The sequence below is a fragment of the Dethiosulfatarculus sandiegensis genome, from assembly GCF_000931935.2.
GTDB classification, from domain to species: domain Bacteria; phylum Desulfobacterota; class Desulfarculia; order Desulfarculales; family Desulfarculaceae; genus Dethiosulfatarculus; species Dethiosulfatarculus sandiegensis.
The window spans coordinates 230,687-288,357 of sequence record NZ_AZAC01000002.1 but is presented as its reverse complement, the minus strand read 5'-3'; the positions used below and the strand labels follow the sequence as shown (position 1 = coordinate 288,357).

At 50.2% G+C, this 57,671-nt stretch carries 48 protein-coding genes and 2 pseudogenes (2 of these 50 running past the window's edge); 14 read left to right on the top strand and 36 right to left on the bottom strand.

What is annotated here, in order from left to right:
• The 4 genes from X474_RS02935 to X474_RS02920 all read right to left on the bottom strand — a co-directional run.
• Positions 1-557, bottom strand: the start of a protein-coding gene (locus X474_RS02935) for a TRAP transporter large permease (RefSeq protein ID WP_044346601.1). Its footprint begins 715 nt before the window's first position; the window shows 557 of its 1,272 coding nt (coding positions 1-557); its start codon is at positions 555-557; the stop codon falls past the left edge of the window.
• Complete coding sequence (locus X474_RS02930; RefSeq protein ID WP_052514784.1) at positions 557-1,051, bottom strand: TRAP transporter small permease; 495 nt, start codon at positions 1,049-1,051, stop codon at positions 557-559. The genes X474_RS02935 and X474_RS02930 overlap by 1 nt, the downstream gene beginning before the upstream one ends.
• 114 nt (positions 1,052-1,165) lie before the next feature.
• Positions 1,166-2,179: a TRAP transporter substrate-binding protein gene (locus tag X474_RS02925; RefSeq protein WP_044346600.1), complete on the bottom strand. Its 1,014-nt coding sequence runs from the start codon at positions 2,177-2,179 to the stop codon at positions 1,166-1,168.
• A gap of 360 nt (positions 2,180-2,539) precedes the next feature.
• Positions 2,540-3,331 carry an IclR family transcriptional regulator gene (locus X474_RS02920; protein WP_044346599.1) on the bottom strand — a complete coding sequence of 264 codons (792 nt, stop codon included), beginning with the start codon at positions 3,329-3,331 and terminating at the stop codon, positions 2,540-2,542.
• A gap of 243 nt (positions 3,332-3,574) precedes the next feature.
• Between X474_RS02920 and X474_RS02915 the strand changes: the two genes are divergently transcribed.
• The 4 genes from X474_RS02915 (at position 3,575) to ilvD (ending at position 8,674) form a co-directional block, all read left to right on the top strand.
• Positions 3,575-4,345 (top strand): IclR family transcriptional regulator, encoded by a 771-nt coding sequence (locus X474_RS02915; RefSeq protein WP_044346598.1) that lies wholly within the window; start codon positions 3,575-3,577, stop codon positions 4,343-4,345.
• A gap of 85 nt (positions 4,346-4,430) precedes the next feature.
• On the top strand, positions 4,431-5,282 hold the full coding sequence (gene panB, locus X474_RS02910; RefSeq protein ID WP_044346597.1) for a 3-methyl-2-oxobutanoate hydroxymethyltransferase: 852 nt from the start codon (positions 4,431-4,433) through the stop codon (positions 5,280-5,282).
• 247 nt (positions 5,283-5,529) lie between these two features.
• A complete protein-coding gene (gene larAH10, locus X474_RS02905) occupies positions 5,530-6,837 on the top strand; it encodes an NPN-dependent 2-hydroxyacid racemase, LarAH10 family (protein ID WP_044346596.1) in 1,308 nt (435 codons plus the stop codon).
• Positions 6,838-7,000: 163 nt separating this feature from the next.
• Positions 7,001-8,674, top strand: a complete 1,674-nt coding sequence (gene ilvD, locus X474_RS02900; protein ID WP_044346595.1) for a dihydroxy-acid dehydratase — start codon at positions 7,001-7,003, stop codon at positions 8,672-8,674.
• A gap of 236 nt (positions 8,675-8,910) precedes the next feature.
• On the opposite strand, the gene X474_RS02895 is transcribed toward ilvD, so the two are convergent.
• The 4 genes from X474_RS02895 to X474_RS02880 all read right to left on the bottom strand — a co-directional run bounded on the left by X474_RS02895 (position 8,911) and on the right by X474_RS02880 (position 14,806).
• A complete protein-coding gene (locus X474_RS02895) occupies positions 8,911-11,826 on the bottom strand; it encodes a GtrA family protein (protein WP_082464100.1) in 2,916 nt (971 codons plus the stop codon).
• A gap of 14 nt (positions 11,827-11,840) precedes the next feature.
• The gene (locus X474_RS02890) at positions 11,841-12,812 is read right to left on the bottom strand and encodes a glycosyltransferase family 2 protein (protein ID WP_044346593.1); all 972 of its coding nucleotides are present in this window, start codon (positions 12,810-12,812) and stop codon (positions 11,841-11,843) included.
• A gap of 623 nt (positions 12,813-13,435) precedes the next feature.
• The gene (locus X474_RS02885; RefSeq protein WP_197281939.1) at positions 13,436-14,302 is read right to left on the bottom strand and encodes a sigma-54 interaction domain-containing protein; all 867 of its coding nucleotides are present in this window, start codon (positions 14,300-14,302) and stop codon (positions 13,436-13,438) included.
• 288 nt (positions 14,303-14,590) lie between these two features.
• Positions 14,591-14,806, bottom strand: coding sequence for a hypothetical protein (locus tag X474_RS02880; RefSeq protein ID WP_052514782.1), 216 nt, complete (start codon positions 14,804-14,806; stop codon positions 14,591-14,593).
• Positions 14,807-15,197: 391 nt separating this feature from the next.
• Between X474_RS02880 and X474_RS02875 the strand changes: the two genes are divergently transcribed.
• From X474_RS02875 to X474_RS26725, 3 genes and pseudogenes are all read left to right on the top strand, one after another.
• Positions 15,198-15,926: an aldehyde ferredoxin oxidoreductase N-terminal domain-containing protein gene (locus X474_RS02875; protein WP_197281938.1), complete on the top strand. Its 729-nt coding sequence runs from the start codon at positions 15,198-15,200 to the stop codon at positions 15,924-15,926.
• 10 nt (positions 15,927-15,936) lie between these two features.
• A pseudogene (locus X474_RS27150) lies at positions 15,937-16,236 on the top strand (aldehyde ferredoxin oxidoreductase C-terminal domain-containing protein); the annotation flags it as partial.
• A 52-nt stretch (positions 16,237-16,288) separates the two neighbouring features.
• Positions 16,289-17,224: pseudogene (locus tag X474_RS26725) on the top strand (aldehyde ferredoxin oxidoreductase C-terminal domain-containing protein).
• A gap of 315 nt (positions 17,225-17,539) precedes the next feature.
• On the opposite strand, the gene X474_RS02860 reads toward X474_RS26725, so the two are convergent.
• From X474_RS02860 to corA, 4 genes are all read right to left on the bottom strand, one after another.
• Positions 17,540-19,534 carry a peptidase U32 family protein gene (locus X474_RS02860; protein WP_044346589.1) on the bottom strand — a complete coding sequence of 665 codons (1,995 nt, stop codon included), beginning with the start codon at positions 19,532-19,534 and terminating at the stop codon, positions 17,540-17,542.
• A 47-nt stretch (positions 19,535-19,581) separates the two neighbouring features.
• Positions 19,582-20,220, bottom strand: a complete 639-nt coding sequence (locus X474_RS02855; RefSeq protein WP_044346588.1) for an HAD family hydrolase — start codon at positions 20,218-20,220, stop codon at positions 19,582-19,584.
• Positions 20,217-21,179: a mechanosensitive ion channel family protein gene (locus tag X474_RS02850; RefSeq protein ID WP_082464096.1), complete on the bottom strand. Its 963-nt coding sequence runs from the start codon at positions 21,177-21,179 to the stop codon at positions 20,217-20,219. The genes X474_RS02855 and X474_RS02850 overlap by 4 nt, the downstream gene beginning before the upstream one ends.
• Before the next feature lie 480 nt (positions 21,180-21,659).
• On the bottom strand, positions 21,660-22,733 hold the full coding sequence (gene corA, locus X474_RS02840; RefSeq protein ID WP_044346586.1) for a magnesium/cobalt transporter CorA: 1,074 nt from the start codon (positions 22,731-22,733) through the stop codon (positions 21,660-21,662).
• Positions 22,734-23,519: 786 nt separating this feature from the next.
• On the opposite strand from corA, the gene X474_RS02835 reads away from it, so the two are divergent.
• The 4 genes from X474_RS02835 to X474_RS02820 all read left to right on the top strand — a co-directional run bounded on the left by X474_RS02835 (position 23,520) and on the right by X474_RS02820 (position 26,962).
• Positions 23,520-24,830: an SPFH domain-containing protein gene (locus X474_RS02835; RefSeq protein ID WP_044346585.1), complete on the top strand. Its 1,311-nt coding sequence runs from the start codon at positions 23,520-23,522 to the stop codon at positions 24,828-24,830.
• Positions 24,831-24,914: 84 nt separating this feature from the next.
• Positions 24,915-25,712, top strand: coding sequence for a hypothetical protein (locus tag X474_RS02830; RefSeq protein WP_044346584.1), 798 nt, complete (start codon positions 24,915-24,917; stop codon positions 25,710-25,712).
• A gap of 83 nt (positions 25,713-25,795) precedes the next feature.
• A complete protein-coding gene (locus tag X474_RS02825; RefSeq protein WP_044346583.1) occupies positions 25,796-26,332 on the top strand; it encodes a TFIIB-type zinc ribbon-containing protein in 537 nt (178 codons plus the stop codon).
• 132 nt (positions 26,333-26,464) lie between these two features.
• Positions 26,465-26,962: a hypothetical protein gene (locus X474_RS02820; RefSeq protein ID WP_156360587.1), complete on the top strand. Its 498-nt coding sequence runs from the start codon at positions 26,465-26,467 to the stop codon at positions 26,960-26,962.
• A gap of 242 nt (positions 26,963-27,204) precedes the next feature.
• Here X474_RS02820 and X474_RS02815 read toward each other — a convergent pair whose 3' ends face one another.
• Complete coding sequence (locus X474_RS02815; RefSeq protein ID WP_044346581.1) at positions 27,205-27,819, bottom strand: LysE/ArgO family amino acid transporter; 615 nt, start codon at positions 27,817-27,819, stop codon at positions 27,205-27,207.
• A gap of 177 nt (positions 27,820-27,996) precedes the next feature.
• Here X474_RS02815 and X474_RS02810 point away from each other — a divergent pair, with 177 nt between their 5' ends.
• A complete protein-coding gene (locus X474_RS02810) occupies positions 27,997-28,887 on the top strand; it encodes a LysR family transcriptional regulator ArgP (RefSeq protein ID WP_044346580.1) in 891 nt (296 codons plus the stop codon).
• Between the two features lie 35 nt (positions 28,888-28,922).
• Here the strand turns inward: X474_RS02810 and X474_RS02805 are convergent, their stop codons facing one another.
• The 11 genes from X474_RS02805 to X474_RS02760 form a co-directional block, all read right to left on the bottom strand.
• Positions 28,923-33,311, bottom strand: coding sequence for a PAS domain S-box protein (locus X474_RS02805; protein WP_052514780.1), 4,389 nt, complete (start codon positions 33,309-33,311; stop codon positions 28,923-28,925).
• A 215-nt stretch (positions 33,312-33,526) separates the two neighbouring features.
• Complete coding sequence (locus X474_RS25950; RefSeq protein ID WP_156360586.1) at positions 33,527-33,685, bottom strand: DUF5989 family protein; 159 nt, start codon at positions 33,683-33,685, stop codon at positions 33,527-33,529.
• Between the two features lie 14 nt (positions 33,686-33,699).
• The gene (locus X474_RS02800) at positions 33,700-34,128 is read right to left on the bottom strand and encodes an SxtJ family membrane protein (RefSeq protein WP_052514779.1); all 429 of its coding nucleotides are present in this window, start codon (positions 34,126-34,128) and stop codon (positions 33,700-33,702) included.
• On the bottom strand, positions 34,128-35,948 hold the full coding sequence (locus tag X474_RS02795; RefSeq protein ID WP_082464095.1) for a carbamoyltransferase family protein: 1,821 nt from the start codon (positions 35,946-35,948) through the stop codon (positions 34,128-34,130). Before X474_RS02795 ends, X474_RS02800 begins: the two co-directional genes overlap by 1 nt.
• 9 nt (positions 35,949-35,957) lie before the next feature.
• On the bottom strand, positions 35,958-37,106 hold the full coding sequence (locus tag X474_RS02790) for an SGNH/GDSL hydrolase family protein (protein WP_044346578.1): 1,149 nt from the start codon (positions 37,104-37,106) through the stop codon (positions 35,958-35,960).
• Positions 37,107-37,455: 349 nt separating this feature from the next.
• Positions 37,456-39,027: a multicopper oxidase domain-containing protein gene (locus tag X474_RS02785; RefSeq protein ID WP_197281946.1), complete on the bottom strand. Its 1,572-nt coding sequence runs from the start codon at positions 39,025-39,027 to the stop codon at positions 37,456-37,458.
• 5 nt (positions 39,028-39,032) lie between these two features.
• The gene (locus X474_RS02780) at positions 39,033-39,827 is read right to left on the bottom strand and encodes a multicopper oxidase domain-containing protein (protein WP_044346576.1); all 795 of its coding nucleotides are present in this window, start codon (positions 39,825-39,827) and stop codon (positions 39,033-39,035) included.
• A gap of 96 nt (positions 39,828-39,923) precedes the next feature.
• Positions 39,924-40,271, bottom strand: coding sequence for an SHOCT domain-containing protein (locus tag X474_RS02775; protein ID WP_052514778.1), 348 nt, complete (start codon positions 40,269-40,271; stop codon positions 39,924-39,926).
• Between the two features lie 26 nt (positions 40,272-40,297).
• Complete coding sequence (locus X474_RS02770) at positions 40,298-41,719, bottom strand: multicopper oxidase family protein (protein ID WP_197281937.1); 1,422 nt, start codon at positions 41,717-41,719, stop codon at positions 40,298-40,300.
• Between the two features lie 247 nt (positions 41,720-41,966).
• Complete coding sequence (locus X474_RS02765; RefSeq protein ID WP_156360585.1) at positions 41,967-42,707, bottom strand: hypothetical protein; 741 nt, start codon at positions 42,705-42,707, stop codon at positions 41,967-41,969.
• Positions 42,708-43,049: 342 nt separating this feature from the next.
• Positions 43,050-43,598, bottom strand: coding sequence for a hypothetical protein (locus X474_RS02760; RefSeq protein ID WP_044346574.1), 549 nt, complete (start codon positions 43,596-43,598; stop codon positions 43,050-43,052).
• Between the two features lie 429 nt (positions 43,599-44,027).
• On the opposite strand from X474_RS02760, the gene X474_RS02750 reads away from it, so the two are divergent.
• Positions 44,028-44,252 (top strand): hypothetical protein, encoded by a 225-nt coding sequence (locus X474_RS02750; RefSeq protein WP_044346572.1) that lies wholly within the window; start codon positions 44,028-44,030, stop codon positions 44,250-44,252.
• Between the two features lie 175 nt (positions 44,253-44,427).
• Here the strand turns inward: X474_RS02750 and panB (X474_RS02740) are convergent, their stop codons facing one another.
• From panB (X474_RS02740) to X474_RS02690, 11 genes are all read right to left on the bottom strand, one after another.
• On the bottom strand, positions 44,428-45,279 hold the full coding sequence (gene panB / locus X474_RS02740; RefSeq protein ID WP_044346570.1) for a 3-methyl-2-oxobutanoate hydroxymethyltransferase: 852 nt from the start codon (positions 45,277-45,279) through the stop codon (positions 44,428-44,430).
• Positions 45,280-45,428: 149 nt separating this feature from the next.
• Positions 45,429-46,379 (bottom strand): hypothetical protein, encoded by a 951-nt coding sequence (locus tag X474_RS02735; protein WP_044346654.1) that lies wholly within the window; start codon positions 46,377-46,379, stop codon positions 45,429-45,431.
• Positions 46,380-46,584: 205 nt separating this feature from the next.
• Entirely contained in the window at positions 46,585-46,962 is a 378-nt protein-coding gene (locus X474_RS02730; protein WP_044346569.1) for a RidA family protein, read from the bottom strand.
• Between the two features lie 66 nt (positions 46,963-47,028).
• Positions 47,029-48,021, bottom strand: a complete 993-nt coding sequence (gene eutB / locus X474_RS02725; RefSeq protein ID WP_197281936.1) for a hydroxyectoine utilization dehydratase EutB — start codon at positions 48,019-48,021, stop codon at positions 47,029-47,031.
• A 74-nt stretch (positions 48,022-48,095) separates the two neighbouring features.
• On the bottom strand, positions 48,096-48,854 hold the full coding sequence (locus tag X474_RS02720; protein WP_052514776.1) for an aspartate/glutamate racemase family protein: 759 nt from the start codon (positions 48,852-48,854) through the stop codon (positions 48,096-48,098).
• A gap of 58 nt (positions 48,855-48,912) precedes the next feature.
• Positions 48,913-49,938 (bottom strand): TRAP transporter substrate-binding protein DctP, encoded by a 1,026-nt coding sequence (gene dctP, locus X474_RS02715; protein ID WP_044346567.1) that lies wholly within the window; start codon positions 49,936-49,938, stop codon positions 48,913-48,915.
• A 112-nt stretch (positions 49,939-50,050) separates the two neighbouring features.
• Positions 50,051-51,235 carry an amidohydrolase gene (locus tag X474_RS02710; protein ID WP_044346566.1) on the bottom strand — a complete coding sequence of 395 codons (1,185 nt, stop codon included), beginning with the start codon at positions 51,233-51,235 and terminating at the stop codon, positions 50,051-50,053.
• A 30-nt stretch (positions 51,236-51,265) separates the two neighbouring features.
• Positions 51,266-52,546 carry a TRAP transporter large permease gene (locus X474_RS02705; RefSeq protein ID WP_044346565.1) on the bottom strand — a complete coding sequence of 427 codons (1,281 nt, stop codon included), beginning with the start codon at positions 52,544-52,546 and terminating at the stop codon, positions 51,266-51,268.
• A gap of 104 nt (positions 52,547-52,650) precedes the next feature.
• A complete protein-coding gene (locus X474_RS02700; RefSeq protein WP_082464093.1) occupies positions 52,651-53,280 on the bottom strand; it encodes a TRAP transporter small permease in 630 nt (209 codons plus the stop codon).
• Positions 53,281-53,312: 32 nt separating this feature from the next.
• Entirely contained in the window at positions 53,313-54,485 is a 1,173-nt protein-coding gene (locus X474_RS02695; protein ID WP_044346563.1) for a M24 family metallopeptidase, read from the bottom strand.
• A 100-nt stretch (positions 54,486-54,585) separates the two neighbouring features.
• Entirely contained in the window at positions 54,586-55,836 is a 1,251-nt protein-coding gene (locus X474_RS02690; protein ID WP_044346562.1) for a Glu/Leu/Phe/Val family dehydrogenase, read from the bottom strand.
• 412 nt (positions 55,837-56,248) lie between these two features.
• Between X474_RS02690 and X474_RS02685 the strand changes: the two genes are divergently transcribed.
• Positions 56,249-57,019 (top strand): IclR family transcriptional regulator, encoded by a 771-nt coding sequence (locus X474_RS02685; RefSeq protein WP_044346561.1) that lies wholly within the window; start codon positions 56,249-56,251, stop codon positions 57,017-57,019.
• A gap of 136 nt (positions 57,020-57,155) precedes the next feature.
• On the opposite strand, the gene X474_RS02680 is transcribed toward X474_RS02685, so the two are convergent.
• Positions 57,156-57,671 carry the end of an AAA family ATPase gene (locus X474_RS02680; RefSeq protein WP_044346560.1) on the bottom strand. The gene runs 2,583 nt beyond the window's last position, so only the last 516 of its 3,099 coding nucleotides appear in the window; its start codon lies beyond the right edge, outside the window; its stop codon occupies positions 57,156-57,158.

The following is a 57,671-nucleotide window of genomic DNA, read 5'->3' as shown; positions in this document are numbered from 1 at the left end:
ACCATAAGGCCGCCGCCGATCAGCGCGCCCGGGACAAAACCACCTAAGAACATCTTACCGATTGAGACGCCGCCCACGACACCGTAAATAATCATGGGAATGGACGGCGGAATGATCACGCCGATAGAGCCGCCGGCAGCCTGGATGGCAGCGGCGAAGCCCTTTTTATAACCTTTTCTGATCATGGCCGGGATGGAAACAGCTCCCACAGCAGCGGTGTCAGCCGCCGCAGCTCCGGAGATGCCCGCAAAAAACATGGCCGCCAAAACAGCCACCATGCCCAGACCGCCGTAAATTCCACCCACCAGGCTGTGGGCAAAGTCCACAAGGCGGCGGGAAATGCCGCCGTTTTCCATAAGAGCGCCGGCCAGCATAAAAAACGGAATTGCCATCAGAGGGAACGAGTCTGTACCAGCAAAAAGCCTCTGAGCTGCCAGGGTGAGGGGAAGCGAAGAGCCGAAGCCCAAGGTGGCAACACTGGAAACACCCAGGCTGAATGCGATAGGCATACCCAGACCAAAACAAACTATCAAGGAAATGAAGAGTATGGCAGTCATTAGTCATTCTCCTCGTCATGCAGGGCGCCTACGCCCCAAACCTGTTCAACGGTTACCCTGACGGCGTTGATGGCCATCAGGATGCAACCCACCGGCACAGCCAGATAAGGCCAGCTCATGGGAATGTGCATGGATGCGGATTCCTGGAACTGAACCACGCTGGCAACGTTAAAGCCTTCAGTGACGATTACATACAGGAAGGCCAGAATAAGCATATGAACAACAATGACTACACCCTTGTAAATGGTGGGGCTGACGAGTTTCTCAATCAGATCGATGCCCAGATGCACCCTGTAGCGAACGCCCGCAGCTGAGCCCAAAAAGGAGATCCAGACAAAGAGGTAGCGGCCAAATTCCTCTGACCAGTCCAGAGGATCGTTGATCACGAAACGATAAAAGACCTGGGCCGTAATAACCACCAGCATTACAGCCATGATCAGGGCCAGTGTCCAATTGAGCACCCGGTCGAAGGTATCGAAAACTCGGGATATCATGGGATCGTGTCCTTCTTTTGCGGCGACGCCCGAAAGGACTGACGCCGCGTCTTACTTAAAAAGGCCCGGCCGGGAAAAAACCCCGGCCGGGCATTGCTCCCAATTAAGGGATAACTACTTGGCGGCCTCCTGGACGGCCTTGATCAGGGCTTCGCCCTTTTTCGTATCGCCGCCACCGATGGCCTTGACAATCTTGGGATTGGTGTAAACGCCGGCCACGGCCTTGACAAAGGGAGCCTTGTCAGGATGGGTCACGGTCATACCCTGCTTGGCCAGTTCGGCTTCCAACTTCTGGTCGGCTTCCATGGAGAGCTTACGCTCAAAGTCGCGGGCATCAAAAGCGGCGTCCTGCAGGATTTTCTGCTGCTCGGGCTTCAGGCCCTTGAAGAACTTCTCGCTGACCAGAATCATGGAGGGGGAATAGAAGTGGCCGGTCATGGCCAGGTACTTCTGCACCTCAAAGAAACGGGAGGACTCGATAACGGCCAGGGGGTTCTCCTGGGCGTCCACGGTCTTCTGCTCCAAAGCGGTGTAAAGCTCACCAAAGGCCATGGGCAGCGGAGAAGCGCCCAGGGCTTTCATGGTGGCGATGAACAGGTCGTCTTCCATCACGCGGATTTTGAGACCGTCCATATCGGCGGGCTTGTTGATGGCCCTTTTGCTGTTGGTGATGTTACGGAAACCGTTCTCAACCCAGGCCAGGGCACGGATGCCGATTTTGGGGAAGCTGGCGGTGATCTGGTCACCGATCTTGCCGTCCAGAACCTTGTAAGCGGCTTCGCGGCTGGTGAACAGGAAAGGCAGGTTGAAAACCTTGATTGCGGGCACAAAGTTGCCCAGAGGACCGGTGGAGGTGAGGGTCATCTCCAGGGTGCCCAGCTGCAGACCCTCAACCGCATCGCGCTCGGAACCGAGCTGAGCGGCGGGGAAGAGCTGAATTTCCATTTCGCCGTTGGATTTTTCCTTGACGATCTTGGCCATGTGCCTGATGCCTTCATTATAGATGTGAGAAGGCTGGGTGCTTGTGGCACATTTGATCACTACCTTGGCAAAGGCGGCAGGGCAAATGATCAAGGCAGCAATGATCGCCGCGGCGGAGATAATCCACAGTTTATTGGATTTCCTCATGGCTTCTACTTCCTCCTTAAATGGAATGGCTGCTGTTGCATTGTTTTAGGTTAACATCCACTGGCAAAAGGCCGTAATTCCCTTTTTTAGCACAAGTAGGCCTGTTGCCGTCCCAATGCAGATTCCCGCTTGCCGTTTTTTTCCAATACGGTCTAAAAAGGCTCGCAGGCGAATTTAAACCTTTCTCTAAAGACCTTGTCCAGCAAAACTATTTGGCTGATACAGCTGTTTTATGCCTGCTTATTCAACACCTGCTTCAACCTTCAGTTAATTTTTACAGTTGGGATCAATCTTAATTTAATTCTAAAAAAAGCAAAAGCCTGCTAGCATAATTATAATCTATATAATTCTTTACTTTTTTTACACTACCTCGTCCGTGGAGGCGTCCGCCCCCAAGAGCCAGGAAAGGCTTTTGGATACAGGTAAAAGATCTGAGATAATATCGTCTATTTTTTTTCGGTTCATCCGCTGAACCGGGCCGGAAACGCTCAGCGCATAGATAGCCCGGCCCTGGTAATCCAGCACAGGAGCGGCTACACATCTTATGCCCATGGCCCACTCTTCGTCATCCAGGGCATAACCCTGGTTGCGCACCATTTCCAGCTCATCCTTAATAACCTGCCGATCAGTGAGGGTGTGCTGGGTGCGACGGCCGATTTCGAGCGATTTAATATAACTTTCGAGGTGTTCCGGGTTGGCAAAGGCAAGAAGAACTTTGCCCAGGGCGGCGGCATAGGCAGGCCCCCTGCTGCCGACGGGCAAATCGTACTTAAGTACTTTTCGGCTTTTTATCATGTCGATGACAACGACTTCCCTGTTGTCCAGGCACCCCAGGTTGACGCTCTCGCCATGGGTTTCATGCAATTGGCTCATCAGGGGACGGGCCAGGGGGCGAACTTCAAGATGGTTTACCACCTTGTGCCCTAAGCTGAAGACCTTTAAAGTGGCCCGGTAACGGTTGGCCGAATCCTGCACCACATAACCCATATCGCGCCAGGTTGCAAAAAAACGATGCACCGCACTTCTGTTCTGGCCCAAAAGCTTGGCCGCTTCGCTTACGGACAACGGTCCACGTTCAACCAGAACTTCAAGAGCCCGCATGCCTTTCTGCAATGAACCAATGGTGTAATATGGTTTTTGGGTCTCAGGCAAGTTGTTTTACCTACTGATTATTTTGTTCACATTACGTGACAGGCAATCTCATTATGTGACAACCGTAGTTGATAACCACCTTCCATGTCAAGCCCCCTGTAACAAAAAAAGCATTAAAGCATAGATTTCCCTAGAGACTAAATCCACTTAAAGGGTTGACATATCCTGGGGGCGACCAGTATTAATATGTAACACACACGTATCGATCAGTAATACACACCCTTACCGAGAATGCATTTCACCATGGCGGACAACGGCAGAAAGTACTATCAGATCGCATCTTTGGAACGCGGTCTCAATATCTTAGATGTACTGACTCACCGCCAGGAAGCAACTGTATCTGAAATAGCAGCCGAGCTTGGCTGCGACCGCAGCGCCTGTCACAGGGCCCTTCTGACCATGAGGGATATGGGTTATGTGAACCAGGAAGGGGCCAGTGGGTTTACCCTTTCCATGAAAATTTTTGAGATGGCCATGCGCATGGTCAACCGACTTGAGATAAGGCCGATCACCAGGCCTTTTCTGGAGGAGCTCAGAGATAAATACAAGGAAACGGTGAACCTGGGAGTTTGGGACGGTAAGGACGTTACTTATCTGGACAAATGCGAAAGCGCCGAGGTCATTCGGGCCGAACTGGCCGTGGGGGCCAGGGTGCCGACTCATTGTTCAGCCCTGGGAAAGGCAATTTTGGCCTTTCGCCTGCCTGAGGAGATAGAAAAATATCTCAGTTCCACGCCACTAACCACTATGACGCACAATACCCTGGCCGATACGGAAGATCTACGCAAGGAGCTTATGCGCATAAGGGCCGACGGCATGGCAGTGGATGATGAAGAGTGTTACTTGGGGTTGCGATGTGTGGCAGCCCCAATCTTCAACCAAAGGGACAGGGCCGGAATGTCGCTAAGTGTATCCGGCCCCAGCGGCCGCATAACCCTGAACAAGCTTCAGGCAATTGGCCGGGATCTAAAAGAAGCCTGTCGCCGCATTGAGGCGGCCCTGGGCCGCAGCTGATGAAACAAACGGCTTTTAAATAGGTCCTCCCTAAAAATTCTTCTCGCCTGCCCCTTTACGAGGGCATGCATTTCAAGGAGAAAGCATGAGCAAGAAAAAGCTGTCCCGCATTGACCTTCAAAACATGAAAGACAAGGGCGAAAAAGCTGTCTGGATGACCGCTTATGACTTTACCACGGCCCAGTTGGCAGAGCAGGCAGGCATGGATATGCTGCTGGTCGGCGACAGCCTGGGCATGGTGGTCTACGGTTACAACGGCACGGTCCCGGTTACCATGGACCAGTCCATCTACCACACCGAAGCCGTACGTAGGGGCGCACCCAACACCTTTATCATTGGGGACATGCCCTTTGGCACCTACCAGGCCGGTTGGGACGATGCCGTGAAAAACGCGGTCCGCTTTCACAAGGAAGCCGGTGTTGACTGCATCAAGCTCGAAGGCGGCGTAAGGGTGGCTGACACCATCGAAGCCATTACCGACGGCGGCATGCTGGTCATGGGCCACGTGGGGCTCACTCCCCAGTCCACCGGCGCGTTGGGCGGATTCAAGGCCCAGGGACGCACCGCCGACAGCGCCATGGCGGTGATCGAAGACGCCATGGCGGTTTACGAGGCCGGCGCCTTTTCCCTTTTGGTGGAAGCCGTACCGCCCGAGGTGACCAAAATCATCGCCGACGAACTGCCGATTCCGGTTTATTCCATCGGCGCAGGCGTGGACTGCGACGGCCAAGTCATGATCGTAAGCGACATCCTGGGTGTGTTCCAGGCTTTCACCCCCAAATTCGTCAAAAAATACGCTAATTTAGGTGCCGAGATGCAAAAGGTCTTTGAGACCTACATCAAAGAAGTCAAGGCTGGTGAATTCCCGGCCGCCGAGCACACCTACAAGATGGTGCAAGGCGAATTCGAAAAACTCCAGAAAATGCGCACCGAGTAAGGCAGCTTAAAAGGCTGACCAAAAGTGCTTTGAAGCAACCGATCGGCCAGCCCCCCTGTGTATGGCCGATCGGTAATTTTTTTAGCCGCTTACAAAGTGCTTTATAGTTATCACGGGCCAGGATTAATAGTCGGCCCGGATTCCGCCTGATTGTAAAGCAGCGGAATCGGATTTATCTTTATTCAGAGAATAGCGACTATTGGGCGCATCTCTGATTCAGGAACCCAAAAAATAGGACCAAACTATTATGGCCAATAAAGAATTTACTCTCCGCTATGGCAAGGGGGACGTCTCCTTTGAGATCCCCGAGGAAAATCTGCTCTACGAACTGGTGGGAAACAACATCGAGCCCCCCGCTGACCTGGCCCAGGTCTACAAGGACTCTCTGGAAAACCCCATTGACAGTCCGCCGTTGAGCCAGATCGTCAAGCCCGGGGAGACCGTTGCCATCACCGTCAGCGACATCACCAGGCAGTGGCAGCGCCACGGCGAGACCCTGCCTATTTTGCTGAATGCCTTAAACAGCTACGGAGTGCCGGACGAGAACATCACTATCATCATCGCAGTGGGAGCCCACAGGGGCAACACAGAGTCCGAATTTGTGGAGCTTTGCGGACAGGAAGCCTGCGACAGGGTCAAGGTGGTGAACCACAACGCCTGGGATACCGACAACATGGTCTACCTGGGCACCACCAGCCGGGGCACCGAAGTTTCCGTTAACCGCATTATCGCCGAGGCTGACCGGGTGATCCTGACCGGCGGAGTCATCTACCATTACATGGTCGGTTACGGCGGCGGCCGCAAAAGCATCATGCCCGGCATCAGCTCCCTTAAGACCATTCAGCAGAGCCACACCTGGGCCCTCAACTCTGTGGTGGGCAAGGGCAGCAACCCCATCTGCGCCAACAAAATAACCAGGGGCAATCCGGCCCACGACGACATGATGGACGTGGCTTCTTTTGTGAATCCCGACTTTATCATCAACGTGGTGCCCAACTTGGACGGCGATGTCTGCGGCATCTTTGCCGGTAACTGGGTATCAGCCTGGCGCGACGCCTGCGACCTGGTGGACAAGATCTTCGGCGTGGAGATCGAAGCACAGGCCGATATCGTTATCTCCACGGCCGGCGGTTATCCCAAGGATATCAACCTGTACCAGACCCAAAAGACCATTGACAATGCAGTCTACGCCATGAAGCCCGGCGGCGTCTGCGTGATCCTGGCCGAGTGCCCGGATATCAGCGAGCCCGGCGAATTCTTTGACTGGTTTAACATTGAAGACTTTGTGGAGATGGAAAAGGCCGTCAGGGCCAATTACCTGATCAGCGGCTGGGTGGCCGTGAGGCAAAGGGAATATGCCAACCAGGGAACGATCCTGATGCTGACCCTGAAAGAAAACAACGAGTTGGCCAAAAAAGCCTGCGTTGAGCCCGTTAACACCATTGAAGAGGCCCTTAAAGCGGCCCACGAGGCTTGCGGCGTCGACAATCCCAAGGTGATCGTCATGCCTCAGGGTGCCAACACCTTCCCCATCTTTACGAAAAAAGAAGACTAAAATAAGCTCCGGCGGTTTTCCAGACGCCCGGATGCTTTCCTTCGTCGGTTGAGTTTGCGGGGAAGGGGAAATCCCCCTTCCCCGCCTGCTCACATTGAAAACCGGGTCCAACCGGACCCGGCTCCAGCGCAGCCCCACATTTCATCTGCCAAGGAGTCATTCCATGAAATTACGCAGCCAAAAGATCCTTTCCCGTCCGGAATGGAGCATCAACCGAGCCTACTACAAATCCATGGGCTACACAGACTCTGATCTGGAAAAGCCCATAATCGGTATCGCCAACGCCTTCAGCACCACTGTGCCGGGTCATTACAACCTGAACCAGGTCTGTCAAGCTGTTAAGGACGGCATCAGGGAAGCAGGGGGAACCCCGGTGGAATTCGGGGTCATAGGAGCTTGTGACGGCATAGCCGAAGGCCACGAGGGCATGCGCTATATCCTGCCGACCAGGGATATTATCGCCCACAGCATCGAACTCATGGTCCAGGCTCAACAATATGACGCCATTGTTCTCCTGGGCTCCTGCGATAAAATCGTGCCAGGCATGCTCATGGCTGCGGCCCGGCTGGATTTGCCCTCCATCCTGGTAAACGGAGGCCCCATGCTGGGAGGGCCTGTGCTGCATGGCCGCAAGGCGGACACCACCAGCATCATCGAAGGTGTGGGCAGGCTTAATAAAGGTGAAATTACAGACCGTGAACTGGAGCAGATGGAAGACTCCTGCGCTCCCGGCTGCGGGTCCTGCTCCTTTTTGGGTACGGCCAACACCATGTGCTGTCTGGCCGAGGCGCTGGGCATGTCTTTACCCGGCAGCGCCATGATTCCGGCTGTCTACACGGCCCGCATGTCCGTGGCTCAGGCCTCGGGCAGGGCGATTTTAGACCTGGTTGAAAAAAACATCACCGCCCGGCGGATCATCAATCAAAAATCCATTGAAAACGCGGTGCGCCTGGTCTCGGCCATCGGCGGCTCCACCAATGCGGCTTTGCATGTTCCGGCAATCGCCTATGAGGCCAAGGTGGACTTTAACATCGACATCTTTGACGACTTCAGCCGCGGCACTCCGCTTGTGGCCAAGATGAATCCCGCGGCCAGCGCCAATGTGATCGATTTCCACGAGGCAGGCGGAGTGCCTGCCGTGATGAGCGAGCTGACGCATATTTTGAACACCGACGCCATGACCGTAACCGGCAAAACCCTTGCCGAAAATCTCAAGGGCCACAGCTCTCCCGACAATGAAGTCATAAAGACCAGTGCCGAACCCTTCAGCGCCTCGGGCGGACTGGCTGTGTTAAGGGGCAGTCTGGCTCCGGATTCCGCGGTTACCAAACCCGCGGCCATTGATCCCAAGATGCTCTCTTTCACCGGTCCGGCCAGGGTTTATGACTCTGAGGAACAGGCGAACCAGGCCATAATGGACGGTCAGGTGCAAAAGGGCGATGTGTTGGTGATCCGTTACGAAGGCCCCAAGGGAGGGCCGGGCATGCCGGAGATGTTCAAGGCCATGAAACTTCTATATGGCATGGGCATGGCCAAAGATGTGGCCCTGGTCACCGACGGGCGCTTCTCAGGCACCAACAACGGCTGTTTTGTGGGGCATATCTCGCCCGAGGCCCAGGAGGGCGGCCCCATTGCCCTGGTCAGGGACGGAGATCAAATAGAAATAGACGTAGACGCCAAAAAGCTGGAGCTCAAGGTAAGCCCCGAAGAACTGGACAAACGGCGCCTGACATGGAAAGCGCCCGAACCCAGGGTCAGGGAAGGCTATCTGTATCTTTACAGCAAACTGGCCGAATCCTCGGACAAGGGAGCCATTATCAAAAACCGGGCAGACTAGTTTCAAATCAATGCACGGTGCTTTCCGCACCGTGCATTGAGGCTTGACGTAAGAATCTTCCGGACTTGATCAGATGCCGATTGACAAAAACATGGTATTTTCAGCGTAATCAAATTGCTCGTTTAATTCACCCGCAATTTGACAGGCCTTGATTGCAAAAACCGTGTAGCGTCTTTGACCTGGTTAATGAAAACGGCAGAACCCTCCCAAGGGCTCGCACCGGCAGACTATAACTTTCAGCGGCCTTGCGAGGAAACCGTACCCTTGCCGTCAAAGACGGTTCTAGGCCTTTCGGTGCATCCCACTAAAATGGAAAGAAAAAGACCTAAAAACGAAAAAATGGGCAACCAGATTTTCCACCAAGGTGAATAGGTTAGTTTAACTTCATGCCAGCCTTTGCTGAGCCCCACTCCCCTGAAATGAAAATCCGCCTTTAAGAGTTCCGCCGGCTCCCCGTCTACACTGGCTTTCCAGCCTTTATAATACGAATCCGTGATTATCAAGATACTATCGGTAAGGGCAGAAACCTCAACCGCCACCTCATGAGGGGAATACTTTTTGAGCTTTACATATTCGGACGAAGTGATTTTCGGCTTACCGGCAAAGGAGGGAGTTTTATCCAATATGGCCGTACAGGAAGGCTCTAGCCCTTCCAAGGCCTTGAGAGTTTCCTCAGTGCCCGCAATCACCTTGTAATTTCCGGCTAAAAAACACTTGGGAAAAGAATACCGATTCTCCAAAATTCTGTCATAGGCAATCGACCAACGGGTTCCTTTATTTATGATCTCAAACTCGTTTATTTTAATACTCTCAATAGAAAAGCCACCTGTTAAACACTCAATTTCCAAACAGCGGCCCTTAGGTAAATTATTAAGAAGTAAATTGTTTGAATTTAAAAAATGAATACTCCGCATCCCCGCCCTGGCAACAGAGACCTCAGAGCCGGGCCGCCTGTTGGAAAAGCCAATTGAAACCGCTCCATCCAAGGGAGCCAGTCCTTGTAAGTCAATTTGCCAAAATGAACCTTGGCCAAAAAAATGAGGTAAATATTTTCCGTCTTTATCCACCTTCTTAATTTTTCTGGCTTTGGGGATAAACCTGATATTCATTAAATCGTAAACCCGAGGATTGCGCGTCTTTAAGGCCAGCAAATCTAAACTGGCTAAATGTAAATTTCCACCGGTGCCCCAGATATTCAGGCCATGAATTAAATTACCTAAAAAAACTTCTTTATTCTTTGTCATATGTTTGGTAACGCCGGGGGGATAACCAGCCAAGATACCTGGGCTGGAAATGCGTTGGCCTGGCTCAAGCTTTTGTTTTAAAAATTTTATTTGATCGGTCAGAGGATAAATATCACCCCGATAAGTTATCCAGCGGTTGCTGGAGTGAGGGAAATAGGAGGGGAGGAATAATCCGGCTGCCAAAAAAACAACTAGCAAAGTGCGTTTTAAATTGATGTGAAAGGTTGAAAAAAGGATAAGAATTAATGCAACTAAATAAAAAGCGATACGAAGAGCATAAACATCTAAGGGCTGAATATTATGAAAAATTAAAAGAATGGTCAAGCCAAAGCCAAGACCAACGAAATCATAGGGACTTCTGGTTGTCTTATTCCACAAACAATGAAGACTAACCCCGCTCAAAAGGTACAAGGATAAAAGGGCCAAATGCAGGCATCTGCCGGGGAAGCGAAATAGCCCATAACCCGGAACATAATCGTAAAACACCTTGTATATGGAAAAATTGTCGCCCAAGGATAAAGATCCAAAGAGTAAAACAGCAAAACATAAACCATATACTAGTCGGTCACGCTTTAGAAATGGAGCTAAAAAGGCCAGCAAAAAAATTAAAGGAGCAAAGGAAAAAGGCGTGTCATTGAGGATTCGATTAAACAAATATTTAACTGAAAAACTAGATGCTGCGGCCACAGAAAAGTCTTTAACCCCACGGTGGCTTTGCCCTGCCAATTCCCAAGATGGGATCAACTGTATGGCAGAGATCAACACCGCTACAAAAACCAGAATTACAAGTCGCTGAGCTGGTTTTGATTTATTTTGCAGCCCTTGATACTTGGAGATCTCCGGCAAATACCAAAACAAAAACATGACACCTAAAAAGATGAGATGCATTTGGGTCCATTGGGGATTACCACCTAAAAAAGAACAGGCAAGCAGCAATATAGCCCAAGTGCCCGCCCAGGAGGATTGCCCAGTAATATACTTATAGGACGCCAGGATAAAGAATGGAAAAACCAATATTACATCTGTAAATGAAGAATAGACAATATTATATTTAAGATCCCAGGAAAGACTCCACATCATCCCAACTAAGCATGAGGATATGGAATCCAATTTAAAATTTTTAGCCAGCAAAAAAACGCCTATCCCACTTAGAAAAAGGCTGAAAACTTGATACGCCTGGGCCAAATAAAACGGTACTTTAGGTGTTCCGCTTATTAGGCCTACAAGAATATGGCCGGGAAATAGAACACCATTTTCCAATTTTGCCAGAAAAGGCTCACCACATCCGGTTAAAGTTGTCCACCAGGGGATCTCCCAATTGCTTAAGGATTTAAGTCCATGAATAAGCCAAGGGTAAAATTGCAGAGAATAATCTGATGCAAGCTTTTTTTCCGGGCAGCCCCAAGGAAATAATAACTCGTGATAAAACAAAGCCCAAAATACACCAATAACACCAATAGGTATTAAATAATCAAGAATAGAACGCCGTAAAAAACTTATTAGGTCATAACTTTGCACCCTTTCTTTAAGGGCCCATAATTTCAAAGATAAATAAGAATATAAAGGTATAGTTATGGTAACGGCCAGAGAAGCCAGATAATATGGCTGATTCAGGTAGTCATGCACAAAAACAGTAATCAAAACACTGAGGACCAAGCTTCCTAATGCTACACTCAGAAACCTCCAACTCATCTCCAAGTGCTGTGGTTTTCTTTGAAACGTAATTTTTATATGCCCAAAGTAACTGGCTAAAGTACTAATCGACCAAGCCATACTGCTGGAAAGAAATACCGGCAAGCCTATGCGGTCGAGTAGTAAACTACACAAAAAGTAAGTTAAGGAAGCACCTAACCCCACCAGAACATAACGTACAATTTCCGGCAAAGCATGAATTGAAGTTAAAATCATAATTCCAGGTTATTTCATTTTGACTTTTTTAAATCGATATATTTGATTAAATATAAAGGTCTTTTTTTAGTTTCAATTAAAATTTTACCCACATATTCACCAATAACCCCAATGGCAATTAATTGGACTCCACCAAAAAACAATAAAGAAACCATTAAGGAGGCATACCCCGGCACATCCCTGCCCAAAATCAATGTCCTGATTATCAGATACAAAGCATACAGCAAAGAAGGCATAGCTATGGAAAGGCCTAAATAAAACCAAAGCCTTAGTGGGAGAGTGCTAAACCCCACTATCCCGTTTACAGCTAATTCCAGTAACTTAAACAAGGAAAATTTGGTTTCACCATTCTGCCTTACCTCTGGTGTATACTTTACAATTATACTTTTATAACCAATCCAGGAAACAATGCCTTTCATATACCTATTTTGCTCTTTCAATCCTTGAATGGCCAATACGGCTTTTTTATCCAAAAGAGAAAAATCAGAAGCACCTGCAGGTATACTTGAATTTGATATTTTACTGATTGCATTTGAAAAATATTTAGAAAGATATTTTTTAATCCTACTTTTATCTTTCCTCCCCTCAGAAGCAGCTATGACAACATCATACCCCTCAGACCATTTTTCCAGCATTACCGGTATGATACTTAAGGGATGCTGACCATCGGAATCCATACAAATAGCTAAATCACCTGAACAATGATCGTAACCGGCCGTCAAAGCAGCCTCTTTACCAAAATTTTTACTGAGTGATATTATTTTTAGTCTACTTTCCTCTACTGCCATCTCAGTAATTATATTTAGAGAATTGTCACAGCTTCCATCATCTACAACAATTACTTCGCAAGATATATTTGATTCTTCCAGATAACTCAAAATATCATTTAGAAATCTCTCTATACATAACTCTTCATTAAACACCGGAATAATTATAGAAATAAAGTTTGGCGATCTTTTTCCTAAATGCAAACTTAACTTATCCATAGTTTCGTCCTAAGAAACTGATTTAATTCACAGATACAGCTTATATTTCACTAAAGCCAAAAACCGGATGAAGGTTCCCTTTAGTCCCTGGGCATAGTAAGTTTCTCTCATCGTTCACCGATCAATTAGTCAAGTAAAATTAGCCAAACCATACCAAAGTATCTTTTTTAATGATAATATAAAACACTAAGATATCCCAGTTTTTAAAGGTTTTTAATAAGCCCGATTAAACTACACTAATATAATTTTTTCGTCACAATAAAGCAAGAATCGAAACAATCTTTAAACACGGTAGTAGAATAATTATTTAGCTGATCTTTATGAACCCACCACCTGTCGACATTCTTAAACCGGGACTCTCTACCCTGGAAGGAACTAAAAAACACTGACTTTAACGCGAGGGCAGAGACTCTTAATCTCTCAGCAGAAATGAACTGACAATTGATTCCCGGATAATTCTACTACTGGTGTTTTCTCCCAAAGCTGATCCCCAATTTACGCATTTTATGCCGCAGAGTTGATTCGTTCACATTCAACAGAGCCGCGGCTCCGGCATTGCCACCAACTTTTCCGCCGGTAATTTCCAAGACCCTGCTGATATGACCACGCGAAACTTCATCAAGCTACATTGATTTTACATCTCCGCCCCTACACTCAATTTCGCCGGTGTTTTTTGAAGCCACGCGCAAATCCTCAAAACAAAGCGGACCTCCCACGCTCAGGATGCATGCCCGTTCTATAGCGTTTTCCAATTCGCGGATATTGCCGGGCCAACTGTACCTGCCTAGCAGAGTCAAGGCCCTTTTATCCAAAGCCGGTGCTGGTGGAATGCCGAGTTCGCGAGATTTCTTGGCCACAAAAAAGGCGGCCAGGTCGGGAATGTCTTCCGGCCTCATACGCAAGGGAGGAATTGTAATGGGGAACACCTGAAGGCGGAAAAACAAATCTTGCCTGAAATCGCCCTGTTCAATCATGGCCGGGAGGTCGCGGTGAGTTGCGGCTGTGATGCGAATATCCACAGGAACACTTTCCGCCCCGCCCACCCGCTCAATTTCCTTTTCCTGTAAAACCCGCAGCAGGCGAACCTGGACCTTTGGCGGCAGTTCACCCACTTCATCCAGAAAAAGACTCCCTCCGCTGGCCCGTTCAAAGCGGCCGCGTTTAAGAGCCGTTTCCCCGGTAAAAGCACCCTTCTCATAACCAAACAACTCACTGTCAATAAGACTCTCCGGAATCGCTCCGCAGTTTACCTTGATAAAAGGCCCCTTCCTACGAGGAGAGCCGTTGAGCAAAGCATTGGCTACTATTTCCTTGCCCACACCGGTCTCACCCAGCAAAAGAACCGGGGTGTTCAGACGGGCAACCTGGTTCACCCTTTCCATGACGGTTTTTAAACCACCCTCGACGCCGATTATGCCGCCTTCGTGGTCGCGCTTCAGCTCCTTTTCCAAATAGCGTTTGTCATCGGCCAGCCGCTCTTTATGCGCCATAAGCTCTTGATATCTCCGAAAATTGAAGAATGCGATGGTAAACGGATCTCGCAACAAAGAAAACAGCCTCATATGTTCTTCGGAAAACCTGTCTTTACTCGAAGCCATTAGCGTGACCCCGCCAATCCATTGATCTTCCACAGTAAGGCGCACAACCATAATGGAAAACTTTTTCGCAGTCACAAAAGGCCTCAACATTAAGCGGGACAACTCATGGGATCCGGCATCATTAAGAGTATTGCTTTTAGGCAGCTTTTCCCTGACAGCTGTTTGGTGCCAGTCTTCAGGCTATATTGCCTTGAACCGGTGGCAATGCCCGCCTTGGCTGTCGGCCGAGGCACTTACCGTGAAGGTGGCTTTGGACTTGTCATAGTGGTGCAGAAAGGCTTTTTCCGCAGGCATGAACTTTTTGAGATATAAAAAAGTATGGAAAAGAGCCTTTTCCATTTTCAGGCTGCCGTAGATGCGCAGGGTTGCTTCCTTGAAAAAAACATCGGCATCCATATTGATCCTCTGCTTGACATTTCAAAGACCGGCATTGCAAGGTCGGACCCATTTTGGGGAGGGTATGAATAATTCTAGGCTAACCACGCTCATACGTCAAATACGACAGTTTGATCTTGCCTCCTTTTCTTCTCTCCGGCCTCAAAGCCCCAAAGCATAAAAAACCTTGAGCAGGCTCAACTTACCAATCAACTTTCAGGGCCTCTATTTCTCGAAAAAGCCGGCTAATTCAACCCAACTTTCCTTAATTTAAGCTTAATTATATTTCCTCAACCTGGTTTTTATGCTCCTCCCCCTGTCCGCCGAACCATTGAGCCGGGCGAGTGCCGTTACTGGCATGTCACTTGCTCAACCAGCAAACAGCAAGTTTTCTAAAATGAAAGGCAAAAAAATGACTGCAGATCAGGTGAACCCCGGACGATTGCTTAACATAGATCTGAACAACGGATATATTTCCAGGCAGGTAATAAAAGCCAAACAGATGAAGCGCTTTATCGGCGGCTGCGGCGTTAATGTCTGGCTTTTGTTCAATAGGATCGATGAGGAAACCGATCCCTTAAGTCCCTCCAACCCCTTGATCTTCGGAGCCGATCCTCTGGTTGGAACCAGCTACCCCACCAGCGCCCCCAACACTGTCACAGCCTTAAGCCCCCTTACCAAGATTTATGGAGACTCAAACGGCGGGGGCATCTGGGGTGTGATGATGCATAGTGTTGGAGTGGATCATCTAGTCATTTGCGGAGCACTGAAGAAACCGGGCTATTTATTTATCAGCGCCAAAGGGGAATGCAGCTTAAAAGATGCAAGCGACCTTTGGGGCATGACCACAACAGAGGCCGTAAAGGCCATAAAATCCAGGCATCCGCGCTCTGTGGCCGCGGTAATCGGACCGGCCGGGGAAAGCCTGGTGCGCTATGCCAATATCAGCTTTGAAAACAATGCCCACAGCTTTTCCCGCTCGGGAATGGGCGCGGTCATGGGCTCCAAAAAACTGAAGGCAATGGTGATCGCCCGGGGCGCGAAAAAAAAACCTGATCCACGATCCGGAAAAATTAAAGTCGCTTGGCCGGGAAGTAAAAGGCTGGAGTCAGAGCCTGGCCTTTCCCAAGCTGTTCAGTAAATACGGCACCATGATGTTCATCAACCTGTTGGAGGCCCTGGGGTTGATGTATGCGGAAAACTGGCGGCGTCATATAGGCCCTGACAACATAGCCGCCATAGACGCCTGCGCTTATTTCAAGGCGGTTGAATCAAAAGATGTGGGTTGCTATCGCTGCCCCTTAAGGTGCGGAAAGCAATGGCGCATCCTGGAAGGCAAATTCGCCGGGGAAGAGGGCCATGGCTATGAAGTGGCCTATATCATGACCCTGGCCATTACCCTGGGTTTCCGGGATATGGGCGAAATTCTGCACCTGGCCAATCTGATCAACCAAAAGGCATTTGACATCAACGAGTTCTGTGGGGCTGTGGGCATGCTGAACGATGCCTATGTTGGCTTATGTGGAACAACTTATCGAATTGGTTGCCTCAGGCCGGGGTATTGGCGCTGTGTTGGCGCAAGTAACCAAAGGTGCAGCCGAACTGCTAGGAAACCACGCCGACAAATACGCCTTGCATATGAAGGGGATGCATTGGCCGGCCCATTCAGCGCCCCCGTTTGTATTGGCCTTTTCCCTTTCCCCCAGAGGGGGAGATTTTCTCAAGGGAGTTCCCCACCTGCTGATGCAGGCTATAAACAGTCAGACTTCCAAACTTTTATTCGGGGGCACCCGCAAAACCGTGAATTTCAAGTCCCATGCCGATAAGGGACTGGCTGTATGGTGGCACGAGAATTACAAGCTCATACTCGATAGCCTGGGTATTTGTTTTTACCTGGGTATGAGCCTGCTTAACCACGGTAAACTATTGCCCAGTCATCTTGCCGCCGCCTGACGGGCCGCCAACGGCAGTTAAGTTGACGGTTTAGGGATCCAGGTGGCAGCGGAAAGGGGATACCACCTTCAGCGGGCCGTTAACACCCTGCGAGGGCTGGACCGGCGGCAGGACAGCTTCACCAGACGGCCGGAGCCTGATTCCTGGGCAAAAGGAATAGATTTGAACAAAAAAGGCATGCTTGATGAATACTATGCATACAGGGGTTTGACCGAAGAAGGCCTGCCCACCCGGGAGCGCCTGGAGGTGGCCGTGCGCCTGGAATCCATGGGGCGGTTGGGTTATGCCAAAAATCACCTCCCCCTTGAGGAAATAATCAAAGATCCCTCGCCAAATAAATTCGGCAGAGGTCTTAAAAACAAGGTGCGGACCAGGATAATGGGCAATATGTCCCAAGCTCCGGAAAACTTAAAGCAACAGTTTTTAAAGGCCGGTGAAAAGCAAAGACTCAGTCAGGCCGAAAAGCAACGGGGACATAATTTATAACACAGCTACGGCTTGCCGCTTTTCCCGCACACCATTGCGGGACTGTTTTATTCCCTGCCGCCAGGGAATAAAACAGGGCGGCCAAGGCAACAGCCCATAAAAAAAATGTCGCATAAGACACCTGGGTGTCATATGCGACAACTTGAAAGGGTTATTTTTTCCACCTGGGGCGCAGCACCATCAATTGCCTCCCTCATACCAATCCATCCGACATGAGGGCCAGGGCACACCGGAAATAATCCAAAAAGCAGCGGCTGACCAAGCCCACATGGTCTTTATCAGCCGCTTCACCGATAACTTTGCTATTTAAACGCCTTACAACAAAGTCAAATTCCAGTTAAACTCGGAACTCCGGGTCTCTTGCGGCAGGTTTCTGGGCAGGGACTCATTCATGGTTATGAAAAGTTCATATCCCGCCCTTTGCAATTCATCTGAATATTGGCTGATATCAAGGGACCAACCCGGATAGATCCAGTTGTTTTCCCCGTATTTTTTGCTCCAGAACACCTCGTTTTTGGGGGAAGTGAAAGGTTCCGCCGCCTTGATTCCCTCCACCGGGAAGCGGCTGATTCCCATGGGCCAATACCCCTTTATCACCACTCCCAGGGGCAGAGGGCTCTGCCGGACCAGGCTCAGCATGTCTTTGCCGGAGAGTTCCGGCGATACAACAGCCCTCTTGAATCCCATATTCTTGAGCACCTGCAAGGCCGCCGCGTTGGAGGCATTGCAAAAGGGGCCTGCGATCAATTCCACCTGGGCGTCATTAAAAAACTTGATCTGCCAGGGTGAACCCAGGACAAACCTTTTGCCCCCTTTGCGCAGGGTAAAGGTTATAAGCTCCTGCCAGGCCTGTTCCTCATCAGGCCAGATCACCGGCGGCAGCCACCAGAACAGGCGTCCATAAAGCGCCTTGGGCGTGGTGCGGGCTACGCCCGGATTAAGCCACAGGGCGGTTATGTTGCCGACCGGAGCGCCTTTTTGCCCTCCTCGCCGGGGCCGGGAAAGGTTGCGGGCCAGGAGCATGCCCCCCGGCTTGCCTGGAGCGGCAGGGGCAGGCATTTGCACCTTGAAGTTAATGCCTTTTTGCTCCGGCGCGTGGCATTGCTCCAGTTTATTCTCCCATTCCTTGATCTTTTTCTTGATCTCAGGGTCCCTGCGGTCAATCAAAAAAACCGGCGTCCCCGGCTTGGGGGCCCTTGAACCGGTTACGGTAAGCAAGGCGTATTTACCGGAAAAGGTTTTGTCTGTAACCCGGTGAGTAAAATGCCAGGGCTCGTCTTCATTACCCACCCTTAAGAAATCGCCGGGGAAAAGCTTCACCCTGGGTTTTAGGGCAAAGGCAGGGCTTTTTCCCTTTCTCCCCAGTTTCTCCACCTGGCCCACAAAAAGGCCGGAGCTGGTGTGAGCGCCCGGCTGGGCCGGGGCCTGGGGCTGAGTGGGCAGATACATGGCCTTGGTCCGGGGCCTGCCCAGCGCGTGGGCCAGCAACCCGGACGCTTCTTTCACGGCCTTCTGATCCGACGGATTGTCCCTTAACAGACGATAGGCCTTGACCACATGATAAACATAGTGCGGCCCCTTTTTACGCCCTTCGATTTTCCAAGAGACCACTTTGGGGATGGACATCAACTCTTTCACCATGGTGTCTGTAGCCAGATCACGACAGGAAAAAAAGCGGGCCGTCTTGCCCTTTTGGCCATAAACCCTGCGGCAGGGCTGCACGCAACGCCCCCTCAGGCCGGACTTGCCGCCCATATAACTGGACCAGTAACAGCGACCCGACACGCAATAACACAAGGCTCCGTGGATAAATATCTCAAAGCTCAAGGAATCCGGGCAGGCTTTGCTTAGGGAGCGCACCTCGTTTAAATCCAGTTCCCTCGGCAGAATAACCCGGTTCACTCCCAGATCCGCAGCTGCTTCCATGGCCTTGGCATGGGTGAGGTTGGCCAGGGTGGAGAGATATACCTCTCCTTGAAAACCCGCCTGTTTGGCCAGTTCCACGGCTCCGAGATCCTGACAGATAAGTGAATCCGGTTTCACATCACGCTCAAGCTTGGCGATCAGCCTGCCTGCCGAACTCAAGTCAGCGGGTTTAAAAAGGCTGTTCAAGGCCACATAAACCCTGCGGCCCTGACTGTGGGCCACTTCCACCAAACGGGCCAATACTGGAAGGGCAAAGTTATCCGCCTCCATTCGGGCTGAAAAGTGTTTCAGCCCCAGGTAAACGGCATCCGCGCCGGCGGCATAGGCGGCCAGCATGGATCTCACATCACCGGCCGGGGCCAGGATCTCTGGTTTCTTCTGCATTTTCTGCCTTATTCTTTATCAAGCCAAAGCGGCTGTACCGGGTTTAACTATACAGGAGCGCCCTGCAACAAAACCCGCTCGGAAGTCATTGTCTTGGGAGGGAACAGTGAAGGTTTACCTTTTTTAACAATCCCCAGAAATTTAAGTCCGCAGACCTTGGCGGCGTCATAATCGGTTGTGGCATCCCCCAAAAACAGGCACTCAGCGGGATTATATCCCTTCCTGGTCAATATATCCCTTATTATGGCGGGTTTATGCCTGGGTGAGCCGTGAGCCTCCTTGAAAAAACCCAAAAGGTCGCGCTTTTCCAAAATGCCCAGGAGTTCTTCCTGCGGAATGCCGGAGACAACAAAGGCCGGTTTTTCTTCTCTCTTCAGCTCGGAAAGGGCCTCAAAGGCTCCGGGAATAAAAGGTGCTGTCAAAACCCCCTTCATGGTGAGTTCCACAAATTTATCGCCCAGTTTCCGTATCTCGTTTTCACTCACCGGTTTTTGCAAAATATCGCGATAATAAAAACGAAACTTCTCCAAGCGGGAAATGCCGCCATGGAGGAGGTGATGCTCCACCACCCTGGCTTGGATCTCCGGCCCGAAAGAGGCAAACATATCCCTGAAGGCTTGGGTTTTCAGGTCAAAGGTATCCAGAATAACCCCGTCAAAATCAAAAAAAACCGCCTGGTGCTTCACTTTTGGACTAACCTTTTCTTTTTCCGGTTCCTGGGAGTCTGGGGTTTGTGCATTACATAACCCGGGGGCAACGAATCCCTGCGCTTATAGGTAAAGTCATGCTCACCCCTCCTGGGTTTGGGCATATCCTTTTTATACACCAAGGTGCGATAAGGAACAGGTATCTCCACTCCCTCGGCGCAAAAGCGTTTTTTAACCATCTCAAAAATCCACCACTTGGCCTGCCAGGCCTGATCCTGACTGGTGCACCACATGTAAAGGCGCAGCTCAATGGCATACTCGAGATGGCCAATCACCCGCACCCAGGGGTCCTGGGCCTCGGGGTCCCGGTGCGGACAGGCCATGACCTCTTCCATAATCAGGGAGCGGGCCAGGTCCAGGTCCGTATCATAACTTACCTTAAGCTCTATGGTGTTTAAGATGCCCTCTTCAACCAAGCTGTGGTTGATGATGCTCATGTTGTCCAACTTCTCGTTGGGTATGACCAGCCTTTTGTTCTCCCAGGTGCGCACAATGGTGTGGCGCAAGGTTATATCCTCAATATAGCCGTATTCACCCTCAATGGTGACGGTGTCATCAATGCGTATGGGCCGGTATATGCTGATGCCTAAACCGGCCACCAGGTTTGCCAGGGTCGACTTGGCGGCAAATCCCAAAACCACGGCGGTGATACTGGCGCCGGCCACCAGGCCGCCCATAAGAGTTTGCAAAGGCGGCACCAATGAGGCGTAAAAAAGCGCAGTGCCCAGAAACACCACCACGGTCTTAACCCGGATGACATAACGGATCACCGTGTTATCCACCTTGCGTCCCAAACGCCCTATCACCCATGAGGTCTTGAGCAAGGACTTGGTAAGCAGTTTGGAGACCAGCCAAGCCGCCCCAAAAATAGCGAAAGCCAAAAGAAGCGCACCGGGCCATTCCTGGGGGTGAAGCAGTTCGGTTATGGCATTCATCATTTATTCCTCTGCCGACTTAGAAGCCTGGAAAAAGGACATGCAAAAAACCGCTTCATGTCCCTTATGTAAGCAAAAAGGCAAAACACCGGTCAAGCACCGGCAGACCAATGAAATTCATGCTTTACCTACCAGAAAAACAGACAATGAAAAGCCCTTGGAGAGCTTTTTTTTAATCTGGGGATTTTTCTTAATATTTACCCGGACAAACAGCCTGAATTCCTTAAATAAAAGCAAAAACGGAAAAACACCGCACCTGCCTCATGGGCCCACGCTTGCAAAGCCGACCCGGGAAAACAGTAGGTAAGCCAAAGGCCACCACAAATCAAAAACCAAGAAAAAAGGGATTACGGCACCCAAACTCCCGCAGAAACAGGCGGGCGGGCCAAGAAGCGAAAAAGGAAAACCCGCAAATGACCGGCTAAGTGTTGAGGGTTTTCCCTTTTATAACACCTTGCGGGAAATAGCTCTTTGCAAAAGATATCAATTTTTATTGCCAAGCCACCCCTTGGCTCGGAAAAAAAACAACATCACAACGACAACAACCACCATTATGCCCAACAGAAGGGGATAGGCATATATCCAGTCCAGTTCCGGCATGTATTTGAAATTCATACCGTAGATGCCCGCCAAAAAAGTCAGGGGAATAAAAATGCTGGCCATGATGGTCAGAATTTTCATGATCTCGTTCATACGGTGGCTTTTCTGATTTAGATACAAATCCATAAGGGAGGCAAGGTTTTCGCGCAAGATATCGTTCATATCCATGGCCTGGACAATATGCTCTTTAAGATCGCGCAGATAGGGCGAAAGATTCTGTCCCGGCCAGTCGCTTGCGATCCTTTGAAAAGAAGAAGCCATTTCGCGCAAGGGCCAAAGAACCTTTCTCAAACTCACCGAAGCCCGTCTCAGGCGATAAATCCCCTCCAGCACTTCCGGCGAGGGGCTCTCCAGGACCATATCCTCCATATCATCCAGACGCCGACTCATCTTTTCAAGCGCTGCAAAATAGTGGTCCTGGATAAGATCCCATATGGCATAGGCCAGATACCCAACCTGCCTCTTCCTTAGCCTGGAATCGGCCTGTTCAAGTCTTGCCAAAAGGGGCGACAAATCGTTTGACCCGCCTTCTTCAAAGGAAAGCAACCAGCCCCTTCCCAGGACCAGGCTCAGCTGCTTGGTTATTAAATAATTTTCCTCGGGATCATAAATGGGCAATTTAAGGGCCAAAAGCAGATACTCGGAAAATTCCTCCAGCTTGGGGGCATGCCTGGTGTTTAGAATATCTTCCAGGGTAAGGGCGTGAAGGCCCAAAACAGCCCCTGCTTTCGCTAAATAATCAGAATCTCCCAAACCGGTTATCTGCAGCCAGGCCACCTCGCCGCCAGTCAGGCCCTGTAAGTCTTCCGGGGAAGGATCAGCTGTTTTGCTTAGGTTATGCCTGTCGTATTGCCATAAAACCGAAGCCATCCCCTGCTCGGGCCGGTCCCCCACATAGACCAGGGCCCCAGGAGAAAGGGCCAGTTTATCAGCCAAATTGGTTACCGATTCTGCCACTTATCCCTCCCAAGTGATCTGATTGAGATCCGGCTTATTCCCCTAACAGATTATCACATCTTTTGGCCAACCATCAGACTACCCACTTGAGAGCGTTTAAGGACGCGTCGGGGCGCCTGGCATAACGGTTTGCCGGTCCATTCAAACAAAACCAGTCAACTCCCTATACCGATTGCATAATCTTTATATTTACCGTTCAACGGCCCCCTTTCCCAAATTTTTTTTACAGCATTTTCAGGTTGGTTTTGGGAATAAAAAAACGTCTATACGGCAGATGCCCGGAGGAAAAAAATAGACCCATTTTCCTTAAAAACGGCTGACTTTCCGCTCTGAAGCCATATCTAGCCCTTCGTACGGCAAAAGAGGATAATATTCAATTAATCACATATTTTAAAACCGTGCAATCAACAGGATTTCAAACAATTTCTTAGAATAGAAGAATCATTAATAAAAAACCTTAAATACAAACACTGAACATAGTTTCAATCTTATATTTACCAATAAAAAGAACAAGCAAGCCGTTGACGGATCAGTCTTTCAGAATTATCATGCCCATATTTGAGAATATTTTACTAAAAATTATAATATATAGACTATAAACAACTACCTGAAATAATCATTGAAAGCCTTTTAACAGTTGTCAGTATATTTTCTGATAATATTCAAAAAAGCAATTGATTTAGCATAGTTATCACTATCTTTATAAGCATTGCCAATCTGGTGAAATACGGCATTAAGATATGGAAGTTACCCAAAAAAAGGCCCGGCCAAATAAGGAGAATGGGCATGGCTATAATAGACCGCGTAAAATGGGAAGGCACTGAAAATGTTTTCGCCTGGCGCTATCCGAGCGATCAGCTCTCCACCTGGACCCAATTAATTGTCATGGAAAGCCAGGAGGCTTTTCTGGCCAAGGAGGGCCGTTTTGAGGGGCCTTTTGGAGCGGGCAGGCATGTTCTTGACACAAAAAACATCCCCATTCTGGTCGAGTTGTTAAGTCTGCCCTTTGGCCAGAAAACCCCTTTTACGGCTGAAGTATGGTTTGTTAATAAAATGATGAACCTGGATGTAAAATGGGGCACTCCCAACCCCATTCAGATTCAGGATCCCAAATACAAGGTAATGATTCCGGTCAGGGCTTTCGGCCAATTCGGGGTTCAGGTGGGGCACTCCAAAAAATTCCTCACCAAGCTGGTCGGCACCCTGAGGGACTTCAGCAAAAACAAACTGCGGGAATACCTGAGGGGCATCATCATAACCGCGGCCAAGGACACTATTGCCGAAGAACTGGTTTCTCATCAAACCAGCGTGCTTGAAGTGGCAGCCAAACTAGAGGAGATCAGCGAAAGCCTGGCCGTCAACATACGCCGCAAAATCGAAACGTTTGGCCTCAACCTCATTAATTTCCAGGTAAATTCCATCAATGTCCCGGAAGAAGACCCGGCCGTGAGCAGGCTCAAGGAGGCGCTGGCCAAAAAGGCCGAGATGGATATCATGGGATACAGTTACCAGGAAAAACGCTCTTTTGACACCATGGAAAAGGCGGCTTCCAATCAGGGCTCATCACCATCCAATTTCATGGGCGCCGGCATGGGGATGGGCATGGGCATGACCATGGGTGGAGCCATGGGAGGGGCCATGGGTCAGATGAGCACTAACCTTCAATTCAACTCCAACTTAAAATGCCCTGAATGCGGCCTTCAAAACCAGCCAAACGCCAGATTCTGCTTTGGGTGCGGTTATTCATTTCATGAGTCCGCCGAACCCAAGGCCTCGCCGCCGGAAAAAGTAGCGCCCAAAATAACCTGCAACAAATGCGGGGCTGAGTTGTCGCCTAAAAGCAAATTCTGCCCGGCCTGCGGCGACCCGGTGCATCCCTGCCCCCATTGCGGAGCAGACAATGATCCACAGGCCGCGACCTGCGCCACCTGCGGCAAACCACTCCCTTTGCCTTGCCTTAAATGCGGGGAATTGCTGGCTCAAGCAAGCAAATTCTGCCCACATTGCGGGGCTTCACAAATACTTAGTTGCGCAAATTGCGGCCATGAGCTGAAACCGATGGCCAAGTTCTGCCCGGAATGCGGAACCAAAATTTAGGAGGCTTCCCGAAAAAGGCCGCCAAAGCGGCGACGGAACGTAAATTCAGACCAACGAAAAGTTAAAGCCAAGATGGGGGGTAAAATGGCTCAGACAGAATATGTGAGGTTAAGCAGCGCGGCGGTCAAGACCTGGACGGTTTCAGGACTGGCTGCTCTGATCTTGACCCTGGTATTGGCTATAATTATTGCTTATCCGGCGGGCCGGGGGTGCGCCTTTTTCGTTTCCCTGGCTTTTCTCTTATTGGCAGAGTTTCTTTTCTTTGCTCAGCCCTGGCTGGCCTGGCGGAAAGACGCTTCAACCGGCCAAGCCCAAATCCGTCAATCAAAATTCTTATTGGCCGGCCTTTATCTCCTTGCAGTGATCCTCATCACCTTGCTCAATTGGCTGGGATTATCCGCAAGCAGCCTGCTGTTGCTTAATTGCCTGGCCCTGGCCGGTCTGGGTATGGGCCTTTTCCTGGCCAAGACCTGGGGCGGACACGCGGAGGCGGTTTCCAGGAAAAAAAGGGAAGGCCAGGCATGGTTTGATCTTTACCAAGAAAAACTGAGGCGTCTGGCAGATCAGATAGGCGGTTTGCAACCAGAACTTTCCGGCGAGCTTGGCGACCCTCTGGCCGCCCTGTTGGATGACCTGGCCTATTCCTGCAAACAAAGCCCGGCCTATTGTCTGGAACAAAACGACCAGATGGACGCACTTTTAGCTGAAGCCGAGTTTGAGCTGGAACTTCTGTTAACCGCCATCCAAAGGGAAGAGCCCTCGGAAAGCCCGGAGTATCAAGGTCCCAGGGAAAAACTGCTCAGATCCCTTGAGGAGATTAAAAAGACCCTTGCCCAAAGGGAAGAAACCATTAAAGAAGCGCGCTTTGAAAATGCTCCATAAAAGGATCGGGTGAACAGACTCGGGCATCAAGGGCTATTTGCCCCGAACAAAAATTGGTTTAAATGCTACTTCGCGAGGTAACGATGCATCCCAACAGCAAAAAGAGAACAGGCTCATTCGTATTTATTCTTGGATTGGTGGCCTCAATATTGGTCATTCTCATGCTTATAAACTCCGGGGGAGGAGGCTGGGGGCTTTATGTATTTCTGGGTTTTTTCCTCATCATGACCTTTGTGGGAAGCAGTATCAAAAAAAGCTCCAGGCAAATGAGCGCCCTTTTGGAGCTTATTCTGGTTAAAAATATCCTGAGCCTTAAAAAACTCGCCGACCTGACTGTGAACGGGAATCTCGACATTACCAGGAGCCTGATTAAAATGCTGATTGATAATGGCGAGTTAAGCGGTTATTCCTTGGACACGGGAGCAGGCATGCTCATTAATAACGGATCCAGAACTGAAGATGCCTCCAGTCATCAAGACCTTCCGCCCATACCTCCCCAACCTGGGCGGGACGCCTCTGTATGCCCGGCCTGTGGGGCCAGGACAAAACTCACCCCGGGCAAAGATTTTGTTTTCTGTGAATACTGCGGCACCAAGATCGATCTCAGGCGGGCTGGTTAAAAGTCACAGAGCTCAAACTAAAAGGGAAAACAACACATGCTTATAAAAAAACCAGGTGCACGTATTTTTTCAGGCTGGATTTTTCTTATATTGGGCTTCTTATTCCTGCTGCCCGGAGTTGCAGGCCTCTTTATGGACCCCAAACCAGGCCAGGAAAAGCAATGGGGGATGCTGATAGTATTAATTCTGCTGGGGTTATTTTTCCTTTTTAAAGGAATTGTACTTAAATACAGCGGTAAAAACATGAAACGCTATCACAACCTTGTCAATCTCTCCGGCCTGCGCCAGATCAGCCAGATTGCCAAGGCCATGAACCGGGATGACCTTGGCCCTGTTCGTTCAGATATCAAGGGCCTGGTTGCCGACGATTTTTTTCCGGGCCTGGTTTTTTACGAAGAAGTTGATTGCTTGGTCAGCCACGACGAAATACCCCGGGAAAGCGTCTCGGATATGACTAATGCGGCCATGCTGGATAATATCAACGCCGATGAGCTGGGCCTTATCTACCCCTGTGATTTTGAGTGCCCTTCCTGTGGAGCTCATAATCACTTAAAAATGGGCCGAGCGGTTGTGGTCTGCGAATACTGCGGCACCCAAACCAGGTTAAAGCCTGTTTCAGGAGAGGATTAATCTCTTTAAAGGCCTGATCATGATGATCAGGCCTTCAGGCTGTTGACAAACAGCCTGAACGCGGGCCATGAAATACCCCTAAAATCAGAGATTTTGGGGACCCCGAATGACGGCCCGCCGAATTGCTAAGCTTTCTTAAGGTGAGTAATTCTAGCCACTTGGCAAAACCGCGTTTTTGTTAAGTGGCCTCTGACAAAGTCCAGGAGGACTTTGTCAGCAAGCTAAAGGCCGGATCATCATGATCAGGCCTTCAACGTCTGGATAAGCAGGGAGCCCATAATGGACCACATGGTTATACCGACCAGGGTGTCCAGCATCCTCCAGGCCCAAATCTTGCGGGAAAAATTGGCCAACAGCCCCCCGCCCAGGCTCAGCCCCAAAAACCAAAGACAGGATGCGCAGATCGCACCTGCACCAAAGGCGTAGCGGCCGTCTGCAGGCAGTTGCCCACTGACGCTGCCGAGCAATAAGATGGTGTCAAGATAAACATGGGGGTTGAGCAGAGTCACCGCCAAGGTGGCCAGGATCACGGCCTTACGCGACTTGCTTGGCTGATCAACCGTTTCCAGATGGCCGCCCTTATAGGCAGAGATAAATGCCCTGAGCCCGTACCAACCCAGAAAAACCGCCCCGGCCCAAGCCACAGCCTTAAGAAGCAACGGATCATTTTGCACAAAAGCCCCCACCTGGGTTACGCCCAAGCCGATCAGGACCACATCGCAAAGGGTGCAGACCAGGGCCACGGTAAGGGGAAAGTTGCGTTTGATCCCCTGGCTCAAAACAAAGGCGTTTTGTGCGCCAATAGCCACAATCAGAGAACCGCCCAACAAAAACCCCTGCATAAATGAACCCCACATAAGCCCTTGCTCCTTTGAATTGTCTTGAGGAGGAGGTCTGTAAATTTATCCTTGACCTGTTTTTTGAAGACCGGCTCTCTTAGGTCTGTCGGCCAAGGACCAGATGAGCTTATCCAGGCGTTCTTATAAAGTAAAATTAATACTTTTTATCTATCATTAAATTTGCTAATGTTAGTCATGTTTGATTATAAACTCTTGCAAGCCTTTCATATGGTGGTGACCACCGGCGGGTTTGAAAAAGCCGCTCGCGAACTTTTCATCACTCAATCCGCTGTCTCCCAAAGGGTAAAACTCTTGGAAGAACAGATGGGACAAGTGCTCCTTTCCCGCACCTCTCCGCCCCGCCCCACTCCCCAGGGCCTTAAACTTTTAAAACATTTTGGCCAGGTGTCGCGCCTGGAACAGGATCTTAAGGCGGATTTGCTTCCCTCAAGCGAGCAGGGATTCAATAATCTTGCCTTGGGCGTTAACGCCGACAGCCTGGCCACCTGGTTTCCCAAGGCTGTCACGCCCCTTATCCGGACCGAAAATCTGCTATTGAATCTTCTGGTTGATGACCAGGAACAGACCCACCGTTTCATGCGCCAGGGTAAGGTTCAGGGCTGTGTCAGCGTACAGAAAAATCCTTTGCAGGGCTGTAAGGCGGGTTATCTGGGCTATATGGAATACCGGCTTTTGGCAAGCAGCGAGTTTACCGCCAAATGGTTTCCCCATGGGGTAGATTCCAGGAGCCTTTCCCAGGCGCCAGGGGTTTTATTCAACTTAAAGGATGAATTACACACAAAAATGGTAAGCTTGGTGCTGGGGGAAAAGCCACCCACCATGCCTTTGCACCACATACCAAGTGTAAAACAATTTAACCAACTCATAGCAGACGGCCTGGCCTATGGCGTATTGCCGGATCAACAGGCCGGGAAAAGGCTTAAAAGCGGCTTGCTAAGGGACCTGTCTCCCGGGCACAGTTTAAGAGTCAGACTTTATTGGCATTATTGGAATCTAAAATCCGGATTGTTGGAAAGGTTCAGCACGGGCCTGATAAAAGCGGCCCAAGGGGAACTGCCTGTCTGAGCCCCCAAAGGCCCTCAATCCCAAGTCAAGGGCCTTTACTCCTCATCCAGCACACTGCGGATGGCCTGTAACAAGTCAGCCCTGCGGTAAGGCTTGGGCACATAGCCCACCGCCCCGGAATCAAGGGCCTCCTTAACCTGTTTTTCGGCTGAATACCCGCTTGCTATCACCACTTTGGCCAGGGGGTTCAAGGCCAGAATCTCAATTAAAGCCTTGTTGCCCCCCATACCCGGCATGCCCAAATCCATTACCACCACATCAATCTTCGGGCCGTATTCCCGGTAGATCCTCAAGGCTTCTTCCCCACTCCGGGCAGTATGGACATTGTATCCCAACAGGCTCAGAACCCTGCTGCTGACCATGCGGATGGGCTCTTCATCATCCACCAAAAGCACTGTCTCATTACCGCTTTGCCGGATATTTAAATTGGTGACCGGTTGATCGGCCTGCACCGGCTCGTTACTGTGGACGGCAAAATAGAGGGTAAACTTGCTTCCCCGGCCCAGGCTGCTTTCGCATTCAATGTGCCCGCCATGGCCGCGCACAATACCATGCACCATGGAAAGTCCCAGGCCGGTGCCCTTTCCAACATCCTTGGTGGTAAAAAAGGGGTCAAATATTTTTCCTATGTTTTGAGGGGCTATGCCATAACCGGTGTCCTTGATCGAAAGGGTGACCCACTCGCCGGAAAACTCCTGGTTGCAGATATTACAGACTTTTTTAGTTGCCTTGATGTTTTTGAGGGAAATGATAAGCTCCCCGCCCTCGGGCATGGCTTGCACGGAATTATTGGCCAGGTTCACTAGTACCTGACTCAACTGGCCGGGATCAGCCTGGATCTTGTGCACCTTGCCTGCGAACTCCTGCTTGATGGCAATATTCTTGGGCAAAGTGGGTTTTAAAAGATCCAATGCATGCCTTACTTCCTGCTCAAGATTTATTACCTTGCGCTCCGGCTCCACCCTGCGACTGAAGGTAAGAATCTGCTGGACCAGTTTTTTAGCTCTTTCCGCCGCACTGATTATCCGGTCAACATCCTCAGGTTCAGGCGATCTTTGCTTGAGGTCATCTTTTACAACCTCGGCATAGCCAAGGATAGCACCGAGGATATTATTGAAATCATGCGCAATACCACCCGCCAAAGTTCCCAGGGCATCCATCTTCTGGGCCTGGGCCAATTGGGCCTCCATCTGGGCCCTTTCCTTTTCAGCTTCCTTGCGTTCGGTAATAAAGCGAGCCTGCTGCACATTTTGGTAGGCCATATGGGACAACTGGTTGGCAAAGGTGTTTAAAGACCGAGCTATTCGATAGAAACGGCTTTTTGAAACAACCTTCACATCGGTATATACTTCTTTAACCTGCTTTTTTTCTTTTTTAAATTTCCGGGCCAGTTCTTCGATCTCAACCGGTATTTTATCTTCCCGTCTCACCCCACCTATGAGCCAGTTGGCAACATGCTTGCCCCCCACGCTGATGGCCGCTCCGGCATGCCATAATCCGGAAGCCTCAAACGGCTTAATAAAGGGCTGATTGCGGTCATCCACACCCAACACATCCATATTGTCAAAACAGCCTATGTAAGATGAGTCCTGCTCAATAATCTCCCTGCAAAAACGATTTAAATTACTGGGTCTGGTTATGGGTTTACCGTCGGGATAGGTGATCAAGGAGGATACTCCCGCAACATGGGCAAACTCATCTTGTATTTCCTGTATGTCCTTTAAGCTGAACAGATCCTGAAAATTAATACTTTCCACATCGTCAATAGGCTTGGTCAAAGCTAAAATTCGCTTCTCCAGTGCCTGCTCCGCCCTTTTATGCTCGGTTATGTCAATGGCCGTGGCTGCCATAAACTTGGGTTCATAATTATCATCGGTCAAAATAATCCCGCTCATAAGCATGGGGAATTCAGTTCCGTCTCTACGGGTGTGCCAAACCTCCAAGGGGCCGTAACTGCCGTTTTTGATAAAATTCCGGTTTAATTCACTCACCATTTTGCGCTGTTTTTTATTATGAAATACCAAAAGGTTCTTATCTGTCAGCTCGGAAGGTTCGTATCCGTGCTCCCTGGCGAAATAGTCGTTTATATAAAGAATATTCCCTTTAAGATCAGCTATGGCATTTCCATGTACAGCCTTGTCTGAAATGGTTCTGAATTTTTTCAGTTCCTCTTCGGCCTGTTTGCGCTCTGTTATGTCTTCAAAAATAGAGGCGAACTGATTAGGCCCGGATTTAAAAATAGTAATATCAAAATACTTGCCGATTTGAGAATGGAAAGTCTCCAAACGTTGGGGCTCCCCGGTTAAAGCCACCTGACAGGCCATCTCAACCCAATTTTTTTTCGCCGAAGGTAAGGCCTCGTAAACCCTCTTACCCACCAGGTCCTTGGCTTTAAGGCCGGTAAGCCTTTCAAAAGCCGGGTTCACCGCCAGAAAACGATACTCATGAGCCTCTCCTTTTTCATCAAAGACAAGCTCATGCAGAGAAAAGCCGTTCAGCATCTCTCTGAATAAGATCTCGTACTCTCTTTGAACCTTTCTGATATCGGTGATATCTTTGATTATGGCCAGAACCGATCCCAGCCGGTCGGCCGATTCGTCTTCAGGAATCAAACGCAGGTTATAAACCTTGGATTGCCTGTCCCCCCTCAAGGCAAACTCTGTTTCATAGGTAGATAAGCTTTGTTCAACCTCCTTGATCCCCTTTTCAAAAATCGTGCATATCTCTTTTTGAAGCCCCAGCTCCCGATGAGATTTACCCAGCATTTCCCCGGCAGACAGGCCAAATAGTAAATCCACATTTTCCGAGGCAAATAAATGCCTGGCCAAAAGGTCGAACCGCAGGACAACATCAGGCAAGCCTTCCACCAAAGCCCGGTAAGTCTCCTCACTTTTGCGAAACGCCTCGGCCACGATTTTGCGTTCGGTAATATCAGTATGTGTCCCCACCATGCGTAAGGCCCGCCCCTTTTGGTCCCTGGCCGCAGCCATGCCGCGACCCAATATCCAACGTTCTTCTCCGTTTTTGGCGAACATACGGAATTCGATCTCAAAGTTTTCGGTTTTTCCGGAGATACAATCCTGGTTTGCCTTCAAGGCTTTTTGCCTGTCATCCGGGTGAATCTGTTGCAGCCAAAAAGTCAATTCATCTGTGACTTTTTCTGTTCCATAGCCCAGCATTGCCGCATAGCCCGGACTGAAATAAACCCGGTTCTCCCTGACATCCCAATCCCAAAGGCCGTCTTTGGTAGCCTCCATGGCCAATTGGAAACGCCTCTCACTCTTTTGAAGGGATTCCTCGGCCAATTTTCGTTCATGTATATCCACATGGGTGCCCAGCATGCGCAGGGCCTTGCCCTGAGCATCTTTCTCAACCACCTTGCCCCGGCTCAGAACCCATCTCCATTCACCGGATTTGTGGCGCATGCGGGCCTCGAACTCAAAGGGTTTTGTCAACTCCATGTGGGCATAAACAATTTTTTTGCTCGCGGCCGCGTCATCTGGATGTAAGAGTTTTTCCCATAGTTCAAAGGCCTGGGGCAATTCATAGGGTTCATATCCCAACATGGTGTACCAGCGGGGGCTGAAATAAACTTCACCAGTATCAAGCCACCAGTCCCAGACTGCATCACTCACTGAATCCAGGGCCAGATTCAGGCGTTTTTCACTTCGAGCCAAAGCGGTTTCAGCTTTTTTCTGGGCGGTAATATCATCATAAATAGTCACAATCTCACCGGAAGGAAGCTTGCAGACATAGTTTTCCACCCACAATTCCAGCTCACTATCTCGATAGTGACTGAATGGATGGATCTCGGGCTTTCCGGTTTTCCATACTTTTTGAAAGACCTTGAAAAGCCCCAATTCCACCACGCCTGGAAATGCCTGGCGGACTTCTTTTCCTATGACTTCGCTTTTCTCTTTATTCGCGTATCTCAGGCCTGTCCGATTGAGATCCTTGAAGAAAAAACTCTTGCCATTGTCAGGGGTTTCATAAATGGCACAGCCCGATCTCATGTTATCGAAAATTTCACGGAAAAATGGTTCGTTTGGGGATGAAGATTTATCTAATAAATCCGAAGATTTCAATTCGCTGGCAAAAACCAGGGCCAAATCCCGGCCGTTTGAGCGAAAATGTTCGAAGCGTAGTTCAGATCTTATGGGGGGTTGGTCTTTAGTGTACAGAGAGCCTTTTACGGTCTTTTGACCTTCGGTTTCCATATCAAGACAAAGACCGCCAAAGAGCGGACCAGGCGAGGCATTTAATAATTCCCGCTCATTACATCTCAATCCCAGACAGGCGGCCCTATTTACCCGAATTATTTTTTCAAGCTCACCATTTTTCTTGAGAGTCAGATAAAAAACCATCTCCCGGCTCATATTCATAAGACGGTCTATTTCCTTATCCCGCAAAAAAGGGGCCGGCATAAAGCACTCTCTCAGCTTTGAATTAAGATATAAGTAGGCTTATTGTCTTAAAAATAAATTGTAGCAGGTAATTGCGGGTTAGAAAATCACATGAATGAAACCGGGCAAAGCGAATAGAGGTATTTAAAAAATTAACCTTTCGTCTTGAGGAGATATAAAAGAAGGCAGGCTTTCGTAAAAAGCCTGCCTTCTTTTATTTATCCAGCTATTTAGTATTAAAACAAGGCGTAGATAAAAGGAGCCACAGCCGAGCCTTCCGTAAGCACGATCAAGGCGCCCAAAAGGGCCAGAGTCATAACAATCGGCATTAGCCAATATTTCTTTCTGGCCTTTAGAAACTCCCAAAACTGGGCCATTATGGAAAGTTTACCCATGAGTATCTGACCTTTCAGTACATTTTTTCCAGGCGGGCCGGATCATTGCTTTGGTTGGCGCGCCGATGCCAATAGGACTGTTTTGAGTCCATTTTTTTATCAAGTATATCTTTCCCTAAAAGCCTCATAAAAAGGCCAATGGGGGTAATAACCAAAAAATACAGAATTGTCAGTATAATACGGGAGACAAAATATCCCAGGACCGAGGCCAGGCTCATCCAGACCAAGTAAAGGGGTTTCAACACCCGGGGCAATAAAAGGCCCAATCCTGCGAAACAACCCCCGATAACCACAGCCCAGGGCCAGCCCGAACTGCCTTTATAGGCCATAATCCCGGCCACAATCAAGGCTACCGCCGCAAAAACCAGCCCAAGATTTCTCAGATCCCGCAGGTTGGGGTCAAGAGCCGCTATCTGACTTTTTATTTCGGTTACAGCATTCATTAGTCCAGCTCAAACTCCTCGCGCCAGTCGCCTTCTTCGCGCCATTTTGGTTGATCTTCTTTGGCAAACAAATAATTACCCATTATAAGGTAATCCATCTCAGTGCGCATAAAGCAGGCATAGGCATCCCGGGGGGAACAGACAATCGGTTCACCACGCACATTAAAACTGGTATTTACAATAACCCCACAACCAGTATTTTTTTCAAAGGCTTTTATCATCTGGTGATAAAGAGGGTTGGTGTCTGCGTGCACGGTCTGCACCCTGGCCGAATAATCCACGTGGGTCACAGCCGGAATCTCAGAGCGAACCACATTCAGCTTCTCTATACCGAAAAAGTTCTGTTCCTCGGCCGTCATCTCACGGCGCAGCTCCTCCTTGACCTCCGAAACGATCAGCATGTAAGGGCTCTCGGTCTCGGTCTCAAAATAATCGCTGACCCTTTCGGCCAGGACTGAAGGAGCAAAGGGCCGGAAGGATTCCCGGTACTTGATCTTAAGGTTCATCACCGATTGCATTTTGGGGCTTCTGGCATCGCCGATTATGGAACGGCTGCCCAAGGCGCGGGGGCCAAACTCCATGCGCCCCTGGAACCAGCCGACCACCTTTTCATCGCTGATAATATCGGCCACCTTTTGAGGCATATCCGCCCAGGTAAGCTCCTTGGCCACAGCACCGGACTCGGTCAAAAAGGCCTCTATGGCGGTTTGATCAAATTCCGGCCCCAAATAGGAACCGGTCTGCAAGTCCTTGCCGCCGTTTAATGGCCTGGGATTATCCAGGTACTGATGCCAGGTTATCAAGGCCGCCCCCAGGGCGCCTCCGGCATCACCGGCAGCAGGCTGTATCCATATGTTTTCAAAGGGCCCCTCGCGTAAAAGCTTGCCATTGGAAACACAATTCAGGGCCACACCGCCTGCCAGAACCAAATTCTTTTCCCCGGTTTCGGCATGCACGTGGCGGGCGGTTCTCATCACCACCTCTTCGGTGATCTTTTGCACGCTGGCGGCCAGGTCCATTTCCCTTTGGGTCAATTGGGTTTCCGGCTTGCGGGGAGGGCCGTCAAAAAGTTCGGCAAAACTCCCATTGGTCATGGTCAGGCCCTGGCAGTAATTGAAGTAGCTCATATCCATCTTAAATGAGCCGTCTTCCTTTAGGTCCATGATATTGTCCAGGATCACATCCACGTATTTGGGCTTGCCGTAGGGAGCCAGGCCCATGACCTTGTATTCGCCTGAGTTGACCCTGAAGCCGGTGAAATAGGTAAAGGCCGAGTACAAAAGCCCCAGGGAATGGGGGAAATGCAGTTCGGCCATGAGATCTATTTTATTATCCCTGCCCACTCCCCAGCTGGTGGTGGCCCATTCGCCCACCCCGTCCATAGTCAGAATGGCCGCGGATTCATAGGGTGACGGGAAAAAGGCGCTGGCCGCGTGAGACTGGTGGTGTTCCGGAAAAAGCACCTGGCCGTTAAAACTCATCTCTTTTTTAATGACATCAGGAAGCCAAAGCTTTTCCTTTATCCATAGGGGCATGGCCATTAGAAAAGATTTCAGCCCGGAAGGGGCAAAGGCCAGATAAGTCTCCAAAAGCCTCTCAAATTTTAGAAAAGGCTTATCATAAAAAGTCACATAATCAAGCTGGTCTACGGTGATGCCCGCCTCTTTGAGGCAATAGTCAACCGCATGGGTGGGGAAGCGGTAGTCATGCTTTTTACGGCTCCAACGCTCTTCCTGACCCGCAGCAACCAGTTTACCGTCTTGAATCAAGCAGGCGGCCGAATCATGATAATAAGCTGAAATACCAAGGATATTCACGATATATTCCGTTCATTGCCTTGCGCCGGCCAAGGGGCCAGGCTTACTGAAAGGCGCAAGGGAAAGCGCCTTGAACTCAGGCATTGCATTAAGCTTTTCATAAATAAGCCCTGCCATGTACCTGTTTCCCTTGGCGGTGTAATGTCCCTTGGAGCCAACGTAGTTTTTGATGTCGTGCTGAATAAAGAGCGACTTCAGCTGATCTGCGGGCAACTTGCGAAAATCAGGGACCAGGTCCAGAAACCTGACGCCTTGGGCCTCCACAACCCGCTTGATTTGTTTGCGGAAATGATCATACCTGGGATTTCGGTATTCCCTTTCAAAAGGAAGCCACAACGCCGCCAGGGTTATATCCTTTTGGCGGCTGATCTGCTCAAGCTCCCGGAAAAGCCCGCCTGTTATCCTGACGATCTCCTCACCCTGCATGGGATAAACCAACTTGAGCGGTTTTCTTTTGCCAGGACGAGATCCGGCCTCCTGGAAAAGAGCAACCACCTTGAGTTCACGCAGGGCTCCGGCATAGCGGGCCAGGCAGGGCCGCCAGGAAGAAGGTTCAGACAAGGGAAGATTAGCCGGTATGACTTGCCCCTTGTCCAAGGCCAGATAGGGCTTGGGATAACCGTTGAACTCTTCCAGGCTCATACGGTGAAAATCGCCTACAAAAAAAGCAAATAGATGTACCTGGTGCTTCAGTTTCAGACCGTCTTTTTTATACCAGAGAAAAGACTGATCCACCCCATAGCCTCCCTGCCCCATATTCACAACCTCCAGGCGGGGGTCTTTTTGTTCCAGAAAAGCAGGCCAGGTTTTTTGATTGTTCACACCATAACCCATGGTAAAGCTGTCGCCGGAACAAACAATCCGGGTCTTACCTTGGGGAGGAGCTTTAGTATAATCCTTATCAGCCCGGAAACCTTGGGCATTTATCTTCAGGTGATTGCCTGGGCCATAATGGTCTTTTCTCTCCACATCAGGCAAGTTAATCCAACCCAATGCCGAATCGAACTCAGAGTGCGCACTTTCGGCCACTTTGGCCGCGGGCGGCACCTTTTTAAAGGCCAGGTAAATACTGGCAGAGCCTTCAACTAAAGCAAAAAGAGCCAAGGTCACAAGGCAGCTGATAATAATGAATCCAAGGGGAAAAACAATTTTTCTGAACATGGAACCGGCAATGTCTCCTGTCTTGACTGTGCTTAAATATCCTTTTCAAATAAAGCCCCGGAAGGGGTTCGGACAGTCAGGCGGCAACGCATTGTCTTTTTTAGTCTTCCCCACCAGAACATGGGGCAGACGATTTTTTCTGCCACAGTGTACATGCAAAATCAAGGCACTGCATCATTAATCCGAAGTAAGATGCTTTACAATATTCACACAATCCCGGCAAAATTAGGGATTTATTCCCATAGCCGCAGCCCGGGGCCGACACTTTAAAAATGAAAACTTCATCACGGCGCATCTGACCGCCGTTTCAATCACCGCTTAGTTTTGTGGAATTAAGTAAGGTTACAGACTAGAAAGACAGTTTAACTCCGACCCCCCAGGCAAAATCAGAATGCCACCTGGCTACCAAAGACAGATTCCCGTTAAGCATGTAACTCAGCCCCAAGGAGCCTTCCCATCTTTCGTGGCTGTCATAAAGAGCTCCGGTCATCAAGCCCAGCCGCGGGGTGAGGCGCCAGTCTTTTTGCATCCCCACCCTGAATCCGGCATCACTGTCCAGCCAGGCGCTGGTTTCAATATTCAGGGGTAAAAGATAGTTCAGCCCCAGCACCCCCCTTATCTTTTCAGACTCATCTTCCCGGCTCAGGATATCGGCCCCCACAAACCAAGAGGTGAACCGGTTCATGTAGTAGCTATAGGAAGGAGTGACTTCCCACTCGGGTTCATCCACCATCTGCCAGCCCAGTTCCCAATCCAGGTTGAAAATACTCCGGGTGTCAAAGACGGTGAACATCCCCTCCCCCATATTGCTTAAAACCTCGTATTGGACCGTTGCGCACCAGCTCTCTTTATAAAGGATGCTCCTGACCTCTGTAACTTCCGGCAGGGGTTCATATCCCTGGTAGTGAACCATTCGAGCCATGCCTGCCTTCATGTGATAAAGCAAGTGACAATGAAAAAACCAGTCTCCGAATTCATTGGCCTTGAACTCAATAACCGTGGTGGACATGGGAGTTACATCAACGGTGTGTTTCAAGGGGGCATGATCTCCCTGGCCGTTTAGCACCCTGAAAAAATGGCCGTGCAGGTGCATGGGGTGATGCATCATGGTGCGGTTTATCATGATAAAGCGAACCACCTCGCCTTTTTTAATCAATATGTCATCATCTTCGCTCAGCGCGCGGTTGTTCAAGAGCCAGACATACCGCTCCATATCCCCGTCCAGGGTGAGGCGAATCTCCCTGACCGGTCTCTTGTGATCAAAAGAGGTTTTGCCGACAGACCTTAACCTGGTGTATGGCGGCCAAGGGCGAGAAGGGCCGCCATCCATCGCTCGTCTGGGGTTCGAAGAAACATCCGTGGATAATAAGCTGAAATCATATGAAAAACGTTTTCCCCAAGGCGGTAATGATCGACCGGAGCCTGCCTCCTTTATTACTGACTGTCCGGGCTCCATTGTCATCTGTTTGTGGTGTTTGGCTTTAACGGTTTTCTTTGAGGTGTTCGCCATTTTCATTGACCGGCTGTGGGAGGGAGGCATTTTCTTTGCGGAATGATTCATCTCCATTCCTTTCATGCCTTTCATATCTTTCATTCCAACCATACCCGGCAGGTCAAAAACGCCGGCTTCCACCAGGGCGTCTTCCATGCCCATGGTCCCGGCAGGAGTAAGGGCAAAAACCCTTTCAAGGCTTAGCTCCCCCATATTGTGGTAAAGATCAGGCGCAGGTATTCGCCTTGCCGGCTCGGGTTTTCCCCGCCCCAGCCAAATGGAGGCATAAGAAGAGGAATCATGGGCCGTTGCCCTTAGCTCACAACTGCCCTTGGACGGCATGGTCACCAACAGGTCATAGGTCTCGGCCACGCCGATCAAAAGACGCTTTACCTCTAACGGTTCAACCGCCAAGCCATCAGCCGCCATAATAGTCATGGGTCCTGTGGCAAAATCAAGCATAAAAAAGTGGTGGCCGACCCGTTTACAACCCGTAAACGCAAGGTCTGACCCGGTTTTGCCTCCAGATTAAGAACAGGCTTGCCATTGGCCAGAAAACGGTCATAGGCCACATCCGAGATATCCATGGCGGGCATGCGGCCAAGCTCCCTGGCAAAATAATCCCCCAACTTGCCCGCCTTCAACGCGCCGAATATGCTTTGTCCCGCGCCTTTTTGCAGGGGATGCCATTCCGAACCTCGCCTTAAATTATGCATAACCGTTTCCGGCGGCTCATCCGTCCAGTCAGAGAGTAAAATCACCCGCTCGGAGGGAGACTTGGGGTCGGGATGGACGGGATCAATAGCTATGGCCCCGTACACCCCCATTTGTTCCTGCAACCCGCTGTGCGAGTGATACCAATAGGTGCCGCTTTGCCTGATGGGGAATTCATAGGTAAAGCTCCGGCCCGGCATTATGGGGGGGAAACTGATATAAGGCACACCATCCATGCCCGGCGGAACCAGCAAACCGTGCCAGTGAATGGAAGTGGATGTATTGGTTTTATTTAGAACATGAATCCGAGCCAGATCCCCTTCGGTGAAACGTAAAACAGGGCCGGGTATCTGGTGATTTATAGTCATGGCCACAGCCGGACGGCCCGTGAAATTAACCGATTCCTTGGTTATAGTGAGGTGGTATTCCTTGATCTTGGCGAGTGCCTGAACGGCATTGAATATTATTAAAGTGGTTAGGAAAAAACAGAAAACCCGTTTCATATTGATTGTCATACCCCCTCCAGCGCCATGCTGTTTCAACAAAATTCACCCACTATACTAGCAAAATAATAGGGGATACAACAATCTCAGTAAGAATCTATAATCCGCTCAGGACTCAATGTCGTTTTTCATTTCAATGTATTGCTTTCTGTCAATCTCACCTGCGGCATAGCGCCGTTTCAATATATCCAGGCTTGATTCCGCACCTGTTTTCGCTCCAGCACCTCCCTGTGGATTCACCCCCTGCCCACCTCTAAAGGCCCAGCGTATACCCGCGATGACGGCCACAATAACAATCAACCAGATCAAGATCATGAGGGGTCCTCCCAACCATCCTCCGCCCCACATCATGGGATGATTCCAACCGCTGCCGTAACCCCAGGACTGAGCCCCGGCAAACGTCGGTAAAAAGGTCAAGACCAATCCCAGCAAAGAAGCCGACATGTTTCTTTTCATTAGGGATTTCCTTTCATTAGTGGTTTTCAAGCAACCCTTACGATATTGGCCATGCCTGCTTCCATGTGATAGAGGTGGTGGCAATGATGGAACCAGTCTCCCGGATTATCCGCCAAAAACTGCACCTCCAGCCTTTGCATGGGGTCAACTATCAGAGTGTCTTTTGATATCCATTTTTCAGGAGGCAAAGAAGGGTTTACCAGCTTAAAAAAATGTCCGTGTAGATGCATGGGATGGGGCATATGACTGTGGTTTATGTAGGCCAGGCGCACCACCTGACCCAGGTCTGCCCTTAGGACCTCGGAATCCGGGTATCCGCGCCCATTTATTGTCCAATAAGGAGAATGCATTCCACCGGATAGCACCTGCCTGTACCAACGAGCCGGCTCCTGATAAGCTTCAGTCGAAGGCGCAGCAGCCTGAAAATCAAAATACCCCGGATAAGCCAACCCACGTCTGAAAGAAGGAGCAACGGGTTTAATATCCTCTTTACCTTCATACACAAAAGGTAATTTCAGCCCGCTCTCTCCCCAGCCGGACTCGTAGGCTCCCAAAAGCCAGTTTCCCGGATTATCGGCCACAAGCTCAAGGTCATAGCGTTCACCCATGCCAATACGAAGCACCTCTGCCTTAACGGGCTTAATGGGGCGGCCATCGGTGCGGACTATGGTAAAGGAATGACCGGCCAAGCGCAGATCATATATGGTGCTTGAAGAAGCATTGCAGACCCGGAGCCTTACCTTTTCTCCTTTTTTCAACTTAACCGGCTTGGTGTGAGGATAAATCCTGCCGTTTACTGCATAGGCGTTATAAACCGGTTCAGATAAGGGTCCGCTTCCAGACCAGCCGCCTGGGCCCCTCATCATACCCCGGCCGCCATGCATCATGCGGCCTGCCGGTTTGCGTTTACCGGCCTCGGGCCCGCCTCCGTCGACCATAGCCCAATCTTCCAAAACCAATACAAAATCCTGGTCGTGGGTCAGGGAATCGTTGGGATCATCCACTATCAAAGCCCCATAAAGGCCCCGATCAAGTTGAAGCCCCTGATGGGAATGATAAATATAGGTGCCGGACGGCTTACAGGGGAACTCATAAGTAAAACTATCCCCTGGCAACACTGCCTGTTGGGTCACTCCGGGCACTCCATCCATGGAGTTGGGAACCGGCAGGCCATGCCAGTGAACCGTGCTGGGATGTGGCAACTTATTACGAAAATTTACCTTGAGTACATCATCTGTCCGAACCCGAATCACCGGACCGGGGATGCCCTGATTATAACTCCAAACCCTGAACGTCCTGTCTGTTCCTAGATTTGTACTGGCAAGTCCGGCGGTGAGATCAAACGATCTAAGGTTATTGGGAACGGGACTTTTGGCCAGTGAAGGTACAGGCAGCAGGCAGGCCAGGGCCAGGGTTCCGGAACTTAGTAAAAACCTTCTTCGATCCATGGGCATAATTACCTCCAATATTTCATATTAAAATACTAGCAAATAATATGCCTAAACACATCTATAGGTAATGCTTGTTTTTTTTAAAAGAAGAGCAAATCAGAACTGCATAAAAATAACCCGCCAATTGCGGATTCAGGGTTATTTTTTCACATTAATCCCATATTTACTATGCAGGGTAGCTTTCAGCGACAGGTTCCAATTTTAGACGGCTTTGGCATCCGGATTGTAAACAGAAAATAACCGGTCAACCTTCATTTTCCGGCTTAAGCACCCTATCGGCGAGGTCAGGATAAAGCTCTCGCACGCATTCCGGACACAGGCTGTGGGTAAACTCGGCATGAGTGCGACGAGCAACATAATCCTCGACCTGCTGCCAATAGCCTTTGTCATTACGTATTTTTTTGCATCTGGCGCAAATGGGAAGCAGACCGTGCAAGGTTTTTACTTGCGTCATGGCCTCTTTGAGATCTTTGTTAGCCATACTCAAATCTTTTGTTTTTTCTTCTATTTTTTGTTTCTGCTTTTCTATGGTATCCACCAACTTATTGAAATCTGATAAAAGGCCGGTAGCCGATACAAAAAACACAGCGGTTGTAATTATAAAAGATATGGCGAGAGTGCCCCAAACCGAAGGCAGCAGAATATATTGCCTTACATCAACCGGAAAAACCAGATATCCGGCCACCCACATATGGGCGATAATTATTGTTGTGACCATAAAGAAAACCGCGCAAATAACTCCGCCCCAGACGCCCAAACATAATCCGGCTACAAAAATAGCCGCTCCGGCAAAATAAAAACCGGCCGAGACTACACTGTACTGCAAAAAAGACGAAATACTTAACACGATAAAAATGCCCAATATCGATACAATCAACCAGATATCGCTTAGCTTTTTACGTAAAAAAAAGCCACTCAAAATTACTACACCAAGAATCAAATGAATGATGTGGTTAAAATGCATGCCAGTGGAGAAGATGCGCATAAGAGAGAGAGGCAGGGCAATTATGGTCAAGGCTAACAAAACTAGGGCAACGCTCTCCAGAAAACGCCGCCTGATTATTTTTTTTTGTAAAGCCGCAAACTCTTGTACTTGGTCAGGGTTTATTTGGGTGTTGGCCATGACTACCTGTCCAAATGCTGAAAAAAGTTAAAGCGTGAAATTTACCCTACCAACAGGTTAAGTCGATAATAAATATTATTTTTTCTATAAATTAAATTATTTTACTTTGTTATATTAAGGGCCAACACCACATGGTTCTTATTTGGTTAAAAACCCGATCATTGCGCTACTTAATCGAATATTTTTCAAAGAAATAGTATATGATTACTTTGCTTCTAAATCCACGGCATGAGCAGAAAGGTGTTTAAGAGCGAGATTAAGAGAATCAAAATCAGTGCACACCCCGGTTAAAATCATCTTTAGCTCAAAACCTTTTACCATTACGGGCGGTGGTCCGGTTTCCAGCAACTTTTCAGGAACCTTTCCCGCTTTATGCCCCATTTTGATCTGGGTGACATTTTCCACATCCAAGGCTGCGAATCCCGGCGGCGCCCCTTCCAACACTGCCATGGTTCCCGAACCAAATACGCGGGAGCTTTCATAGCTTATTTTAACAGGCCTTTTTTTATAGGTTCCGGAGATAAAGCCATAACGAAAAGGATGAGAGGTGAAATCCAGCCCCAGCCTGCGAGCACAGGACTGAATCTTCACATTTGTTTTTTTCATTATAACCCAAAAAACATACCAGCAGACAACCCCGGTAAAAACCGCAAAAAAAGACCCCAGGAATACATCCAGCCAAAACAAAAGGCCCACACCCGCGGCTACAAGAAAAATTGAAAAACCCCAGCCGATTTTAGAAAGAATGCTCACTGGAACCGCCCTTTTCCAAAATGGGCACAAAATGGAATATGACCTATCAAAAATCAAGTCTCCCCTACTATTCAGGCTAAGGCTCTTTTCTTTAAAATGGCAAATGCAAAACAAATTCTCCAAGAAACCCGAATCAAGGGCAAGCAGAATGAAAAGCGGAGTAAACAGCAATTTAACCTATTAATATAATAATAAATAACAAATATTTACAAAATTTCCCCAATACTCCCGGTTTACTTAACGCGAGCATTCAACCCAAAATCACAATATGTTTCAGTCAAAATTCTCTCCTTCCCCACAATCTGATCGATTCACGATAAATAAATAAATTTTTAGTATTTTTAGTTTAGATATAAACTGATACAAACAGAAACAACACCTGATTCCAGGCGTATTCCACGCAGGTAAATCAACAACCGGAGTCCTGAAATGACAAGTATAGAACTGCCCAGTCCCGATTCAAACGTCAAAGTAGAAATCACCATGCCGCTGAAACTATGGTGGAAGCTGATGGAAACAGCACAGCAAAATGATATGAAACTGAACTATCTGATATTCAAAAACCTGGCCGATGCAGCAGACTATGACATTAACGGTGAGAGCTACGATCTTTTATTGCGGGAAATCGAAGAAGACAGCTCCAGCCCGGGATAATTGAAGGTAACAGCCGTATGGTTCCGCAGAACTAAAAACCAAGTTGGCGTCAGAAGTTTTAAAAACCAGGCAAACAAAAACCGCCCGGAAAATGTTATCCAGGGGGACCTGCCCCATGCCCCCTGGATAACAAAAAGACGATCAGTCAAGCTTCAAGGAATAATAAAAGACAGATCTACCTTTTCATAAGTTCCTTGAACTTATCCTCTTCGCCCTCCACCATGTGGTAGCAGTATTTATCCTGATCTGGAAACTTAACCGCCTTGACATCCTTAACGTATTCCTGCATGGCGTTTGTGATGACTTCAGCCACGTTGCAGTATTTCTTTACAAATTTGGGGGTGAACGCCTGGAATTGGCCGATAAGGTCGCTTACTATCAAAAGCTGCCCATCACAATGAGGCCCTGCCCCGATACTCAAAACCGGGATATCCAGGGTCTTCCAGATGTATTCGGTCACCTCCGGCGGCACAGCCTCCACCAAAAGCATCTGGGCTCCGGCCTCCTCTACCGCCAAGGCGTCTTCCACCACCAACTTGGCAGTCTCGGCCGTACGGCCCTGGGCCTTGTGCCCCCCCAATTGACCCGAGCTTTGGGGAGTGAGGCCGATATGCCCGATAACGTTGATTCCCGCCTCTGTAATGGCCTTTATGCGGGAGGTGATGCGCACTCCACCCTCCAGCTTGATGGCATCCACATCCGCTTCCTTTAAAAAGCGGGCCGCGTTCATCACCGCATCCTCATCAGATATCTGATAAGAGGCAAAAGGCATATCCCCCACCACAAAGCAATTGGGAGCGCCCCTGCGCACTGCCTCGGAATGGCAAATGCACTGATCCATGGTTACGGGAACCGTGCCGTTATATCCATAGACGCACATGCCCAAAGAGTCACCCACCAAAAGCATTTCCATGCCCGCCTTTTGGGCGAACTGGGCGGTGGGATAATCATAACTGGTAAGCCAGGCTATCTTTTCGCCCTTTGCCTTCATCTGCACCAGATCAAAGATACTTATTTTTTTAGCCATGTCGGCTCCTTGGTTATTTATATGGATTTTGTTATCTGCCCACTGAAAAGGCCTATCTAAACTAGCGGGCATACCCCGGAAGTATCAAACCAGCTCACCCCCGGATCGATGCAAGCGGCTGGTTTGAAGGATCCGGGGTTAACTGAAAATCAAACCACAGGCAGGCTCAGATCCGCCGGTCCGGCAGGTGAGGTCTTCAGCTCGGGCGCGTGTTTATCCATTGTTTCGCAGATAACCTCTGCCATTTTGACCTTTTCGCGCACAAGTTCCTGATGGAATGATTCAAAGGCCCAGGGCTTGTAGATATCGCCTTCGGAGGTGCCCGGCTCGATCTTGAAATAGATCGGCGCAGCCACTCTGGCCATTTCAGGCGCCTCATAAACCCGATACATGCCGCCAAAGGCGTCCACAATAATGGTGTAGACGTCCAGGGGCACATTAAGCCCTTCACGCATGCTGGAGAGAATGCCCAGGCTCACATCACTCAAGGGGTTGATCGAGTCCACCCCTATCTGTTCAATGATCTGCCCACCGGCCGCAGAGCAGTAACCGCCGAACACGGAAAATTTAAAAATGGTCTCGGTGGGAATGATCCCCTTGGCCCTCATTCCGCAGGCTATCTTAAGCACGCCTTCGTCAAAGACCAGAAAACCACGGTGACCGGCCTCGATATTCCGCATCATATCGGCCAGGTGATAAACAATATTGTTCTGACCCCGCAGGCGGAATCCCTGCATAGCCCCTTCGGGGTTGCTGATCTCTCTTGCCCCCACATCCCAGGCCTTGCGATGCCCCACCACAGTGACCAACTCTATCTTGGCCTCATTGGCCATGGTGGCCATATCCTTAAGCTCCTGAAAATCGCAGTAAGTGCTGCCGCCCACAGTGGCAATGGCACGATGCACCACCACACCCCGCCTGTCGGCCTCTTTGATCATGGCCTCCATGGTGCTGGCCCTTTCCACGCCTGCGATCTCAATACGCCAGTGAGCGCCGTCGGGGAAGGATTTCTCGGAAGAAGGCAGGGGAGGACCGTCTTGGATGGGGATGCCTTCGGATTTCATGTACTCTCGAATTTTATCCATTACTTCGCTAGCCATTTTTCCCTCACTGTGGAGCAATTTTGCTTGTTTGGCCCTGCCGGAGTTACTTTGCCCCCCGGGAGAGCATATGTCCATTATGTTGAATTGTTGTTCTATATTTAAAACAATAATCCGCTATTTTGTCAACACTTCTCCTAGGCTCCTGTTAATTTTTTTCAGGAAACCGTTTTCAGCGTTTACTGGCTTCTCGAATCAGACTGGTTCAGGCAAGCGCTATAACCTCAATTTCCACATCCAGGCCATCATCTATACCGCCTGCGCACACGGCATTGCGCGCAGGCGGGCCCGAGGGGAAATATTCAATATAAGCGGCTGAAAATTCATCTTTTATATCCATAGATGACAAATAAATATCCGCCCGAACCACCTTGGAGAGACCGCTACCGGCTTCTTCAAGTATTGACTTGATATTATTCATAATTATCCGAATCTGCTCCTTAGCGGAGCCATGCACGGGTCTATTGGTTTCAGGATCTTCGGCCGTCTGGCCGGAAACAAATAAAAGACCTGCCGCGCGTATGGCCTGGGAATAGTGACCCGGCTCGGGCGCCTTTTCGGTATAGATAATTTCCTTTTTCATTATCTATCCAATATATAGATTGTAAATTTAATAATTGAACGTTTTTCCCTTTCATCGTCCGTTCTCTCAAATCAAAGGCGCACCAGCCAAAAGCCTCCTCAAGATTCCGCTCTCCAGATTTCCTCCACTGGCCACCACAACCACCTTTTTCCCAAGATCAGGCGGCAAACGATCTAAAAGCACACTGATCCCCACAGCTCCGCTGCCCTCCAGCACCAGGTTTTGTCTGGTGAGTGTGTAATAGATTCCTTTTGCTATTTGCTCTTCATTCACCAGCAGGGTTTGATCCACAAACCGACGGCACAGGTCAAAGGTGTATTGATTATCCAGGCCGATCCCGCCCAAAAGGGCATCGGCCAGGCTGTCTTTCTCCGGAATAGCAACCGGCTTGCCTGCTTCAAGGCTTTTCTGCATGGCCGGAGCAGACTCCATGGAGACCCCGATCACCTTTATCTTCGGATCAGCGCTTTTAAGGGCCAAAGCAATGCCCGAGATCAGGCCTCCGCCTGAAAGAGGGACCAAAACCGTATCCAGCCCGGGCAGGTCTTCCAAAATCTCAAGGCCGATGGTCCCTTGACCGGCAATCACCAGGGGATCATCAAAAGGCGCTATCATAGTCAGCCCCTGTTCCTTTTGAATCTTCAGAGCATGTTCATAAGCCTGGTCCTGGCTTTGACCCACTTGCCGAACTTCCGCGCCTAAGTCCCGTATGGCCCGCACCCTGAAGTCAGGCACCCTTTTTGAGCAGCAGACAAGGGCCTTGATCCCCATTTCCCTTGCAACCAGGGCCACTGCCCGACCGTGGTTGCCCGTGGAAAAGGCAATCACCCCTTGCGCCTTCTGTTTGGGGCTCAGAGAACCCAAACTGTTAAATGCGCCACGCACCTTAAACGAACCGGTTTTTTGTAAAAATTCCGGCTTAATATAAATTTCTCTGCCAGTGCGCCCGCTTAAGGCCTCAAACTGCAGAAGCGGTGTTCTGAACACCCTTTTCCGCAACCGCCCGGCCGCCTTATAAATGTCCCTTAAAGTCAGGCGGTTCATCTTTTCTCTGCTCACTATGGCTATCCAAACGAAATAGTTACGGTTTCAACAGGCTATCAGTCTGGTCACTCATTTTTTCGCCTTGCATGTCAGACAAACCCTGTGAATTCCCTTCGCTGAATTCCGGAAAAGGCAAAGTTGACCAAGGTGGTGAAGTCAAAAACCGGCTTGCCCACAGCCTGTTGCACACTGGCTGCATAGGGCGGCAAAAGTGAGCATTCCAGGAGAAAAGCCCCGATCGAGCGGTCTTGCCGGAGCATCTCCAAGGCAACTTCCACCACCTCTTGGCTCACAGCCTTAAAATCAAGCTCCCCGATCTCAGCCAAGGCAAAGGCATGGAAATTTTTCTTTTGCTGCAACCCGGCTATAAAGAGCCGGTCTATTTGCCTCACTCCCACCGCTTTTAAGAGTCCATCATCCAGGCTGCTTGAATCCACGGTTATGACACCGATTTTTTGATCCTCCCCCAACATGTTCAGCAAAAGGTCGGCCTGCATCAGGCTGGAAAGAAAAACCGGCATCTCAAGATCTTGAGCCAAGGGCTTTTGGAACAGGCCCAAAAAGCCGCAATCACTGGTGATCCCCCTCACCCCCGCCTCTTCTTTCAACTCCCTGGCCGCCTTCAGAACCTGTTCATAGTTGGACGGATCCCTTTTAAGGGCCCTTTCCACGGAAAAGCCGCGCAACTTCTTAAAGCGAACCGGAAAGTTCCAGGTAGTGGCATTGGCCACATCCCCGGGGACAAAAGGCACACTGGTATCCAAAAGCAATATGCCCACCGGCTCCCCCATGCTCACCTGTCCCTTTTCAATGCGGTAGATCAAAGAATCATCTCTCAGTGAAAGCATTTTTTAGTCTGCCGCAGCCCCCCAAAAGGGGCCGCGGCAAAAAATACTATAAAGGCCTCTACTTACCGGTATTTTCTTTTATGTCCTTTCTCACGGCCTTTAAAACCTCGGGCGCACCGTCTCCGCCGATCTCCAGATAGACCTTTTCCACGTCCTTGGCTTTGGCCCGGAAAGCGGCGATCTCATCGGGAGTCAGGTTGACGACCTTCATCTCGGGCTTGGCTTTTTTGATCATGGCCAGACGCTTGGCATTGAATTCCTCTTCAAATTTAAAAAGCCAGGCAGTGGCCTCATCCACGGATTCCCGCACCATCTTTTGCATCTCGGGGCTTAGGGAATCGAACTTATCCTTGTTAAAGCAAAGGGTGGTGACATACATCAGCTGCTTGGCGTTCACAAAGTAGTCAGTCACCTCGTAAAACTTCATCTCCTGATGAGCAAAATAGGGCTGCACCTGACCTTCGATCATCTTGAGCTGCAAGGCGCTGTAGATCTCAGAATAGGGCATGGGAGTGGGATTGGCGCCATAGGCCTTGTAAGCCTCGACCAGCATGGGGCTGGTCATGACCCTGAACTTCATGCCATTGAAATCCTCAGGCTTGCGCACCTCTTTTTTAAGGCTCCACACCTGCCACCCTTCGGGGATTATCGATAAAAGCATGAGGTTCTTTTTGGCATAATAGGGAGCCAGGGCGGCGTAGGTGTTTTCCCCGCCCATTAAGATGGCCTTGTTGACTTCCCTGTTGTCGGGCAAAAGGTAGTGCAGGTTGAAGATGTTCACTTCCGGGATATAGGAGCCCAGGTGACCGGGGCTTTGAAAAGCCATGGTCAGGGCGCCGTCCTGTAGAAGCTCACTAACTTGGTTGTTATTGCCGATCTGGCCATAGAAATAGAAATCCAGCTTTACCTTTCCGCCTGATTTTTTTTCTATGACTTCCTTGAACTTTTTGGCGTATTCATGCTGAATGCTGCCTTCGATCTCTTCCAGGGCAAAACGCCACTCATAATCAGCCGCCAGGGCAAGGCTTGCCAACATGGTGATGGAAATGGCGACAGCAGCGGCAATCGCTAGTAACTTACGCATTATCTTCTCCCTTTGGCTCGTTTTTTCCCCTGTCAACCGGTCCGGAGACCGGAATCCTCTTTATATGGAAAGCCTTTCTGCCCGCGCGATGCAAAATGGCTTCCTGACTTAATCAAGCCTTTACTTGGCTGAAATAACCCTTTACGCACTTAAGCTGCATCAAAACCGCCAGGGCCAGGCTGTCTTCGTCAAGGTCGAATTTGGGATGATGGTGGGGATGGACTATCCCCTTTTCCCGGTTGCCCGCCCCCACAAAATAAAAGGCCGAAGGCACCCGGCTGGCGAACTCGCTGAAGTCCTCGCCCGCCATGGAGACCAAACTTTTTATCTTTTCTTTTCCCGGAAACACCTGGTCAGCCGCCTGGCGAACCAGACTTGCCATGAAGTGATCGTTGATCAGGGCGGGGTGGGAATCTCCGTAGGATATCTCACCTTGCACCCGGCAGGTTTCACAGACTCCGTTTAAGATGCGCTCCAGCCGCTCAAGCGGCCTTTCATCGCCTTTTGAAAGGTCGTACAAATAGCGGACCGTGCCCTCAAGCTCAACTTGGCCGGGTATTATGTTGGAACCGGTGCCGCCGTTTATACTGCCGAAAACAATGATCGTGGGAGAGAGGGGATCTATCTCCCGGGCCTGGATGGACTGGACCTTCTGCACAAAGTCTACCGCCGCCAGAAGGGGGTCTCTCGCCTGCTGAGGCATGGCTGTGTGACCGCCCCTGCCTTTTATGGTTACATGAAAATGATGCATCCCGGCCATTACCGGCCCCGGATCCACGGCCATGGCTCCGATCTCAAGGGGACACCAAAGATGCAGCCCCAGGCAGGCGTCCACCTTGGGAGAATCGAGCGCACCTTCATTAATCATGGGCAGGGCCCCGGCCCCCTCCTCATTGGGCTGGAAGCAGAGCTTCACATTGCCCTTGATCCAATGGCGGTTGGCGCAAAGCAGCTTGGCCACAACCAAAAGCACCGCTGTGTGGCCGTCATGACCACAGGCGTGCATGCAGCCTTTAACCTTGGAACGATAGGAGCAGGTGTTCTCTTCCTCTACCGGAAGAGCGTCCATATCCGCCCTGAGTATCAGGGTGGGGCCTTTGCCGTCACCCTTGATGAGCCCGAGCACACCGGTTTTTGCCACCCTTTTTATCTCTTCCACCCCGATATCCTTGAGGTAGCTCTCCACCAGGCGGGCGGTTCGGTGTTCGCAAAAACCCAATTCCGGATGCATATGCAGGTCCCGGCGCAGTTCAATAAGCTCCGGGGTAAGTTTTTTTACAGACTCGGAAAGCCGCATTTTAAAAACACCTCACAGGCGGATGGTTGCTCAATGAAAGGCCATATCCCGCAGGAACAGAGCCAGGGACGGGAAAAATATCAAGGTGAAGTTGACGATCAGAAGTATGAGCAGAAAAGGAGGCGAACCCTTTACCACTTCCCAGTAGGGTCTTCGGAAAATGGCTATGGCTGTAAATATGTCGCAGCCAAAAGGCGGCGTGGCCGAACCTATGGCCACCTGCAGGGTGACGATCACCCCCACCAGGACCGGATCAATACCGAGCTTGACCGCCACAGGATGGAAAATGGGACCCAGGATAATTATCACCACAATGGGGTCTACAAACATACAGCCCATGAAAAAGGAAAAGCTGATCACCAAAAGCAGCCACAGAACCGTGGGATCAGGCCCCAGAATCGCCGGCAACAGGGCCTGGGGGATTTTGGCAAAGCTGATCACCCAGGAAAAGGCGGTTCCCACCCCGACCAGCACGAAAACCACGGAGGTGACGACTCCGGTGGACAAGGCTATTTTCGGTATTTCATTGATCTTTACGTGGCGATAAACCACCACCTCCAGGAAAAAGGCATAAAAGACACTCACCACCGCCGCTTCAGTGGGGCTGAAGATGCCCGCGTAGATGCCGCCCACGATTATCACCGGAAAGCCCAAAGGCAAAGCAGCGTCTTTCAAGGCGGCAAACCTTTCCGCCCATGAAGCCCTGGGCAGAATAGGCATTCCCTTGAACAGGGCATAGATATAGCAATAGACCGAAAAAAGAAGCAGGATAAACAGACCCGGCGCCACAGCCGCTATGAACATCTCCCCCACCGAAGTGCCGGTGACCACACCGTAGACGATCATGCCTATGCTGGGAGGAATCAGCATGGCTATGTCGCTTGCATTGATGATAAGAGCCGTGGCAAAGCTGGAGGAATACCCGGCCTCCAGCAGTTTGGGCCTCAAGGGGCCGCCTATGGCGCAGACCGTGGCCTGGGTGGACCCGCTCACAGCACCGAACAGGGTGCATCCCGCTGCCGTAACAATGGACATGCCGCCCCTGATATGCTGCACAAAGGTGCGCACCAGGTTTAAAAGGGAATCAGCCGAACGACCGGCGGTCATGATATCTGCGGCAAAGATGAACATGGGGACCGCTATCAAGGCCAGGGGTTGAACCCCGCCGATGGTCTGTTGGGCCAAAATTGTCTTATTGAGAAATGGAAAGCTGCTTTCCATCACGAATATGGGAGCTGCTATCAACGCCACCATGAAAGGAAACGCCAGTATCAGGCACCCGAGCATGATTATCATCATCCAGGTGAGCATGGCTTGTCCCAACACCTTTCACTAAAGACGGGCAGATAAAAACCATATATCCGCGCGCGCCCGCCCATGATTATGCAACGCGAAAATTCATTAAAATCAATCAGCTAAACCTGTCCGCCAGCCGCTTCCGCCTCTTTGGCGCACTCGGTTGCGCAAGACGCATCCGCACCTACGGCCTCTTCTTCGTACCCGTCCGGAACCTCTATTGAGAGAAAGACCTCTTTGGCGCCCAGATTCTTAAAAATGGTCAGAAGGTATTCCAAGGCGGCCATGAAAAAGCCCAAGGGGACCCAGACGTTTATCTGCCAGACCGGAAACCGCAATATGGGGGTTACCGCGTCGGAGGCCTTTACCTTGAGCACATATTCAAAGGACCAGTAGGCCATGGCAAACATCACCGCACAGGTCACGGTTGCCATGAGAATTATCATTACTTTGCGCACCTTGGCGGGCATGATGTCGTAAAGGGCCGACATGCGGATATGCCTGGCCTTGCGGGCGCAATAGCCAAGCCCCAAAAAGGTGACCAGAACCACCATGGCCTGGGCTGTTTCCTGAACGAACATAATGGAATGGCCGGTCACCACCCTTGAAAACACATTGCCCATTAAAAGCAACGCCAGGCCGATGATGCCATAGGCCAGAATAAACTCTTCCAGTTTCAGCAAAAACCGGTCCAACTTACCGAATGGTCCGTTGATTCCACTATTAGCCGGGTCTGCTTGCTCCTGCATAAGAACCCTTCCCACAGATATTTGGCAGCGGTTTATTTAATGAAAAGTTTGCGGGGAAAATCGGCAAAGGTCTCTGCCTCGCCTTCGGTGACCCTGAAGGCTTCGGAGCATTCAAACCCCCACCCGTCCATCCACATTCCCAGGATCATATGAAAAGTCATATTGGGTTTGAGCACAGTGGTGTCTTTGGGGCGTAGGGAAGCCGTATGCTCGCCCCAATCCGGAGGATAGTTCAGGCCCACGGAATAACCGATGCGGGATTCCTTTTCCAGGCCCTGTTTGGCGATAACCTTGCGCCAGGCCAGCTCCACTTCCCAGGCCTCCACCCCTGCCCTGGCCGAATCCAATGCCGCGTGCAGTCCTTCCACCACCACCTCGGCGGTGGAGACCAGCTTGGCGGGCGGGTTTTTACCGAGATACAGGGTTCGGGCCATGGGGCTGTGATAACGGTGACGGCAGGCAGCCAGCTCCAGGTTCACCGCCACTTCATTTTCATAAGGTTCATCGGTCCAGGTGAGATGGGGAGTGGAGGTCTTTTCACCGGTGGGCATCATCGGCACTATGGAAGTGTAATCACCGCCATACTCGTTGGTGCCGCTTATCTGGGCCTGGTAAATAGCGGCCACGGCATCACATTCCCTGACCCCCGGGGCCACCACCTCCATGGCGGTTGCCAAAACCTTTTCGGTTATCTTGCCTGCCTGGCGCATCAGGGCGATCTCGGCGTCGGACTTTATCAGCCTCACCCAGTTAACCAGGAGATTGGCGTCTTCCACCTTTGCTTCCGGCAAGCCCTTTTCCAGGCTTTGCTGGCTCCTGGCTGTCCAGTAATAGGCATCTGTCTCCACACCGACCCTGGATTTTTCCCAACCCTTTTCTTTTATAAAATCACACACAAAATCAATAGGATGGCGTTCAGTGGTCTGTATATAATTATCCGGATATCCTTTGATGTTCTGAGACGGGAGATAGGTTGTGTATTTAGCGCCGGCAGTATCCATGCCCCGACCGATCCAGGAGGGAACATCCTCTTCAAGGGATACTATGACCACCTGGGGAACATAAAAGGACCAGCCGTCATATCCGGTGAGATAATTCATGTTCGCCGGATCCGACACCACCAGGAGATCCAATCCCCTGGCCGCCATGCGCTGTTTAACCTTCTCCACCCTGACCTGGTAGTCTTCCTTCTTAAAAACAGGCATTGCCAACTCTCTTTAGTGTTTCCTTTTTGATTCTTTGAAAACGGGGCCGGACCAAAGCGACCGGCCCCTTTAGAGATCGAAACATCGACGAAAGGTTGTTTTAGATCCAGCCGCGCAGCTGCATGGCCTCTTCCACCCTCTTCAGGGCGAAAATCCAGGCTCCATGGCGCAAGGAAGCACCGCCCGCCTGTTTGGCCGCCTCGGCAGACTGCCTGTAGGCCTTGGTAATGCGCATCTCAAGTTTTTGATAGACAGTTTCAAGATCCCAATATTGATCGCTTAGCCCCTGGGTGCGCTCAAAATGGCAGACAATCACGCCGCCGCTGTTGGCCACCACGTCCGGAACCACCATCACGCCCATTTTATGGAGGATCTCATCGGCGCCTGTGGTCACGGGACCGTTGGCCCCTTCCACAATCAACTTGGCCTTGATCAAAGGCGCGTTCTCCTCGTGGATAACATTGTGCACCGCACAAGGCGCGACCACATCGCAATCCAGGGTGAAGAGTTCGTCAATGCCCACAGGAGAACCGCCGCTGAACCCGGCCACTCCGCCGGTTTCAGCTACATGGGCTTTCAGGGCCGCAAGATCAAGCCCTTCGGAATTGGTCACGCCGCCGGTGATATCAGAGGCAGCCACCAATTCACCGCCCGAGGCAACCAACATATCGGCAAAGGCAACGCCCACCTGGCCAAAGCCCTGCAAAACGGCGCGGCAGCCTTCCACCGGCTTGCCCATGTCTTTCAAGGCCTCCCGCATGGTGAGGAAAACACCGCGGCCGGTGGCCTCTTCGCCGCCCAACGAACCGCCCAGGCTGGTGGGTTTGTCGTTAATCGCAGACGGGCAATGATGACCGGTGAGCTGCTCATACTCATCGAGCATCCAGCTCATGGCCTGCTGACCGGTGCCGATGTCAGCGCCGGGAACATCAGACCAGGGCCCCTTGGGATTCAGGGCCCGGATGTAAGAGCGCACCAGGGTCTCCATCTCGCGTTGGGTCAGCTTGCCGACATCCGCCCTGATGCCGCCCTTGGCGCCGCCGGCCGGTATATCGGCCACAGCGTGTTTGATGGTCATGAAAAGGCCCAATGCCTTGGCCTCTGCCACATTAAATTCGGGCCTTATACGGGTGCCGTTTCGCACAGGACCGATTGCGTCGTTATAATGAACCCTGCACCCTTCAAAGACTTGGAAGGAGCCGTCATCTTTTTTAAGGGGAATTCGAAATTGCTGAATCCTCTTGGGTTCTTCTAAAAAGGCCATGGCGTTTTCGCCTATGCCGCCGATCTCACCGGCCTTCTTTAAAGTCTTTACCGCTTCCTCGAATACATCGTGTTTGTTCTTTTCCATGTTGACTTCCCAATTAATGACCAATATTCGGTTTTAATGTCCATTTATTTGAACAGACCTTAGGTTAATAGCCCGCCCCATGTCAACATTAAATTCCAGATCATCTTATTTAAATTTATTTTTTCAATCATTACGGTTGGTTTTTTCCCTCCGCTTTTTGCGGTCATAATTAGGTTTGAAAGAACTATTACGCAGAAAAACACCTAACTGAGGTTAGAGAGCACTCCCCATTTCGCGGTTAACATGGTTTTCCCTGGAGCAGTGGGCATAACAAAAAAATTGCAACGGTGTCCGAATATCGGTTACATTTCACTTCAAGAGGTGATATTATCAACTGGTGCGGAAGAAAAGGATCAAGGGGCCTGCCTGGCCCGGATCCAGCAAAAGGCTATGCCAAAGGGGAGATCGGGAGATGACAGAGGAGAAACAAAACCGTCAGTTGGCTTCCACCCTGCTCAAAGGACTCAATATGCTTGAGCTTTTGGCAGCCAACAAGGAACTGAGCGTAACCGAGGTTTCACGCCTCACCGGCCAAAGCCGCAGTTCCTGCCACCGTCTTTTAGCCACCCTGGAAGCCGGTGATTATATTTACAAGACAGACAACCATCGATATCGGGTCGGGCTGAAAGTGCTGGAATTGGCCGGTAAAATCAGCCGCGAGATACCTATTAAAAAGGCTGCTGCTCCTTATCTTCAGACCTTGGCCGCCAAGTTCCGGGAGACCATAAACCTGGGATATTGGGATGGGGGCAAGGTGATTCATCTGGACAAGGTTGAGAGCAATGAAATCCTGACCAGCGACCCCCGTATTGGAAGCGAGGCCCTGGGGCACTGCACCGCCCTGGGCAAGGTCTGTCTGGCTTTTCTGAACCAACAGGCGCTGGAGGCTCTTTTGGACCGCTATCACTTCACTGCGCTTACTCCGCACACCATAACCAGCCGCATGGAGTTTCTGGAAGAGCTGAAAGAAGTGAGGGAACAGGGGTTTGCCCTGGATAAAGAGGAACTGAGCCTGGGTTTGAAATGCGTGGCAGCACCTATATTTGATTTTTCCGGCCAGATAACCGGCGCCATAAGCATATCCGCCCCGGCGGCCCGCATGGAGGAAAGCCTTTTGGAAAAGGCGGTAACCTCACTCACCGAGACCTGTCGCAAGCTCTCCCGGGAACTTGGAGCTAAATAAAAGATAAGGCGCGGGCCTTTTTCGCGCCCGGGCTGTTTAGCAATTCGCTGCTGACAAAGTCCGGGAGGACTTTGTCGGCAAGCCGAGATAAAACGCGACCCGGCATCTACCCCGGTCGCTTTTTTTCAGAAAACCATTAGCCTGCTTCTTTAAAAAGACGCTCATAATCGCTCTTGGCCTGGGCGGCCTTGGCAGGCATGGCCAACTCCATATAGAGCCGATAACGCCTGTTGTGCAGCCCATCGTTGGCCGGATCGACCTTGAGGCCCATTTCAGCGGCTTCCAAGGCCCTTTCGGTCTCACCCACCCTGAACAAAAGATCAACCCAGGCCACAACGGCCTTTGCCAGGAGACGTGATTCATCAACGAGCCACTTATAGTCCACCGGGAAAGGATCCAAAAGCCGTTTCATTTCCCGGAAATGCATCTCCGCCATCCAGAAACGGTTCTGCGACAAATCCGCCAATCCCTTTTTCGCCTGATCCAAAAGGTGGTTCAGATCAACATCCACATGGCAAAGGGCATGTCCTTCCGAGCTGGTCCGCAAATACTTCTTGGCCAGCTTTTTGTTGGTAATGGCGGCAAACCTGGCCCGTAACTTATGCACGGTCTGATAAAGGTTATCCCTGGGTTTGGTGGCCTTGGCCCCTTC

Excerpts from the sequence above, each read along its gene's own strand:
- X474_RS02830 (WP_044346584.1), top strand. The coding sequence starts at position 24,915 with ATGGCTCAGACAGAATATGTGAGGTTAAGCAGCGCGGCGGTCAAGACC.
- panB (WP_044346597.1), top strand. The coding sequence starts at position 4,431 with ATGAGCAAGAAAAAGCTGTCCCGCATTGACCTTCAAAACATGAAAGAC.
- X474_RS02685 (WP_044346561.1), top strand. The coding sequence starts at position 56,249 with ATGACAGAGGAGAAACAAAACCGTCAGTTGGCTTCCACCCTGCTCAAA.
- X474_RS02750 (WP_044346572.1), top strand. The coding sequence starts at position 44,028 with ATGACAAGTATAGAACTGCCCAGTCCCGATTCAAACGTCAAAGTAGAA.
- X474_RS02780 (WP_044346576.1), bottom strand. The coding sequence starts at position 39,827 with ATGACAATCAATATGAAACGGGTTTTCTGTTTTTTCCTAACCACTTTA.
- X474_RS02885 (WP_197281939.1), bottom strand. The coding sequence starts at position 14,302 with ATGGCGCATAAAGAGCGGCTGGCCGATGACAAACGCTATTTGGAAAAG.
- X474_RS02825 (WP_044346583.1), top strand. The coding sequence starts at position 25,796 with ATGCATCCCAACAGCAAAAAGAGAACAGGCTCATTCGTATTTATTCTT.
- X474_RS25950 (WP_156360586.1), bottom strand. The coding sequence starts at position 33,685 with ATGGGTAAACTTTCCATAATGGCCCAGTTTTGGGAGTTTCTAAAGGCC.
- X474_RS02700 (WP_082464093.1), bottom strand. The coding sequence starts at position 53,280 with ATGCAGGAGCAAGCAGACCCGGCTAATAGTGGAATCAACGGACCATTC.
- X474_RS02925 (WP_044346600.1), bottom strand. The coding sequence starts at position 2,179 with ATGAGGAAATCCAATAAACTGTGGATTATCTCCGCCGCGGCGATCATT.
- X474_RS02775 (WP_052514778.1), bottom strand. The coding sequence starts at position 40,271 with ATGAAAAGAAACATGTCGGCTTCTTTGCTGGGATTGGTCTTGACCTTT.
- X474_RS02815 (WP_044346581.1), bottom strand. The coding sequence starts at position 27,819 with ATGTGGGGTTCATTTATGCAGGGGTTTTTGTTGGGCGGTTCTCTGATT.
- X474_RS02915 (WP_044346598.1), top strand. The coding sequence starts at position 3,575 with ATGGCGGACAACGGCAGAAAGTACTATCAGATCGCATCTTTGGAACGC.
- X474_RS02735 (WP_044346654.1), bottom strand. The coding sequence starts at position 46,379 with ATGGCTAGCGAAGTAATGGATAAAATTCGAGAGTACATGAAATCCGAA.
- panB (WP_044346570.1), bottom strand. The coding sequence starts at position 45,279 with ATGGCTAAAAAAATAAGTATCTTTGATCTGGTGCAGATGAAGGCAAAG.
- X474_RS02850 (WP_082464096.1), bottom strand. The coding sequence starts at position 21,179 with ATGATGAATGCCATAACCGAACTGCTTCACCCCCAGGAATGGCCCGGT.
- X474_RS02785 (WP_197281946.1), bottom strand. The coding sequence starts at position 39,027 with ATGGCGGCTGATGGCTTGGCGGTTGAACCGTTAGAGGTAAAGCGTCTT.
- X474_RS02875 (WP_197281938.1), top strand. The coding sequence starts at position 15,198 with ATGACTGCAGATCAGGTGAACCCCGGACGATTGCTTAACATAGATCTG.
- X474_RS02695 (WP_044346563.1), bottom strand. The coding sequence starts at position 54,485 with ATGCCTGTTTTTAAGAAGGAAGACTACCAGGTCAGGGTGGAGAAGGTT.
- X474_RS02770 (WP_197281937.1), bottom strand. The coding sequence starts at position 41,719 with ATGGATCGAAGAAGGTTTTTACTAAGTTCCGGAACCCTGGCCCTGGCC.
- dctP (WP_044346567.1), bottom strand. The coding sequence starts at position 49,938 with ATGCGTAAGTTACTAGCGATTGCCGCTGCTGTCGCCATTTCCATCACC.
- X474_RS02835 (WP_044346585.1), top strand. The coding sequence starts at position 23,520 with ATGGCTATAATAGACCGCGTAAAATGGGAAGGCACTGAAAATGTTTTC.
- X474_RS02805 (WP_052514780.1), bottom strand. The coding sequence starts at position 33,311 with ATGCCGGCCCCTTTTTTGCGGGATAAGGAAATAGACCGTCTTATGAAT.
- X474_RS02820 (WP_156360587.1), top strand. The coding sequence starts at position 26,465 with ATGGACCCCAAACCAGGCCAGGAAAAGCAATGGGGGATGCTGATAGTA.
- X474_RS02710 (WP_044346566.1), bottom strand. The coding sequence starts at position 51,235 with ATGCGGCTTTCCGAGTCTGTAAAAAAACTTACCCCGGAGCTTATTGAA.
- ilvD (WP_044346595.1), top strand. The coding sequence starts at position 7,001 with ATGAAATTACGCAGCCAAAAGATCCTTTCCCGTCCGGAATGGAGCATC.
- X474_RS02800 (WP_052514779.1), bottom strand. The coding sequence starts at position 34,128 with ATGAATGCTGTAACCGAAATAAAAAGTCAGATAGCGGCTCTTGACCCC.
- X474_RS02705 (WP_044346565.1), bottom strand. The coding sequence starts at position 52,546 with ATGCTCACCTGGATGATGATAATCATGCTCGGGTGCCTGATACTGGCG.
- X474_RS02860 (WP_044346589.1), bottom strand. The coding sequence starts at position 19,534 with ATGCAGAAGAAACCAGAGATCCTGGCCCCGGCCGGTGATGTGAGATCC.
- X474_RS02810 (WP_044346580.1), top strand. The coding sequence starts at position 27,997 with ATGTTTGATTATAAACTCTTGCAAGCCTTTCATATGGTGGTGACCACC.
- X474_RS02895 (WP_082464100.1), bottom strand. The coding sequence starts at position 11,826 with ATGATTTTAACTTCAATTCATGCTTTGCCGGAAATTGTACGTTATGTT.
- X474_RS02890 (WP_044346593.1), bottom strand. The coding sequence starts at position 12,812 with ATGGATAAGTTAAGTTTGCATTTAGGAAAAAGATCGCCAAACTTTATT.
- X474_RS02720 (WP_052514776.1), bottom strand. The coding sequence starts at position 48,854 with ATGCTTTCACTGAGAGATGATTCTTTGATCTACCGCATTGAAAAGGGA.
- X474_RS02790 (WP_044346578.1), bottom strand. The coding sequence starts at position 37,106 with ATGTTCAGAAAAATTGTTTTTCCCCTTGGATTCATTATTATCAGCTGC.
- X474_RS02880 (WP_052514782.1), bottom strand. The coding sequence starts at position 14,806 with ATGGATGCCGATGTTTTTTTCAAGGAAGCAACCCTGCGCATCTACGGC.
- larAH10 (WP_044346596.1), top strand. The coding sequence starts at position 5,530 with ATGGCCAATAAAGAATTTACTCTCCGCTATGGCAAGGGGGACGTCTCC.
- X474_RS02930 (WP_052514784.1), bottom strand. The coding sequence starts at position 1,051 with ATGATATCCCGAGTTTTCGATACCTTCGACCGGGTGCTCAATTGGACA.
- X474_RS02690 (WP_044346562.1), bottom strand. The coding sequence starts at position 55,836 with ATGGAAAAGAACAAACACGATGTATTCGAGGAAGCGGTAAAGACTTTA.
- X474_RS02730 (WP_044346569.1), bottom strand. The coding sequence starts at position 46,962 with ATGAAAAAGGAAATTATCTATACCGAAAAGGCGCCCGAGCCGGGTCAC.
- X474_RS02765 (WP_156360585.1), bottom strand. The coding sequence starts at position 42,707 with ATGCGCATCTTCTCCACTGGCATGCATTTTAACCACATCATTCATTTG.